Source organism: Myxococcales bacterium, from assembly GCA_016712525.1.
Classification (GTDB): Bacteria; Myxococcota_A; Polyangia; order Polyangiales; family Polyangiaceae; genus JAAFHV01.
This window is the reverse complement of record JADJQX010000007.1, coordinates 2,815,225-2,872,895: the sequence shown is the minus strand read 5'-3', so window position 1 is coordinate 2,872,895 and position 57,671 is coordinate 2,815,225. Positions and strand designations below refer to the sequence as shown.

Here is a 57,671-nt window from a genome sequence, read left to right as displayed (position 1 = left end):
GGCGTCCCGGCGCTCCCCGCCAAGGCCGACGTGGTCGCCGCGGGCACCAAAGAAGACGAAGAGGCGAACGTCGCCGCCGTCGAGAAGCTGAACCGGTCGCTCGAGTCGAAGGACGAGAAGGCCTACGGCGCGTTCTTCACCGACGACATCACCTGGGACGACGTGACCATGCCCGAGCCGTCGAAGGGCAAGCCCGCGGTCCTCAAGTACTTCAAGGCGCTCTCGACCGGCTTCCCCGACGCAAAGATGGCCACGACGCACGCGTGGGGCCACGGCAACGTCGTCGTCGAAGAGGGCACCTACGCCGGCACCAACACCGGCACCCTCTTCGGAGACAAGCCCACGAAGAAGGCCGTCACCATCCACGAGGTCACCGTCTACGAGCTGACGAAGGACCACAAGGTCGCGAAGGCCGTCACGTACGGCAACGACCTCGAGATGCGCATGCAGCTGAAGCCCCCGGCTCCCGCGAAGCCCGCCGCCCCCGCGAAGCCCGCCGCTCCCGCGAAGCCCGCCGCTCCCGCGAAGCCCGCCGCTCCCGCGAAGCCCGCGCCCAAGAAGTGACGAAGCGCGACTGAGCCCGAGGGCCGCCGTCGGATCCTTCCGCGGTGGCCCTCGCGCCATTTCGTCTCAAGGAGGCGGAACGCCGAGCTCGGCCTGGACGTCGCTCAGCGGGCGCGCAAAGTGGGGGAACGGGTCCCACGCGCGCGAGAGATCCTTCGTCACGCGGAGCCCACGAAGCAGCGCCGGGGCCACGACCTCGGGGAGAAAGTGCCCCGTCGCGCCCTCGGAGTACGGCGAGACGCGGATCGCGAGGTGAAACTGGAGCGCGATCGAGAAGAGCCAAAAAAAAGGATCTTCGCGCGCCGTGCCGGCGATGAACGACACGACGCTCACCTCGCCGTGCGGCGTCGTGTCGTAGCCCGCGAGCACGTGCGCGAGGTCGTGCCACACGCCCTCCTCGGCGACGATGCCCTCGCCCGGGAAGCCGAGCTCGTTCTCGACGATGAAGCGAAAATAGGCGCGACCGAACGTGCCCTCGGGCAGCTCGCCGAGCGCGATGTACTTCCGCGCGAGCGTGGGATCTTGCGCGAGCCCCACCATCGGGCCGACGATCTTCCAGACCCCCATGGGGCCCTTCTCCCGGAGCGTGCGCTCGAAGATGGGCCGCGCGAACGAGCGCCGCGCGAGATCGAGCCACAACGTGCGGAGGCGCCCCTCGGCCACGTGCCCCAGGTTCGCGACACGAGGCTCGTCCACCCCGAGCTCCGACGCGTACCTCCGCGCGAGCGCGACCTCGGCCTGCGTGACGTCTCCGTCCATGAGCGCCATGAGGATCATCGCCTGCACCACGCGCTCGCGGCGCGCGGGCTCGGGGAACACACGCGCGAGCTCGTCGACCGGGATGTCCTCGAGGCGGTCGGGATCGCCGCTCACGCCGAGCACCTTCGCCGCGACCCGCAGCGTGTCCTCTTCGATCGCCGAGAGCTCACCGTCGGCGCGCGCACACGTGGCCATCGCGCTGAGGCTCGCGTATGCCTCCTCGTTCGAGATCGCGAAGGGCAGCTCCATCGCGTGAGCGTACCGCGAACGGGACTGCGCGGTAGCTCGGCATCGGCGGAGCGGCCGAGCTCGCTCTTCGCGCGGCCGAGCTCGGTCGACCACGCGGTGCCGGCGCGCTTTTGGACTATGCTTCGGGGTGATGGCAGAGAGCTTCGACGTCGACTTCCTCGTCGTGGGGTCCGGGTTCGGTGGGAGCGTGTCGGCGCTCCGCCTCGCCGAAAAGGGCTACTCGGTGCACGTGCTCGAGCGCGGCGCCCGCTTCGCCCCGAAAGACTTCCCCAAGACGAACTGGAACCTCCAGAAATCGTTGTGGATTCCGGCGGCGAAGTGCTTCGGTATCTTGCGCCTGTCCTTCTTGAGCGACGTGTTCGTGCTCTCGGGCGCGGGGGTCGGCGGTGGCTCGCTCGTGTACGCGAACACGCTCTACATCCCGCCCGACGCCTTCTTCGAGGCTCCCCAGTGGGCCGGCATGAAAGACTGGAAGGCCGCGCTCCTCCCGCACTACCGCATGGCGCAGTACATGCTGGGTGTCACCCAGAACACCTTCGAGGGGGAGCCCGACGTGCTCCTCAAGAGCATCGCCAAGAAGATGAACCGCGAGGCCACGTACGTGCGCACGCCCGTGGCCGTCTACTTCGGCGACGGCGACACGAAGCCCAAAGATCCGTACTTCGACGGCGCGGGCCCCGCGCGTACGCCCTGCACGCTCTGCGGCGGGTGCATGGTCGGGTGCCGCCACGGGGCGAAGAACACCCTCGACAAAAACTACCTGTACTTTGCAGAGAAGCTCGGCGCCGTCGTCGAGCCGATGCGCACCGTGGTCGACGTGCGCGCGCTCCCGGGCGGTGGCTACGCCGTCACCCACGAGGAGAGCGGCGCGTGGTTCGCGAAGAAGCGCAAGGTCACCCGCGCGAAGAACGTGGTGCTCTCGGCGGGCGTGCTCGGCACGGTGAAGCTCCTCATGGAATGCAAGGAGCGCGGCTCGCTCCCGAACGTGTCGGAGCGGCTCGGCCAGGCCGTTCGCACGAACAGCGAGGCGATCTTGGGCGTCACCACCGAGGATCGCTCGGTGTCGTACTCGAAGGGCATCGCCATCACCACGTCGTTCCACCCCGACGAGCACACCCACGTCGAGGTCGTGCGCTACAGCGAAGGCTCCGACGCCCTCGCGCCCCTCGCCACGCTCCTCACCGACGGCGGCCCCGGCCTGCCTCGTCCGCTGAAGTACCTGAAGAACGTGCTCACCCAGCCCCTCACGTTCCTTCGATCGCTCTGGCCGTTCGGCAAGGCGAAGCGCGGCATTTTCCTCCTCGTCATGCAGACGCTCGACAACTCGATCTCGCTCACCATGAAACGAAAATGGACGCGCCTCTTTCGCCGCGCGTTCGACACCGACCGCGGTACGGGCGCCCCGAACCCGACGTACATCCCCCTCGGCAACGAGGTCGCGCGTGTGTTCGCGGGGAGCCTCAAGGGCGGCATCGCGTACTCGTCCATCCCCGAGGTGCTCTTCGACGTGCCCACGACGGCGCACATCCTCGGCGGCGCGCCCATCGGCCCCTCGCCCGACGTGGCCGTGATCGACGAGAAGAACGAGGTCTTCGGGCACCCCGGCCTCTTCGTCTGCGACGGCTCCATGATCCCGGCGAACCTCGGCGTGAACCCGAGCCTCACGATCACGGCCATCTCCGAGCACGCGATGAGCCAGGTGCCGGTGAAAGAGGGCTGCGAGCTCCGCCCGGGCATCGACCCTGCGTGGACCGCGAAGCGCATCGCGGCCGTCGAGGAGCGCGCGAAGCTTCTCGGCTCGCCGAGCCTGCAAGAGCACGACGCGGCCGAGTAGAGAACGCTTGGCGAAATGCCGATTCTTTTCGAGGAGATCCCGCTCTTTCGTGGCATGACGTCGGCGTCGCGCGAGCGGCTCGGGCACGTGCTCACGCTGCGCGACCTGACCGACGGCGAAGTGCTGCTCTCGGAGGGCACGCCCACCGCGGAGCTCTTCGTGCTCGCCGAGGGGAAGATGCGTGTATCACGCAAACACGAGGACGACGACGACCCTCACGAGGTCGCCCACGTGGGCGAAGGTGAGGTGCTCGGCGAGATGTCGATCTTCGACGGGCTCCCGACGACGGCCACGGTCACGGCCGAGGGCCCCTGCCGCGTCTGGGTGGTGCCGTACACGAGGCTCTGCCCCGGGGGCGATCTCGTGCGAGGCGACACTCCCGAGGCGCGCGCCTTCTCTCGCGTCCACGACGAGCTCGTCGCGTCGATGGTGAAGGTCATGGCCGCGCGCCTCCGCGCCATGTCCAAGGCCGATCTCGCCGAGGCGAAGGAGCGCGCCGCGCTCGGGCTCTTCGTGGTGGACGCGCTCGTCCTGCTCGCCGGGTACGCCGTGCTGCTCGCCGCCCTGCCCGACGTGAAACCGAACCTTCCCGGGTCGAGCTCGTACCTGTCTCTCCCGCTCATCGCGCTCTTTGCCTACGGCGGCGTGCGGTTCATCCGCCGCACGGGCAAGCCCCTCTCGTCCTTCGGCCTCGGCCTTTCGAACCTCTTCGGCTCCCTCGGTTTGTTCTTCGTGGTGACGCCGCTCCTCCTCGCCATCGCGACGGGCGCCAAGGCCATCGCGCTCGCGCTCCACGCGCCGTGGAAGGGGTACCCTCTCTTCGAGCGCACCGACGTGCTCGTGCGCCTCCAAGAGCCTCACGTCGTGCGCCTGCTCGCGATTTACGCCGTGTCGTGCGTCGCCCAAGAGATCATCGTGAGGGGCGCGCTCCAGAGCGGCCTCTGGCTCTTCTTGCGCGGCAAGTACGCCCACGCGAGGGCCATCTTGGTGGCCGCGCTGCTCTTCTCGGTGAACCACCTGCACATGTCGTTCTTCTTCGCGGCGGCCATGTTCGTGCCCGGCGTCGTGTGGGGCATCATGTTCGCGAAGCGTCCGCACGTGCTCGGGGTCACGCTCTCGCACCTCGTCGCGGGCGCGTTCGTGTTCTTCATCCTCGGGATAAATCTCCCGTAGATCCGAGGGGTTATCGACGCTCTCAGGCCTTCTTGCCGCGGCCTAGCACGCCCTTCAGCACGGCGAGATCGTCGCGCCCGAGCTCCCCCGTGAGGGTGAGCGCGCCGAGGTAGACGAACGCGACCGCCACGGCGGCGACCACCGTGAGCCCCTTGCCGAGAGGCGGCACGAAGCGCCCGGCGACGGCGAGCGCGGCGAGGGCACCGAACACCCGCAGGGCGGTCTTCCCCGGCACGAAGGCTTTGGCCTCGCGGTGCACGAGCCACGCTCCGAACACCACGGTCGTCCCGAGCGAGACCGACGCCGCCGTGGCCGCCGCGACGAGCTGCGCGCCTCCGAACGCCGCGCCGCCCGTGGCGAGCGCCGTGGCCGCGAGCGTGAGCGTGAGCGCCGTCGCCGTGAGGGCCATCGCCTTGCGCTCGCGGCCGAGGCTCACGAGCACCGTCGTGGCGAGGCCCAACATGGCGAACGCCGTTTGACCGAGCGCGAGCACGCGGAGCGCGTCGGCGCCCCGAGCCGCGACGTCCTTTCCGTAGACGAACGCGAGCAGCGACGGAGGCAACGTGATGACCACCGACGCGAAGAGCCCGAGCACGATCGAGCCGAGCCGGCTCCCGCGCGACACGAGGCGCCGTACGGCCTCGCGATCGCCCTCGGTGTGGGCCTTCGCGAGCATCGGGAAGAGGATCTGGGTCACGCTGAAGAGGAGCTGGTACGGCAAGAACGCGAAGAGCTGGCATGCGCGGTAGACACCGACCCACTCGTCGGCCACCTTCTCCGGCCCGTCGGTGATCACCGCCGCGGCGCCCTTCGACAGGTAGTGCCCGAGCACCGAGATGTCGGCCTGCATGAGGGCGCTCGTGAAGAGCTGGGCCAGCATGACCGGCACGAGCCCGAGGAGGTAAGGCTTCGCCTTCGGCACGCGGGGATCGTCGGCCGTGGGAGCCGTGCCCGTTCCCGTCCACCGCAGCGCCAGCAACATGACGGCGACGCCCGCGAGCACGGCGCCGATGGCCGAGCCGAGCACGCCGTTCTCCCACTTGGCGCGAAAGAGGTAGCCTAGCCCCACGAGGCCCGCCGTGCGAAGCGTGGCCGCGGTCATGTCGAGCGTGGCTTGTTTGGCGAACTCGCCCTTGCCGTTCAAGTAGCCCACGAGCGGCGCGTACGCCCCGTACACGGCGACCAGCGCCGCCATCACCATGAGCGGCACCAAGATGTACGGCGCGTGCTGGAACCACGCGATCGCGGGCGAGGCCGCGAGAAACCCCGCGGCCACGACGATCCCCGTGACGAGGTGGACGCGGTACGCCGCACGGAACGCCTCGCGGTCCTTCTCGCCCGCGCCTGCCACGGTGCGGCTCACCCCTTGCGTGAACCCGAACACGATCACGTTCGAGACCACGCTCGACGGCGCGAACACGCGAGAGAAACCCCCGTAGCCGGCGAGCCCGATGGCCCGCGGGAGGAGCGCCTGCTGCACGAGCCCCACGAGCTGGAAGAACACCTTCGCGGCGAGCACGAACATGCCCCCGCGGCCGGCGCGCCGCACCTCGGCGCCATCGGCCGGCTTCTCGACGCTCTCGACCCGGGGGCTCTCCGACATGCGCCCCGCTTACCAGGGAAGGGGGCCCTCTACCGAGTATTTTGCAGGACCGACCGCAGCGCGACGGGCTTCTGAGGCAACGAGAGCGGGGGGAGGCTCGTGTCCCGGGTGAGCGTGCACGTGTCGGTGATCCGAAACCCGTGCACCTCGTAGGTCCCGTCGCCGCGCGCGCGTCGATCCCCGACGAAGAGCGTGTCGCCGCGCACGAAGAGGCCCTGGAGGTCGTAGCCCGAGGTGCGAAGCGTCGTGTCGCCTCGGGCGGTCACGCGCGGCGTGCCCCGCGTGTCGGCGAGCACGAGGCTCGTGGCGTTCACGTCTTTCTTCGGGTCGGCCACGATCGCGACGAGGCATGGCCCCGCGAACGCGAGCTCGGCCACGCTCCCTCCGAGCTCTCGCTCCCCGAGGACCATGCGTGACGCCCCCGTCTCGGGGTCGAACCGCTCGACGCCGGCGTCGGGCTCGTCGTCCGCGTCGAAGTTTCCCGGCTCGGCCAGGTAGAGCCCGCCTTCGTGCTCCACCATGGCTCCGAAGGGGTTTTTCCCGAGGAGGGGGTGCGCGCGTACGGGCGCTCGTGTGGCCGTGTCGAGCTCGAGCACCGCCGAAGCCCTCCGTGAGACGAGGTCACGATCGAGCCGCTCGAGCGAGACGAACGCGCGCTCTCCTCGGGAGGTCCGAACGATTCGCACCGACGCGGGCTGAGGGTTCCCGTCCTCGTCGTAGGCGCCGAGCGGCACGGTCGTGCGCGCGCCGCCCTCGAGCACGAGCAACGTGCCGTCGTTGAACCGAGGCACCCACATGCGCCCCGCCGAATCGACCGCGAGATCCTGAGGGTTCTGCACGCCGCTCGCGCCCTCGTCGTGCAGGCCGATCTTCGCGATCGGCGCGCCACACGTAGGGTCGAGCTCGAAGGCGAGGTCCTGATCGCGCGCGAGCAAGAAGAGCCGACCCCGTGACACGGCGAGGGCCGGATCTTTCCCGAGGTCCACGCCGAAGCGGCTCTCCCGTTTGCCGTCCGAGAGCCGGAGCGCCGTCACGCCGCTCGACGCGTAATCACTCGTCGCGACCACCACGTCATGAGCCTGGGTGCACGTCGGCGGAGCAGGATCGGACGCCGAGCCACACGCCGAGAGACCGACCGAGAGCGCCCCGGCCGACACTAAAAAATAGAACGTTTTCAATGGTTTGACCCTCCCACGCATTCCCGCATGGGGAGCCGCGAAGCGGCCCGGGTGGGTGGGACGTCCGGTCTCCGGGCTCCCGGATCGTCCTCCCCCGAGCCCTTCCCGAGCGGTGAGGCTCGGTGGATTTGCTCGGGTTCGTCCCCGGATACCGTGGCGGGTGCCGCGCCGGACTCTCACCGGCTTCCCATGCGACCCGGACAAGCCCGTGCCGCACGACGTCACACATCACGCGCTCCGCTGACGCCGAGTCACGTGACGAGGCTCGGGATAGTCCGAAGGGCCCGCGCGCGCAAGGGCAGGCCCCCGAAGGAACGTGCCGGACGCGTCGCCGTCCGAAGAAACGTCACTGCATTTGGGGGTCGGGGCGGCCGTTCGCTTGGAGACCGGCCTTCTTCAAGGCGCCCTCTTTCGTGGGCGGAGGCGGCTCGCTCGTGACCACGACTTCCATGACATCGAGGCGTGAGCCGCTGCGTGTTCGCTCGACGCGCACGTCGATCACGCGTGTCGGGTCGGCCTTGGGGCGCACGCTCGAGAACGTGGTCGTGGTGGTGCCCATGGTGATCTTTCCGTCACCGACGCGGGCCCGCACGTAGTTGGCGACGTTCTCGGGGGGAGCGTAGATTTCGCCCGTCGTCTGCCGGGTGAGGCGGCCCGTGACCTGAGTGTCGCGCGGGAGCACGAGGCCGAACGCCGACTCGGTGCCCTCGAGGAGCTCGCCCGGGGCGACGTGATCGACGGGCTTCGGTGGAGCCGACGGAGCCGGGGGGGGCGGAGGCGGTTCGGTCTTTTTGCAGCCGAGCGAGCCCGAGCCCACCCCGAGGGTGCACACGGCGACGACGGCGAACCGCCGGGCCGCGTGCCTCGTCGAACGATGCGAGGTCGTGGTCATCGTGTCCTACTCGACCACCGACGCCCACGCATCGACCACGGTCTGCGTCACCGGGAGGGCAAGGTCCTTCTTGATCTGCTTGACCGAGTTCTTGCCGGGGCCCGTATCGGGCGCCGACACGTTGGCCACGAGCGAGTACGACACGGGGCTCGTGACGTTCGGCGTGTTGCGCGGGCCGCCACCGAAGTAGTCGTACGAGGTTTGGTCGGTGGCACACGCTTGGCTCGCGCGGACGGTGACGCCCGGGAGGAGCTTCTCGGCCACCGCCGGGTCCGAGTCGACCACGAACTGGACCGGGTTGGGCATGGCGGGCATGCGGAACGCGCCGCCCTTCGTGACGTCCCCGAGCTCCGGCTTCATGAAGTCGACGCCGTAGAGGCGTGACTCGCCGGGGGCGCACACGTTCGCGGTGCTGTTCGGCCGGTACGTCGCGAAGTAGAGCGCCTTGTCGAACACCGCCATGGGCCCCGTGACTCGCTCGCCGCTGTTCATCTGGAGGTACCAGTTGAGCTGCGGGACCGAGCGCGTGGCGCCGGCCACCTCGGTGACCGACCAGACCACATGGTGATCGTTCACCGTGGCCGAGCCGAGCTCTTCTTGATCGCCGTTCGCCACGTTGACGACGAGCGAGCCCTTCTCGTTCAGCGACACGACCGGCGTCACGACGATGGGCTTGTCCCCCGTGAAGGGACCGAGCCCCGGGCCGCGCGTGTCGAGGAAGAGGTCGGCCGTCCACTTGGTCGGGTTCGAGTTCGAGAGGTCGAGGCGGTAGACCGTGCCGTCGGCGTCGCCGATGAACACCTTCTGCGCCACGCTGCCCGGGTCGTTCGGGAACACCACGGGCGTGCCCGTGATCGGCGCGTCGAACGGGCTGTTGATGACGCGGCAGGCGCCCGAGCCGGTGCCGTTCGCCGGGCACACGCCTCGGTCGAGGATGCGCTTCGGCACGTCGTTGTCGCTCGCGTTGGCGCGGGCGAAGTGGCGAATGACCTCGCCCGTGTCGAGGCGCACGATGGTCACGCTGCGTCCGCTCACGGCGTCGTCGCAGTCGTCGGCCCAGCGTCGCACGGTGCTGCGCGGGTTCATCACGGCCTCGGCGCCGCCGAACGGGGGCGCGGCCGAGAAGGGGGCCTCGGTCGAGCGGCGGTTGCAGCTCGGGGCCGGAGCCGGCGAAGGCACGTCGTCGTCGATGCCGCCCGGGAGGATCGCCACGCCGACCTCGCGAGGTTGACCGTCGCCCGTCGGGTTCGCGGGGTCGTTGATGTAGAGCGTCGTGATGGCAGGCGTGCCGACGCGGTCCCCGAAGAGGGTGAAGCTGTCCTTTCCGCGCTTGTTCTTGTGCTTCTTGCCCTTCTTCTTCTTGCCCTTCTCGCCGCCGCCGGCCTCCTCGGTCGAGGTGAGCTGCCAGAGGAAGTGGGGGCCGACCGGCCTCCCGGCGCCGGGGCGGAGGGCCGACGCGAGCGAGGCCTTGTTGCCGTTCGTCACCGCGACGTAGTCGCTCGGGTTCGTGATCTGGCCGTCGGCGCTCACGTCGAGCGCGAAGTAGCCGTCCTTGCCGGCGCCCGCGATCAGCACGGAGTGCCACGCGGTGTCGGCGCCGACACCACCGGCAGCGCGCTCGAACACGACGTCCTTCACCACGGGCGAGGTGTCCATCAGGTTCTGCTGACCGCCGGGGAAGTTCGACTGGTAGTCCGCGAGCACGGCCGGCGGGGCGAACGCCCAGAGCTCGCTCGTGGTCGACGAAGCGCCGCGCCCGGGGTAGTTCACGTCGAACGCGTGGAGGAGGCCGTCGGTCGTCTCGACGTAGAGCGTCTGTCGGCGATCTTTGAAGTATTCCGCGAACTTACGGTACCCCTCGTCGCGGAGGAGCGCGCTGGGGGCCGACGCGATCGCGGGCGTGGAGTGGATGACCGCGCCGAGCGGCTGGCACACCTTCGGGTCGGTCGACTGGCCCTTGCCGCTCCCGATCGGGCAACGCACGGCGTAGGCGCCGGTCACGCCGTCGCTCGTGTCGGGCAGGTCGGTCGGGGAGGCCGCCGTGGTGAAGCCCCAAAGCACACGCGCGCACTTGGTCTCGTCCGAGATCTTCGAGAGCTTCACGCCGGTCGGGAGGCGCGTCTCTTTGCAGGTGTTCTTGTCGACGTCGAACACCTCTTTGACGTCGTTGTTCGAGATGCCGCCCAGCGCCGTGCGGAACGCGGTGTTGTCGGCCACGGCGGCCTTCGTCAGCATGGTCTCGTAGCCACCCACCTGGAGCACGCCGTCGTTCACCGTCGATGCGTACGGGCGAATGGACTCGTTGCCATCGACGTGGCCGCTGATATTCGAGGGGAGCGCCGTGAAGAAATAGCGCTGGCGATCGAGGTTTTGCTGGAGATTGTGGAGGTAGTCGTCGCCCGCGGCCTGGCTGATGGCCGCGTCGGGCGTGAGCGTGCCCGAGGCGCACGTCGAGCGGCGGCGCTCGATCTGCCCCCGCCAGATGTTGGCCGAGGCCGTGCCGTTCGAAGCGCCGGCCGCGTCGGCCACGAACGACGAAACGAACATCGAGCTCTGCGTGACGGCCGTCGCGCCCGTTCCGATGGTGGTCGGCGTGGAGTAGGCGGGGATCGAGCGCGTCGCCGATTGGGACGAGATCGAGCCGAGGATGTCGGCGAACACGGAGACGAGGTCGGTCTGGGTCTCGGCGAAGTAGGCGCCTCGGGTGCCGTCGCTTCCCGCCATCGCGATGTCGTTGAGCTCGCAGCACGCGCGGGCCGTGGTGGTCTCCCACTGGGCGAGGCCCGCCGCAGTGGCCGGGTTGCCCGCGATCGTGTCCTTCTGCGATTTGCACGCGTTCTCGAAGTCCGCTGGCGTGGCGCTCAAGGCGCGCCAGTCGGCGCAGCGCTTCGGGCCCGCGTACGCCCCGGGGAAGCCCTCGTTCGCGACGCCCGAAGGGGTGCCGTCGTGACCGACCGCGAACCCCACGACGAACGTGGTGACCGGCTTCATCGACCCGGTGAGGTTGCCGGCCTCACGCATGCGCTTCGCCGTGCGCTCGGGGCGGAAGAACGGGCACCGCGTGCCGCCGGCGAGCTCGGTCGCCTCGGACTGCATGGCGTGGCCGGCGCCCTGGCTGCAGAGCTCCTGGGTGCGAAGGTCGAGGTTGGGGGCGCCGTCGGAGAGCAAGATCGCGTACTGCTCGCGGCAGCCGCCCGTCACGTATGCGTCGTCCCGGGGGTAGCCCGAGCTCGCGTTGCCCGTCGACTTACGAAGGAGGTAGTCGTAGGCCGCGGCCATGAGGCCTGCGGTGGGCGTGCCGCCGTACGGGCGTGCCGCCACGATCGCGGCCTGCACGTCCGTGTTGTGCGTCACGAGCTCGGACTGCGTGATGGTCGGACCCGGGAACCCGATGAACGGTCCCTCCCACGACGGGGCATGCTCGTTCCTGGCGCCGACGGCCATCGGCAAGAGATCGGCGCAACCCGGGATGCGGCCCGCGAGCGGGAAGATGTTGTTCTCGTTCGTCCAGAACGCGCCGCCCGTCGCCCCGCTCGGGTTGCTGAAGAGGAACGTCCAGCCGCCGCCGTTGTAGTTGGTCGACCCCGTCAAGCCCGAGAGCGTCGTGGCGGGGGCGCCCGACATGTACTCGCCCGTGCCAGCGCTCGGATCGTTGTCGAACGTCATCAGGCCGAAGCGCGCGAACCTGGCGGCCACGTCGATCTGTCCGTCGTCGGACTGGTGGAAGACGCACTTGCCGCCCGCGCCGTCGTCGTCGTCGTCCCCGGAGCTGCCGGTCGTGTGGACCCTCCCGAACTCCACGGCGTGGCCGTTCGGGAAGTTGTAGCTGCCCGCGGTCCACGGGTAGCTCGCGAGGCGCTTTCGATCGAAGAGGCGCCCACCCCACGCGGGCAGCGCGCCCGCGGCCCCGTTGGCGAACACGCCGCACACGTCGCTGTCGGCCGTGCTACCGGCGAGCGGGACGTGGTGCGGGATGCCGTAGCCGTCGTCGTAGATGGCCGCGGGGTCGAGCGTCCCGTGGAGCGAGGTCTTCCAGTACGCGTTCAAGAACGCGGAGCGATCCATCTCGCCCGGCCCTGCCGGGGTGCCGTCGCGCCGCATGACGCCGCAGCTATAAAATGGCTGCACCGAGCCCGTGAGCCCCTGCATGACCGAGGCCCAGCGGTTCGGGCTCCCTCCGGCCACACCCGGTGTGCACACGGGGAGCGACCCGTCCGGCATGCGCTCCATCGACCCCGAGGTGTCGACGAGGAGGAGCACGTTCGGAGGCGGCGCTTGGAACGGCGACTTGCCCTGCGCCGAGGCTCGGCAGGGCACGAACGCCGCGACGCCGGCCGCGAGCAGCGCGAGGCCGCTCGAGACGACGGACGCACGGCTCCGCGTTCGGGCGCGGGGGCGGGGGACAGGGGCTGCGGAGAGACGACTCACCATGGAAGAGACCTCGCTCATTGTGCGACTAGTTCCGGCGAACCGGTCCGACGATCATGCGGGCGCGACCCATCTCGAGGGTCCTCGCGCCATCGTTTCCGGCAGGGCGAACGTCGCCGCCGGTGGTGACGGTCACGCGCGCGAACGCGAGACCGAGGGCGAGATCGAACCCGGGCGGCGGCTGCGTGAGCGTCGGGTTCGAGAACTCGGCGAAGACGCGCCCCTGCATGAGGCTCTTGCCCGGGAGCCCGAGGCTCTTGTCCGTGAGGAGCGGGCGGCCGGCGTAGGTGCGCTCGAAGTCTTCTTGGTTGAAGCGGACGCACGCGCGCGACAGGTTCGAGGGGGTCGTGTAGGTCGGGACCGACACGCAGTCGTGGGTGGGGGGGAACGGGCCCGTCGCGGCGCCGAGCAACCTCGAGCTCACGATGAAGTCGGCGTTCGTCGCGTTCACGTAGCTCGCCGTGGCGGCCATCGCGTACTCCGACAGGTAGTGGGCCTGCGCGGCCTGGCGCACGTAACCGCTCGATCGCACCTCGGCCGCCGACCCGCTGATGGCGTAGACGCCCATGAGCGCGAGGAGCGCGAGGGTGGAGGCGACGATGAACACCACGGCGCCCCGCGACCGCCGGCGACGGCGCGCCCGCTCGACCATGGGTCCGCGAATTCGTGAGTGATTTCGCATTAGTATCCCATCCTTGCCTGGTTCACGAGCGCGACCTCGCCCTGCGTGACACGGGCGCGGGCGAAGAGCGGGTTCGCGGGGTGCACGCGGTATCGGTAGAGAAAGTCGCTCCCGGGAGGAGGCGGCAGGGCGGTGTCACGGTCCGCCATGGCCGTGCGGGTCGCGAGGCGGTAGCGCACCGAGCGGATGCGGTGCGGGCCGATGGTTCCCCGAACGGCGGCCGCGGCGGCCACGGTCAGGTCGCGGTTCGCGTACTCGTTGCGGTCGGCGATGGCCGAGCCGAACCCGAGGACTTTCATCTTGGTGACCGACGTGTCGAGCTGCGTCGGATCGTCCACCGTGAAGCCGAGCTTCAGGTCGACGGCGTACTCGGCGACGACCTCCGCGCTGTCGTTGAGGATCGTGCCGCTGGCGTCGATCCACGCGCGATAAAGGTCGAACTTCGCGGCCGAGAGGGCGGCGTTCGCGTTGTTCTCGTAGAGGGCGCGCGCCGCCGCCGAGTGGATGCCACCCGTGAGAACTCGCCCCACGAACCAGTAGGCGCCCTGGATGGGCGACACGCTGATCGTCTCGAAGCCGTCGACCCCACCGAACTGCGAGCCCGTCTCCATGGAGGTGAGCGTGGCGTTGGCGTTCTGGAGGTACACGTACGCGGTGACGCCGTCCCACGTGACCGGGTTCGCGGCGCAGGTGGTCGCGTAGTGGTAGTAGCCCTTCGTGTCGGTCACTCGGGCGTAGAACGTCGACCCGGCGATGGGCACGAACACCTGCGTGAGCGCCGCCTGAGCCTGCGCGGCCGGCAAGAAGACGCCCGCGGGGTCGCGCAAGATGCGGAGGAGGGACGGGTCGTCGAGGTTCAGGCGAACGGCCTTGCCGCCGCACCCGCCGGGCGCGCTCGGGTCGACGCTCCCGAAGTACTCGTCGCCGCTCGTGAGGTTGCCGTAGATGGCGAACGAGTCGGGGTTGAGCGGAGGGTTCTGCACCCCCGAGAGCGTCGTGAGATCGCCGGGGACGGGCGCGCCGCCGGTGAGGCCGAGGCCCGTCGGCGGGACGAGGCTGCCCCCGGTGACGATGCGGATGCCCGAGAGCTGCTGGAGGTTCGCGTTGCCCTTGGCCGCGTTGCCCGCGGGCGTGCGCGAGGCGCGCGGATCGGCGACGATGTTGCCCGTCGTCATGAGCCCGGCGCGCGAGATGTCGGCGCGGAGGCGCTGGCCCGCGAGGCGGATGCTCGTCTCGGCGGCGTTGGCGCGGACCTCGTCGTAGAATTGGTTGGCCACGCTCTTCGAGAGCGAGACCACCGCGAGGGCGACGATGAGCCCGGCCACGAGCGACACGAGCAGCTCGATGAGCGTGAAGCCGCGGCTCCGGGGCCGCGCGCGCCGCGCCGAGGACGACGTTCGGAGGGGCGTCATGTGGGGTTCGACCTCAGCATGGTCGTAAAGTGGATCGAACGGAAACCATTGGGGAAACCGGCAGGGACCGTCGGGTCGCCGGTGCCGGCGGTGCAGCCGATGCGGCCGCCCGAGGCCATGTAGAGCACACGCACTTCGGCGCGCATCAAGCCGGCCTGGAAGTTGACCGCGCCGAGGTTCTGCGAGACGACCCACTGGAGGCGGTACTGCACGCAGAACGAGCCTTCGGTCGCGACCTCTCCCATCTGCAGGGGGCGCCCCACGAGGTCGTACGCGGGCGAGCCGCGGTCGAGGAGCGTCGTGGCATCACCCGGGAGCGCGGCGGTCACCCACGGGGTGTCGGCGCCCGCGTCGGACGTGCCCGCAGGCCCATCGACGACGACGCCGAGGAGCTTCGTGGCGGTGGCGTGGTTCGAGACCGCCGAGTTCTGGGAGCTCGGGAGCGTCCACGCGAGCGAGTCCTGGCGGAGGCGCTCGATCCACTCGGCGCCCACGGCCGTGGCCACGTCGTTGCGACGCGCGTCGGACGAGCCGACGATCGACGCACGCTGGAGGCTCAGCACGCCCGCCGTGCCGACGGCGAACAGGGTGAGCGCGACGAGCACCTCGATGGCGGTGTAGCCGCGCGACCTCGAACGGTGAGACATGCGGTGGAGCTTCATCGGGAGAAGATGCGCGGAGCGCTGCCAGGGGTGATGACGACGCTACGAACGAGGCCCGCCGGGGTCGCTCCGTCGAAGCGCTGGATGTTGATCATGACCGGCGAGAGCAAAGGCTGGGAGGCCGGGAGCCCGCCCGCGCTGCTCGCGATGTACGCGCGGCCCGTGGGCGTGTAGCAGACCCACATCTCGCCGCCGACGCCCGCCGTGCCGGCCTCGACGCCGGTGATGGTGGTGACGCGGATGTTGTAGTCGATGAGGCGCTCGTCGTTCGCGAACACGAGGGTCTCGTTCACGGGGCTCACCATGGGCGCCACCACGGTGCTGGTCGGCGTGGTCGCGGCCACGTTCATGGCGAACGCCCCCGCCGTGCGGCACGAGCTCACCGGCACGCGCGTGGGACCTGCCGGAGCCACCGCGGGGATCTCGCGCACGCCCTGCTGGACCGCGAACTTGCCCGGCAGCGTGCCCAACGTGCCCGCGCCGTTCGTCGAGAACACGATCGCGTGCGCCGACCCGGTGGCGAGGGCTCGTGATCGCCCGCCCTGAACGAGCTCCGCCACGCGTTGCGCGGCCTGGTAGACGGCGAGGTCCTTCGTGTTGCCGAGCAGGCCCGGCAGCGCGATGACGGCCAAGATGGCGATGATCACCACCACGACCATCAGCTCGATGAGCGTGAGGCCTCGCTCGGAGCGGCGAGAACGGCGGCGGTTCGGGAAGAGCGGTTGCACCGTTGGAAGCGTAGCAAGGGCCGTACCTGGAGCGCACCTTCCCAGCACCACATTTTTACGATGTAGGCAGCCTGCCTACCCCGCAAGGAGGTCAATCCCGGGGATTGTCTATGAAATATGTGCGTGGTCCCCGTCGCGGACCACCGAAATCGGCGAAGGGGCCGCCCGTGGTTTTTTCCGGTCTCGGGGTCTTCGGCTAAAGGGGGCGCATGATCGCACGACGCGCCATGCTTCCCGGTCTCACTCTCGCCTTCGCGGCCTCCCTCTCGCTCGCGTGCTCGAAGGACCCGCCCAAGGGCGACGCTCCCCCGCAGCTCCCCTCGGCGACCCCGCTCGAGTCGGGGTCGGCTTCGCCCGCGGCGTCGGCGTGCACGTCCGGCGGCGGCGAGGTCAAAGACCCCGTGACTGCCGCGTTCTTCCCGCGCACCGAAGGCTCGTACTGCGTCGATCCCCAGGGCGAGACGCGCACCTACGGCGAGAAGGGCAAGTACTCGATGGACGAGGTCTGCACGACCGCGTTCGACGGCGAGTGCGAGGTGTACAAGCGCTATGGCCTGAAGCGCGTCGTCTCGTTCCGGTACGTCGACGGGGGCGGAAAGGGCGCCACGGTCGACGTGGTGCTCTCGCAGTTCGCGGACGTGGCGGGCGCGTTCGGTCTCTACACGATGCGCCTCGTCGCGGGAGATCCCGCCGATCCGTCGACCCCGCGTGTGCTCGAGGTCGCCCCGAAGGGCGCGCAGACCGGCGGCGCGGGCGCCATCGGCACGGGTCGCGCCTACGTGTGGCGAGGCAACGCCCTCGTGGAGCTCCAGTACAACAACGATCGCGAGACCCCGGCGCAGCTCAAGGCCTCGAGCGACGCGGCCCTCTCCGCCATCGGCAAGGCGATCGCCGCGAAGCTCCCCGAGGAGGCCGGCAAGCCCCCGAGCGCGCGCCTCCTGCCCGCCGCGGACCTCATCCCGAACGGCGTGCAGTTCTTCCCGAAGGAGCCGTTCGGTTGGAAGAACGTCGGCGCGACGGCCGTCGGCTTCTACAAAAACGGGGACAAGCGCTGGCGCACGATCGCCATGGCGCCCGGCGACGAAGCCCAGGCCAAAGACATCCTCAAGACCTTGAAGGGTCGCCCTGGCTCGATCCCCGTGTCGGGCGTCGGCGACGAGGCCGTGCACGTCGTGAATCCGGGTGAGGGTGGCGGCCCCAAGATCGAGGTGCTCGTCGCGAGGAAGGGCTCCGCGCTCGTCGGCGTGGGAGACGAGGAGTACCTGCTCAAGGCCGCGGGCGCCGACAAACAGCAGGGCGCGCGCGTCACGAAAGAAGACGCCATCGCCAAGGTGAAGGCCGTCATCGACGCGGTCCCGGCGGTCGCTCCGTCGGCGGCACCTTCGGCCTCGGCCAAAAAGTAGCCTTCAGGTCTTCGTGCCACGACCTTTGGGAGCCCCCGACGGCGAGCTCTTGGTCGAGGCGCGGAGGAAACAGGCATCTTCCACACGAAGGCGCACACGCAGCGCCTTCGTGCCCTCGACGAAGCGGCGCGTGACCGGATCGTGGTACCCGCTCGCGTCGGGGAGGGTCGCGTCGTGCGCGCGCAAGTACGACGTGATCCGGGCCGTAGCGAGATCACGAACCCACTTTCCGACGAGCGACGCGAGGCCCACGAGCAGGTGCGAGGCGTCCGCGTCCTGGGCGAACGAGAGCTCCCCGAGCGGGCCGAAATCGTACGTGCTCGCGCGCGGTGCTTCGGCCACCGTCTCGAACGGGTACGCCGCGAGGCGCCTGAATTTTTCGCCATAGAACGTGTACCCGCCGACGCGCCCGAGCGTCGCCAGGACGGGCTCACGCGTGGCCTCGTGTGCGTCCAAGACGAGATCTTCCATGGCCTCGAGGTCGACCTGGAAACGCGAGATACCGCGCGCGGCCGCCTCGTTGAGGCGCCGGTTGCACACGACGACGGTGCGCACCGCCATGAGCTCGAGGCCCTTCTTGGCGAGGGCGTCGATGTCCTTCGTGCACGTGCGCACGAGGTCCTCGTCGGCTTGGAACCGGTCGCCGTCGCGAAAACAGAGGTCCCTGTGGGCGCGCGGGCAGGGGGCCCGGAGCTCGTCGGGCGAGCGCACCGAGAGGCTACGGAAGAGCTCTTCGGGAGACGCGGGATCCTCTCCGGCGCGTCGGGCGAGCGCGCGGGCCCACGCCTCGCCGAGCGCGCTCTCTCCGAAGGCCACGAGCCCCTTCGAGTCCCCGAGGCGGGTTTTTCGGGCCCCGCGTGCCTTTTTGGCCGCGAACGCCGCGCCGCTCTCGGTGGCGCGCGCGCGGGCCGCGGTGACGACGAGGGGGCCGAGCAGGGGCCCGAGGCCGTTCTCGTCGACGCCGAGGAGCGTCCGTTTGCCGTCCGCGGGCGGGGCGCGCCGAGAAACCTCATGGTTGCCGGTAGATACACGCGCGAAAAGAGGGCCGTTGACGAGCTTTCCGGACATGCTTACCGTCTTGCGCCCCCGAATGGCGGGGCGATCTCCTCGCGAGGCACCCCTTGGAGAGGGGCCACGAGGCGCGAATCATCGAAAGGGAACCGTTCGGCAATGAACAAGCAACAGCTCAAGAAGTTCAAGACCCTGCTCGAGGAAAAGCGCGACGAGATCGTGAAGAAGGCGAAGCAGACCCTCGAGGAGGACATGTCGCTCGACTCGAACGACCTCCCCGACGAGATGGACCTCGCCTCGAGCGAGTACCTCCAGAGCTTCACGTTCCGCCTCCGTGGCCGCGAGAAGGTCTTCCTCGACAAAATCGAGAAGGCCCTCCGCAAGGTCGAAGAAGGCTCCTTCGGCACGTGCGAGTCGTGCGAAGAAGAGATCGGCGTGAAGCGCCTCGAGGCGCGCCCCGAGACGACGCTCTGCATCCGCTGCAAAGAAGACCAGGAGCGCCAGGAGAAAGACTACTCCTGACCGCAGCGCGCGGTTCGTGACACGTCGAAAGAGCCCCGCTGGCCACGCGCCTCGGGGCTCGTGTCGTTCGAGCTTCGTGCTCGCGCTATCGCCGGTCCAAGCGGCGACCGCGTCTCCCGCACCGCGAGCCGCGCCACGCCTCGTGCTCGCGTGCGACCGGGGTACCTGCGGGTACCTCGGGGGGTACCCTGGGGTACCTCCCGGGTACCCTCGGGTACCCCCCCACGTACCGCGCGATTCCCCCCACGGTACCCGCGGGTTCCCGCCTACGTACCCGGAGGCTCTCCGGAGGTATCGTCTCATTCCCACGGAAGCACACGAGGGTACTGCCCGAGCATGGGGAGGTACCCTCGCGGTGCGGCCGAACGCGCCGTCGACTACGGAGCGGTCATTCCGACGCTTGTTTCTTCCGCTTCAACGTCGCCTTCGCTTTGCGCGCCCCGGCGCCGTAGTGCGTCGTCACCGGGCTGAGGGCGGTGCGGATCTTCTTGTCGACCTGGGCCGCCGTGCTGGCGATGCGGTACGCCGGCACCGACACCTGACGCGCGCGATCCCCGAGGACGAGCACCGCGTCCGAGAGGCGATCGGCGATCTCTTGCGCTCGGCTCACGAGCGGCACCAACGCCTCGCGGCGCGCGATGTTGTCGCGCGTGGGCTTCGTCTCGACGGCGCCGTCGTCGTTCCCCGCGTCTTGGTCCGCGATGGCGACGAAGTGCATGGGGAAGCCGTCCATCACGTTGCACAACGCGACGATGGCGTCGGCCTCGCCATCACGGAGCCGGCCGAGGCTCGTCGAGCGTTCCTGCGGGGTGAGCTGCGGCAGCCTCGACGTGAGCTGCTCGACCTGATCGAACGCCTTCGTCACGCCTACGAGCGCCTTCTGGAGCTCGGTCACGGCGGCGTCGAGCAACGCGCCCCCCGCCGTCGTCTTCTTCGATGCCTTCTTTTTTGCGGCCATGCCTTCCTCCCGTCTCTCCACGAACGCTCTCGATTTGAGGCGCCCGGTGTTGCCCCCTTAACAGCCTGTTGATTTTCTCCCGTCGACCGCTCGCCGCCGCATCCCGACCGCCTTCGTTGCAATCCTGCGGTGCGTGCTCACCTACAGAAGTAGGTTCCGCGCGCTCCTCGGATCGCGCCTTGGCGTTCGGGCGCGGACGTCGAACGGCCTCGGTCCGAAAAATCAACAGGCTGTTAAGGGTGGCCGAAGGGTTCACGAGGTGTGGTGGAAATGCAAGCGCGGGAGTTGGGGGCGTGCCGAACGGGCTCGCGGAGGGGGCTCGCGCGCGGCCGTGGGAAGGCGTTGCACACACCGAAGCGCCCTCCCAGATCGAGGCGCGCGTCAGCGAATCGGCACGTCGCCCCAGACGCACACGAATTTGCCGTCGTTTTCGCGAAGTCCGCATGCGTCCCTGGCGCTCCACGTCGCGAAGCGTTCGGTGCTCGAGTAGCGGGTGCCGTCCCAATCGACGTACAAGACAGTATGGTCGTCCCGCCGAATGGCGTACGACGCCATGCTTATGTCGCTCGAGTCGAAGCCGAAATCTCGAACCTGGTCGGGGAAGGGCTCGCGCGGCCCGGGCCCCGAGCTTGAGTCCCGTGGGTAACAAACGACCCTATGGTCCGCCGCACGGATGGCGCAGACGTACCCGGTGGAGTCGCCCGACGCAAGGGCGAGCTTCATCTCGACGGTGTCGGGAATCGGCTCGGCAATCACACCCGGTAGCCCCCAGCATTGGACCTTGTTGTCGCGAGTGCGAACCCCGCATGCCGACCTCCACTCCAAGGGGCGCACGGATGCGAGAGCCCCCATGGGCACCGGCGGGGCAGTCGAGTCGAGCGGGGACTCCCAGCAAACGGGGTGCCCGTCGCTCGCGCGTATGGCGCAGAAATCCGTCGTGTCCGTATATGCCCCAACGGGCAACGCCTGAGCTACTGCGTATGCCGCATTTGCCGCCACCCACCGGAGCCTACCTGTCGAAGCTTCGATCGCGACGAAACGATTGACCCACCCGGCAATCTTGACGTGCCTATCGCCAGGCAAATCGCGGAAGAACGCGACCGAGCCTGTGCATTCGAGCTGACCGTCGGCCTTCCGTATCCCGCAGGCCGAGATGTGGCTTCCCACTGTCGCGGTGTACGAGCCCTCGAGCTCGTCGACTGCCTCGACCCCCATATAGCCTCCCAAGCGCCAACATCGAATGCGGCCGTCTGGGGCCAAAGCGCATGAGCTGTCTTCTATTCGGTTATTGACGCCCGACAAGCCTTGGTACACAGTGCCCGACCGACTTAGCTCCCCTCCGGGATAGACGACGACTCCGTCGCCCTTTCGGATTCCCTGAAGCCTATAACCAACAAAGCGAGCTTCTCGAACGGGAGTCGCCGGGTCGAACCTCGGCGCGACAGGATCTGAGCACCTTAGTAGAGAGGTCGCGGACTCGATCGCGCATAGTAACTCGGTCGAACTGTACGCGTACATGATGACCGAAGCAAACGGGCCGCCCGGGAACGAGAGCGGCTTTCCCCATGGGGGCGCATTCGACAACAGGAAGCAGTCGATTCCTCCGTCTCTCGTGCGAACCCCGCAGACGTTCGCCTCTCCGACACTTACACTGGAATACGCCTCCGACGATGTTGGCCCACTTAGGGGCGCTCCCAAGTAGTCGGAGCATACGATAGAGCCGTCGCTCTCGCGGAGGCCGCACACGGCGGTCGGGCCTGCGGCGAGCTGTGCTACGGGGGTCGAGAGCACCAGCTGGGCTGGAGCCCCGGCAGTCGGCCCCCAGCAGTCGACCGTGTGGTCGACCATGCGGCGAGCACACGCCATTTTGCCCTGAGCTCCGACCAGCCTGTCGTACTTCGTTGTCGTCGGTTCTATGTACGTGTACTTGTACGCCCAACACATTAACCGATTTTCGTGCGTGATGCCGCAGAATGTCTGGGACAGTCCGGCGGACTCGACTTGCTTCCATCGCGTGGCCGAGGCGGTCGCCGAAGCGGATGCGGCGGGCTCCACCCAGTCGCTCGCGGTGCGGGCGCGGAAGTGCCGTACCGTCGTGGGCGCCGTGCGGTCGTACCACGAGAGGCCGGTCACCCCGGGGAGGTCGGTGAAGCCGGTCGGCGTCGTGTCCGACGAGCGCTGCCATTGAATGTCGACCTCGTTCGCGATTCCCGCCCCACGCACCCCCGTGACCGAGGGAGACGACGCGCCCACCGTGGCCCCGGCGAGCGCCCGCACCCGGTAGCTCGCCGACGCGGGCGGCGTCAGCGTGGGCAGCGCCATGAAGCTGAGGCGCACCGTGGACGTCGGCGCGTGTCCCTCGGCCATGGGGGCGCCGAATGCGGCCTTCGCGCGCGGCGCGTCCACGTCCAAGAGCTCTCGCGCTTCGAGCCCGAGCTTGAACACCTTGCCGTCGCCACGCGTCACCTCGTACCCCGTGACGACGCCCGTGCGACTGCCCTTCTTCCCCTCGGAGGGCCGGGCCTCTTCTGCCCCGTACACGGCCACCACTGCGTACGTGGAGACCGCGGGCACGCCGCTCGTCGCCGTCGGGGTCCACGTGACCTTGATGCCGGCGCGATCGTTCCCCTGGCTCGCCTCCGCCTTCGGCGCGAGCAACGAAGCCGCGGGCGCCGCCTTGTCCTCGTACGAGGTCACCCCCGCCGCCACGCGCCCCACCTCGACGCCATCCCGCAGCACACGGTAACCGCTCACCGACGCGCTCGGAGCCTCCCACGTCACACGAACGGCGTCCGCAAGGTCGTTCGTGGCCGACACCATGGTGACGGGGCGAAGGTCCACGGGCATAACGACGGCGCCCGCGTCCGGGCTTGGGCTCGGGGCGACCTCGCCTCCGCACGCGAGGAGAAGGAGGCAGAATAGCGGAAGGCGTGCGAGCTTGGGGCGAAACAGGTTCATGGGAGCCTTCCGAATGGGGGCGGGTGTCTTTGGGGGGGCGGGAGGGGTGTCGGCGCGTTTCGGGGGCCTTGAGGGCCAGGTAGGCCGGGATCACTTGACACCAGGCCTACCCCGGAAATGTTCTCGCCTCGACTAGCATTTTATGAATGTGGGCCACATCGTCCTCTCGCGGAAACGTAGACTGCCGCAGAAAGTGCTCGAGTATCGGGACCGCTTCGCTTCGTCTGGAACTGAAGTAGCATTCCAACACAACCCACAGACCCACTGCGTCAACAGGCCACGAACTCCAGCGCTCGACCAGGGCAAGTGCCTCGTCAAATCTCTTGTTCCACAACAGGTAAATAGCAAGATCTTGCTGGGCGTCGTCGGGCTCCATAGTCACCACGCACACTCACTTAGTAAGGGTTCTTCATACATCCGTCGACACAGGCCTTTTCCTCTGGACTTTTCGGCGGCGCCGGTACACACGAGGGAGGGGTCTCAGGGTGTTTGCCAGTGCATACGTTGTTGCAGCAAATCATCCTTTGCATGCCCATGGTGAACCTGGCGCACGGGGACGGGTTGGGTGCGGGGTCGCGAAATCCGCCACCGCCGCCACCAGGTGGTACGGCTGCACCTTGCCCGGGTCCAGCGTCGCCATCGCCCCCGCCCGGGCCAGAGCCACCGCCGCCACTCCCACCGGTTCCTCCATCGGGTGCGGAACGATCGCCGTCTCCGACGCACAGATGGTAAAGCGTGGGGGAAGACGAAAACATCATCGAGCAGAAGATGATCCGGAGTACGGACGGGCTTCTTCCGTCCAAGTCCACCCGGTTGACCGGATCCCCCCCAGCATACTCGAAGAAATTCTCCCCACCCCCAAAGCGCGCCTCGTCCTTGCTCAACCACCTTCCGGTCCTCGCGTCGTACTCGCGTGCCCCGAAGCGCACGAGACCCGTCTTCTCATCGTAGATACCCCCCGCGAACCCGAAGGGCACCCTCGAGAAGGTGCTCGCTACGCTGTCGTCCTCCACTTCGCCCCAGGGGCCGTGGCGCATCGTTTGAATCGCCTTTCCGTCCGAGACTCGTACCACCGCCCTCAAGCTCCCCAGGTGATCGCCGTAGATGCGATACTGCGCCTCGGCGCCACTTACCTTCTCCAGCATGAGCACCGGCAGGTGGCGCTCGGGCACGTAACCGTACACACGGTAGCGCACGGGGCTCGCGTAGACCACCTCCGCCACGATGCGGAGCTGACCGTCGTACATCCACTGCCGCTCGAGGGTGCCATTCACGCGCTTCCCCACGCGCCGGCCCTTCGCGTCCACGTCGTACGTGATCGTACCCGGCGTAGTGCCGGCAACCCCGAGCAGGCTGCCTTCACCGTCCCACGTGTAGGTGTGCGTGGTGCCGCCTACGATGCGCGTCGCCACGTTGCCGTGCGCGTCGTACGTGTAGAACGTGTAGTCCGGCTGCCCGGGCGCGCCCACTTGCGTCGCGCGGTCTTGCTCGTCGACCACCGTCACGTTTCGGTTCCCTCGCGCGTCGTAGGTGTACACCCTCGGCGCCGACGGGATCTCCGTCGCCGACTCGAGCCGCCCCGCCGCGTCGTACGTGTACGACCACGTCTCGTTCGACATGTTCGGCATCGCAGGCTCCAGCACCGGGAACGCGTAGGCCTCGATCTTCTGCACCACTCGCCCCGCCGCGTCGTACGTGAGGCCAATCTGCCCCATGCCCGCGCCGCCCCACTTGCCTCGTATTTCCGTCGGCGCTCCCCATCCGTCGTACGTCACTTCCTCCCGGAGGATGGTCGGGGTCCCGATGTCCGCCGACATCAGGAATCCGCCTGTCGCGCTCCGCGTCAGCATCAGACTATTCGCGTTCGACGCGCCCGTACGCCTCAGGGACGTCACCAGGTCGTCCTTGTCGTACCCGTAGGTGAGCTTCTCCTCGTTGGAGCCTTCCGTGAGCTTCAGCTCCGCGAGGCGAAGGCTCGTGTCGTACGTGCGCGAGAGCGTCACCGGCGTCGCGGTCGTCGAGACCTTCTGCGTCTCCGCCGAGAGCAGGCTCCCATCGTACGTGCGCGAGAGGGTCATCCCGCTGCTGGTCACGTTGGCGCTCGTCTCGTGCCCGTTCGCGTACGTGAACGCCAAGGTCCGTGTTGGCGGTGTGCCCCACTGGACGCCCGTCACTCGACCAAGGCCGTCTCGGGTCACCGTCTTGTTGTACCTTGCATCGGTCGACGTCACGTTCGCCAGGAGCTCGTCTTGGTCGTACGTGTACTCCGTCGTGCGCGGCGTCGCTCCGGCCGCGGGCGCCGTGTACGACGCCAACGGACCTGCGTCCGAGTACCCGAACCCGTGCGACATCCCACCCGGCGGGATCACCGACACCGCGTTCCCCTCGCCGTCGTACGTCGTCTGCAACACGCGGCTCCCGGGCATCGTGAGCTGGGTCACGCGGCCCACCGCGTCACGGAGGTCGAACGTCGTCACCCCCGTCGGCTTCGTGATGCTCTGAAGCTCCCCGGCCGCGTCGTACGCGTACTCCGTCACACGCGTCCCCACGGTCACGCGCAAGATCTTCCCCGCCGCCAACCCGCTCGGCACGTATTCGTACACCACGGGGAAGAGCTGCGGGTTGCCCCCACTCGCCGGCCCGACCTGCACCGCCGTGGGCCGCTCTTTGGCGGGGTCCATCAGCGTCGTCGTCTCGCGCTGCTCCGCGCTCGTCCGCGTCTCCTTCGCGTTCGATGCGTTGTACTCGCGGGTCGTCGTCGCCATGTCCGACTGGCGCACCGTCGTCTCGGTGAACGAGCCGTTCGGCTGTTTCACCATGGAGTGCGTCGACACCAGCGTCTTCGTGGGGCTCGCCTTCACCGTGGTGCGCGTGCTCACCTTGCCCATCACCCCGTACTCGGGGTCGGGCTCTTGCTCCACGGTCTGCACTCGCCCATCCGGGTAGCTCACGACCTCTTTCATGTCGGCGTAGCTGTCCTGCGTCGTCACCTCTTGCGCACCGGGCATGCCATGTTTCACCGTGAGCCGCTCGAGGAGCTGCGGCGCCGTCTCCGTCGGTCCACGCGAGAGCTCCCACACTTTCACGCGCCCTTGCGCGGTGCGATGCACGACCGTGCCGGTGCCGTTCGCGAACGAGCCCTCGAGCGTCTGCCCTCCCTCGGGCGGGCTGTCGGGGCCACGGTCCCGGGACAGGCGCCCCTGCGCGTCGTACACGAAGTCGTGCGCCTTTCCGCGCCGATCCACGTAGTGCGTCAGGAGGCCTCCCTCGTCGTGCGTCACGTCGATGACCGCCGCGTCGGGCCCTGTCACCGTGTCGAGGTAGCCGTTCGTCAGGGCGAGGGTGGTCACCTTGCCGTCGGGCGCTTGGATCGTCACGGTGTCCCCGGCACGCGTGATGGTCGTCGTTCGGCCTTCGGCGTCGGTCACGCTCGAGAGGAGGCCGTCGGTGTACCCCAAGGTCTCGAGGGTGATCCCGCGTTCCCGCGACTTGGTGGAGATGTGCCTGCCTGCGCCGTCGAGGACGTGGACGACGCTTCCGAGGGGCACCGAGTACGGGGTTCGGTCCGTGATTCGCTCGATGAACACGGAGCCCATGCGCCGACGAGCGAGCGCGTAGAGATCGCCGCTTGGCGCAAACGCGATAGGGCTTGCGTTCTGGTGAATCGACAAGAGCGTGTTCGCCGACCATGCGTCGGGACCGCTGTTGAGGTCGTTCTGCGACGAGGCTGCCATCGTGGTGCTATTCATCCATCCGGCAAGCTCTCGAACATATCCGTCGGGGCTCACCCGGCGCACCTGGTGGATGTTCGGCTCCGAGTAGACAAGCCCGTCCTCGGACCATGCAAGGAGGCCCGACCCATAGTAGCGCGTCGCCGTCGCAGAGGCACCACCTCGCACGGCTCCCCCGAGCGCTCCGAGCACGCGCTCGATACGACCGGACGGTCGCAGGGCGCGCACCCAAGCGCCGTTCCCACCCGCCTCGGATAGGTAGATGTCGCCTTCCGGGCTCACGGCCATACCCCCGGTTGGGGCAAGGCAGGTCCCCGTTGGGTGGAAAGTGGCAACACTCGGCGGGAAGCTGCACGCTGTCGTCCCTTGCCCGCCCACATGGACCAGCTTGTTGTCGGCGCCGAGCCGAGTGATCTCCCCGAGCTCGGCCAGCAAGACCGTCCCGTCCACGTCGAAGGCAAGGCCGGCTGCCGACCTGAGCCCAACGGTCGTAGCCAATGTCGGGGTCGAGATCACATGGTTGCGTGGTGCACCGTCTTCTCGTCCGGCGAGGCGCGTCGTCGTACCCCCGGGTTCGGGCGTGATGCGCAAGAGCCTCGTGCCGTTCTCGACTGCGTAGAGGCTACCGTCAGGCCCGAAGGCCATGGCGGAGACGTAGCCCAAGCACAGGCTATTGGAGGCGATGTCGACCTGCCCGGGGCCCCATGCCGCCGGGCACGGTCCCCCTCCCGCGATCGTCTGAAGGACGCCGGCCTCGAGCGCTCGAATGCGCCCGCTATCGTACCAGTAGAGCTTGCCAGCACCGGACACCGCGAGCGCCGCGTAGTTGGCTATCTGTGACCCGAGGGCTGGCGCGCCATCGGTGTTGCTCCCGCTCCCATTCCCGGCCACCAGGGCGGCGCTGTTCCCCACTGCAACGCGGCGTCCTTCCCCCGTCAGGTAGACGCGACGTGCCTCGTCTCGCATGCCCTGCGGCGAGAACATCCAGCCCCCGAAACCGAGCTTGGCCGCGTCTCGCCCTCCGAGCACGATTTCGCGGTAGTTCTCAAGATAAATTTCCCGCCTTTCACGGTTGCCGTTCAACGTTCCCGATGGAAACTGGCCAAACGAAGCCGTCGTTCCCAAGACGCCGGCATAGACGTTCTTGACCTTCACGGTAGCGATCGCGGAGCCATCCAGCGTCGAGCCGAAAGCGTCCTTCCCGTCCCACGTCCATTCCAACGTGTCCCAGAGGTCGTACGGTGGCGTTCGCGAGATAAGGTGCCGCTGGCCGGCCACCTCGATCTCGACGTCGATTCGGGTAGGCTGGGCGACGGGAAGACTGCCTTCCGTGAGGGGGATGCGCACCGTCCGATTCGCCTTCGAAGCGCGGTCGGAGCGGTAGTGGAGCGAGTACGGCGTGCCGGCGATCGGAATATCTTCGCCGAGCACCCGGTTCACGCACTCGAGGATCGAGCCCTTGCACTCCGGGGCGTCGGGCTTCGGTCCGTCGTCGTTCTTGGACATGGGCGGCGGCGACGCGTCCGCTGGCGGCGTGAATCCCCAGTTGTAGTCCCACATGGAGAAGTGCGGCAGGGTGACGCGCCACAAGGACTTGGGGGTAGATGGCGCGTACTTGGTGGCGAGAGCCTGCCGCTCGGCCGTGGACAAGTTCGCTCCGAGGACCGTGGCGAGGCCCCCGGCATAGCCCGTGATCTGCACGACGACGCCATTTTGCTCGGCGACCCACGCCGATTTCGCGCGGTCGTAGTACCCGACCGGCACCACCGTCCCCGTGGTCAAGCCCAAGAAATTGTCGACGTACATCACGGGCACGTTCGGCGCGTTCCAGACGATGTCGGTCCCTTCGGGCACGCCGTCCACCGACACGTCGACCGCGTAGGTGTAGCCGCTCGCCGGAGGCAACGTCGCCGGCATGGCGCGGGGGCCGCTCCGGAAGCCCGTGACCTCGGTGATGCGCAAGTCGAACGTGCTACCTGGAAGATTTTGGCCCGTTGCGTTCGGCGGGAAGAAGACGGTGGCGGTGCGCTTCGCGTTCCCGTCGTTCTGGCCGAGGCCACCTCCATGCTCGGCGCCGCTCGCGAACGTGTAGGCCGTCGGGCTGATGGTCACCGTGTGCGCGGGCTCGCGCGCCACGAGGGCCACGTCATCGAGCACGGTGTAGCGGTTCCACTTCGTGCGCACCTGGCGCTCCGCCGTGATGTAGCCGGGCGCCGAGAACGTGACCACCAGATCTCCGCCGCCCTCCACGGCGAGGGCCCACGCCCCATCGGCCGCGAGCGAGGCCGTCGAGCCCCAGCCCGCATGCCCCTTGACCGCCACGGTCACCGGCGTGCTGGTCGCCACGCCGCCCGTGTCGAGCGCACGCACGTAGCCGCGGAGCACGGCGCGACGCTGCGGGTCGAGCACGACCCCGGTCTGTCCGCCTTGCTGCGTGAGAAACTCGGTCGTCTCGGCGAACGTCGTCGGGAGGCCCGTGGGAGCGGGCGGAGCGGGGTTCTCGACCCCGCAGCCGGGCGTTCGTGTGGTAACGAGGCCACGGGCCGAATCGCACGTCGTGGTCGTGCAGGGATCGCTCGATTGAAGAGAGGCGAGACCTGCCGTGGCAACCTTGCATTCCCCCCCGCGGCACACCCTCGGCCCGTTCGGCCCGGAGCCACATAGGTCGCCGCCGCAGGCCGTGCCATCCGGAGCGGGGAGTCCGATGCACGATGCCGCAGTGACCCCGGCGCCGTTGCAGCGGGCAGAGACTTGGCACGAACCCGCCGGGCTAGCGCAGATCGATCCCGAGGGCTTCGTCGCCACCGCACCCGTCGCCGGATCGCACGTACCGCATGGTTCGTTGACCGGGTTGGTCGTCTGCGAGCACACTCCGTTCACCCCACACGTGCTCACCCCGTTGCACGCGTTGCCGTCGTCGTTGCAGACCGCTGCCGGCGGCTTCGCGACGTTCGTGCAGCGGTTCGCCACGCACGCGTCGTCGGTGCAGGGGTTGCCGTCGTCGCACTCGGCGGGCGTCGTGCACGTGTCGGGGGTGAGCACCTCGACCGACGTCGTGCTGTACCCCGTGCTCGTCACGCCACCCGCGACGATCACCCGATCGTCCGAGAGCGCCGTGGCCGTGTGTGCGTACCGCGCGGTGCCCATGGCGGGGCCCGCGAAGGCGACCTCGGGGCGCTCGTAGAGCGTGACCGAGCCGAGCACGGTGCTGCCCGCGTAGCCTCCCGTCACGATGGGCCCCGTCGACCGTACGGCGACCTTGCCCCACACGCGCCCCGAGGGCATGACCGGACGCGCCGTCCACGAGGAGGTACCCGGCACGGGCGCGGTGGACACTTTGTCGACGGCCCCGCTGCCGTTCTCTCCGCCCGCGACCAGCACCGAGGCGCCGGCCGAGAACGCGGCCGCGGCTGCCTTGGAGCGCGCCACGGGCATGGCCGCGTGGCTCGCGAGCACGTTCGAGCCCCACACGTAGCGATCGACGTTCGAGAGGTACGTGGTGGCCCCTCCCGTGTACTGCTCGCCGCCGAAGAAGTAGATGCCGTCGCTCCCGACGACCGACGAATGCCAGCCGCGTGTCGACGCGAAGGCCGGCGTGCTCGCGTAAAAATTGCCCGGCCGGTAGTACGCCGCCGTCACGGCCGTCGAGTAGAGCGTTCCGAACGCCGAGACGTACCCGCCGCCGATGTACACCCAGTCGCCCGCGAACACGTCGACCGTGTTGCCCGCGACCGGCGCCGCGAGCGGGGCCTTCGTCGTCCAGGTGCCGCCCGCGTAAATCTCGACGGAGCCCGTTGGCGCGCCGACCCCGTCGAGCCCGCCCGCGACGATGACGGCGCCATCCGAGAACGCGCTCGCCCCGTGCGTGTAGCGCGCCGTGGCCATGCTTCCGGTCGCCACCCACACCCCGGAGGTCGCGTCGTACACCTCGGCCGACGACTGCACCACGTACCCCGGGGAGCTGAGCCCCCCGGCGACAAGAATGTTGTCGCCGCCCGGCAGCTTGGTGGCCGTGTGCCACGCGCGCGGCACGCTCATGCTCGTGGTCGAGGACCACACCGGGTCGAGCGCGGCGGGGTATTTCACGCCGGCCGAACGCCACGAGAGCGCGACCCGGCACGACGGGGCCGCGGGTGCGGGATGCGGCTTCCCACGCGGAGGCTCGGCGCTCGATTCGACGGTGCACCCGGTGACGGTCACGTCGACCGGGACCGTCTGGCAGTCGTCGTCGACGAGGGAGGGAGGCGCCATGCGAAGCCGCGGCACGCCCCCCGCGTCGAGCAGCTCCACCGTGTTCTCTACCTTCCGCACGGCGGCCACGCCCTTCGTGAGCGTGACGTCGTACGCGATGCTGCCGCCCGGCGGAGGACGGGTGAGGAGCAGCCAGTCTTCGGCGCCGTCTTCGCGGGGGCGCACCACCACGTCGCCCGCGTCGTGCCCGCCCGGGTACACCACGAGCCCGTCCGACGCCTGCGCCGCGACGGACTTCGCGCCTCGAAGCGCGACGCCGATCTGCATGGCTCCGTCGGGCGAGGTGAGCGTGCTCGAACCGTTCGCGCGCGCGCCGACCTCGATCGTGGCGACGCGGCCCTGGTGCTCCGGTTTCGTCGGGACGGGGATGGCGGTTCCGACCACACGCGGGGGTGCGCCGCTGCCCGCCGGGACGACGCGCTTCGGATCTTTGAGGGCCTGCGGTGCACCCGACGCGCCGAAGAGCATGCGCTCGACGCCCGCGGGAAACGACGCCGAGCACGTCTTGGTGAGGCGGTTGCCCATGCCCGAAGGCAACGCGGTCGGCGCGACCACGGCGAGCTCCACGCTCGCGACCTCCACGGGCGTGCCTTGGTCCAAGCCGCCCGAGGCACACGCCACGAGCACCACCGCACCCAAAAGAGCTTTGACGAGCTTCGACATCGCGTTCTCCGAACGAAGGGCGCACGTTCCCCGCGCGCCTCCTCCGAGCGAGGGGCGCCGACGAACCAACGATCCTGACGACAAAACGGCGCCGCCCGAGCCTCACGCGGCTCGACGGCACGACCTACGACGCATCTCCCTCGGCCGTGGAGCGCCCGTGCTCCGCGACCTGCCACGCCGCCCGAGATCCCAAAGCCTCGGCGCGCGCTGGCGTGCCGGTGATCTGACATCTCGCCCGGCGCACGGGCAAGGAATTTTTGAGCGTCCGGTGTAGATCGCGTGCAGTCGTGCCACAGGACATCCTCCGGTGGGTAGGTGTCACCGGATTTCTGCCAAAACGGCACGGTGGACAGGATCCATGCGCGGGTCGTGTGCCATGCGTGGCCTTTCGGTGAGCGTGCGGCGTCTTGGGATGTGCGGGCGCTGTCCATCGCTGACACACGGGCGCGGCATGCACACGACCGAGCTGTGGCGAAGCTCCCTGCTTGGGGTGTCCGGCTCGATGCGTATCGTGCTCGTGCGCGCCGCCGTCGCCGTGTGCAACGGGCCGAGCGCCACCCCGAGGTGCTCGGCGACGTAGCCTGGGGTACCCCGAGCAGTACCCGGAGATGCCTAGGTGGGTGCCCGGAGATGCCTCGGGGGGTACCCTCGGGTACCCCTGGAGGTACCCTCGGGTACCCCTGGAGGTACCCTGAGGTACCCCTGGAGGTACCCTGAGGTACCCCTGGAGGTACCTACGCCGCGACCACCGACCCCTGCGCTAAGTCCGCGAAACCAGGTCAGGAGACCCACCGACGTTCGCGCCAAGTCCGCGAAAGGACGTCAGCGCTTCTTCGTCTTCTTCGGCGCGGGCTTCGCCTTCTTCGCAGGCTCGGGGCGAACATCGTCGGTCGCGGTGGCCCTATGGCTGTGAGCGCTCCGCGCCACGCTGCGGCCGAGCACCTCGGCGAGGTAGCGCCCCGTGTGGGACGTCGGGTGGGCGGCCACGTCTTCCGGGGTGCCCGCGACGACGATCTCGCCGCCGCCGTCGCCGCCGTTCGGGCCGATGTCGACCACCCAGTCGGCGCACGCCACGACGTCCAAGTTGTGCTCGATGACGACCACCGTGTTGCCTTGGTCGCGGAGGCCCTGGAGCGCTACGAGCAGGATCTCGATGTCGTCGAAGTGGAGGCCCGTCGTGGGCTCGTCGAGCACGTAGAGCGTCTGCCCCGTGGCCTTCCGGGCGAGCTCGCGCGCGAGCTTCACGCGCTGGGCCTCGCCTCCCGAGAGCGTCGTCGCGGGCTGGCCGAGCGTGACGTACCCGAGGCCCACGCGCATGAGCGCCTCGAGCCGGTCGCGCACCTTCGGCACCACGTCGAACGTCGTGAGGGCTTGCTCCACCGTGAGATCGAGCGCGTCCGCGATGCTGAGCCCGCGGTATTTCACCTCGAGCGTCTCGCGGTTGTAGCGCCGGCCGCCGCACGCGTCACAGGCGACGAAGATGTCCGGGAGGAAGTGCATCTCCACGCGGAGCACGCCGTCCCCTTGGCAGGCCTCGCAGCGCCCGCCCTTCACGTTGAACGAGAAGCGCCCCGCCTTGTAGCCGCGGCTCCGCGCCTCGGGCAGGCCCGCGTAGAGCTCGCGCAGCAGCGAGAACATGCCCGTGTACGTCGCCGGGTTCGAGCGCGGCGTGCGGCCGATGGGCGCCTGGTCGATGCTCACCACCTTGTCGACTTTGTCGAGGCCTCGCACCGCGTCGCACTCGCCGACCGGGGCCTGCGCGCCGTACTTGGCGGAGCGCGCGGCGGGCAACAGCGTGTCGACGACGAGGCTCGACTTGCCCGACCCGGAGACGCCCGTGAAGCACGTGAAGAGGCCCAGCGGCACGTCGACGTCGACGTTCTTCAGGTTGTGCGCGCGGGCGCCCTGCACCGTGATGCGATCGGCCTTGGGCTTGATACGCTTCTTCGGAATCGGTAGCGATTTCGTGCCCTTGAGCCACGGGCCGGTGACCGAGGTGGGGCTCTCCATGAGCTCCTCGGGGCTGCCTTGGGCCACGATGGTGCCGCCGTGCACACCCGCGCCGGGGCCGAGGTCGACCACGTGGTCGGCCGCGAGGATGGCCTCGCGATCGTGCTCGACCACGAGCACCGTGTTGCCGAGATCGCGGAGCCTCTGCTGCGCCTCGATGAGGCGCGCGTTGTCGCGGGCGTGGAGGCCCACGGAGGGCTCGTCGAGCACGTAGAGCACGCCCACGAGCGCGGCGCCGATCTGCGTCGCGAGGCGAATGCGCTGACCCTCGCCGCTCGAGAGCGTCTGCGCGCTGCGGTCGAGCGAGAGGTAGTCGAGGCCGACGTCGATCAAGAACCCGATACGACCGGCGACGGCGCGAAGGAGCGGCTCGGCGATCGTGCGCTCGCGCGGGCTCATACCCTCCGCGTCCTGACCGAGGGTCTCGACGAGCTTCGTGAGCTTGGAGAGCGGCATGCGCCCGAGCTCCGAGATGTCCATCCCGCCGAGCTTCACGGCGAGCGCCTCGGGGCGGAGCCTCCGGCCTTTGCACGCGCTGCACGTGCGGACCACCGCGAAGCGCCCGAGCTCGTCGTCGGCGATGCCGCCCTCGTCGGTCGTGTCGCCGTCGTCCTCGGCGTCGGGGGTCGGCGAGGTGTCTCCGAGGCGCGCCTCGAGCCGCGGGACGATGCCCTCGTAGACGTGCGCCGCGCGCTTCTTGCCGCGCTTCTCGGGGGACTCTTCGCTGGGCGTATTCCCGAAGAGAATCAGCTTCTTGTGCTCGTCGGGCAGCTTGCTCCAGGGCACGTCCGGGTCGACGCCCAGGGCGTCCTTGGCGGCCTTGCATTCGGTGGCCAGGGCGACGCTCCCGCGCCTTCCCCACGCGAGCACGACGCCCTCGCGGAGGGTGCGCTGCGGATCTCCCACGACGCGCTCCGGGTCGACCACGGTGCGCGCGCCGAGGCCGTCGCACGCGGGGCACGCGCCGTGCGGCCCGTTGAACGAGAACATGCGCGGCTCGATCGGCGGGAGCGACACGCCGCAGTCGATGCACGCGAAGCGCTCCGAGAGCCAGAACGGCTCTTTGCCCTCGGGCAGCACGAGCAGGCGACCCTCGCCGAGCTCGAGGGCGAGCTCGACGCTGTCGGTGAGGCGGCCGCGGACGCCCTCTTTCAAGACGATGCGATCGACCACCACGTCGAGGTCGTGGGGTTTTTGCCGATCGAGCTCGATCTCGTCGCCGAGGTCGACCACCTGGCCGTCGATCCGGGCGCGCACGAAGCCCTCGCGGCGCAGGCGCTCGAGCTCGAGCTTGAGCTCGCCCTTTCGTGCGCGGCACACGGGCGCCAGGATCGACAGGCGCGAGCCCTCGCCCATGGCCTCGACCCGGTCGACGATCTGTTGGACGGTCTGGGCCTCGATGCGCTTGCCGCAGCTCGGGCAGTGCGGGACGCCCACGCGCGAATAGAGGAGGCGGAGGTAGTCGGCGATCTCGGTCACGGTGCCGACGGTCGACCGAGGAGACTTGGACAGCGGACGCTGCTCGATCGCGATCGCCGGGGACAGGCCGTCGATGCGCTCGACGGCGGGCTTGCCGAGCTGCTCGAGGAACTGCCGCGCGTACGCCGAGAGGGACTCGACGTACCGGCGCTGCCCCTCGGCGTAGATGGTGTCGAACGCGAGCGACGACTTGCCCGATCCGCTCGGGCCCGTGAACACGACGAGCTTCCCTCGTGGCACGGAGAGCGACACGTCCTTCAAGTTGTGTTGGCGGGCGCCAACCACCACGAGGCGGTCCATGTCCTCGGGTTACCACGCTTTTCGGCAACCGAGGCGAACTTGGGTCGGGTCTTCCGCCGATTTAAGTCGAATGGGTGAATCGTCGGCCAGGGTGCGACCGCGCGACACCCAAGAAAAAAGCGCCGGACCGAGGGGAGCTGCTCGCGCTCAGCTCGCGCGGGAGAGGGCGCCGAGGAGATCGGCGCTCAACGCCTCGTGGCCCTCGAGCCCGACCGAGACGCGGACGAGGCCGTCGCCGATGCCGGCGCGCTCGCGCACGTCGGCCGGCATGGTCGAGTGCGTGGTGGAGGCCGGGTGGACCACGAGGGTGCGGGTGTCGCCGAGGCTCACCGCATGGGTCGCGAGGCGGACCGACTCGAGGAACCGGGCCCCGCGCCTCACGGCGTCGCCGCCCGAGAGCTCGAAGGAGAGCAGCGAGCCGAAGGCGTGCATTTGCCGCCTCGCGAGCGCGTGCCCCGGGTGCGACGGGAGGGACGGGTGGTGCACACGTGAGACGAGCGGCGAGCCCTCGAGGACCCGGGCGAGCGTGGCGGCCGTACGGCACGCCTGCTCTTGGCGAAGCGCGAACGTGCGGAGCCCTCGAAGCACGAGCCACGCCGTGAGCGGCGAAACGACGCCTCCCATGCCCTTCACGACGAGATCGCGCGCCCGCGACACGAGCTCTCCCTTGCCGGAGAACGCGCCGGCGATCACGTCCCCGTGGCCCGACATCGCCTTGGTCATGCTGTGCACGACGAGGTCGGCGCCGAGGTCGAGCGCGCTCTGGCAGAACGGGGTGGCGAAGGTGCCGTCGACCACCACCGTTGCCCCTTTTTCATGGGCAAGCGTCGCGATCTCGCGCACGTCGAGGAGGCCCAGCGTAGGGTTCTGCGGGGTCTCGACGTAGACCACGGCGGCGCCCTCGCGGAGCGCCTCGGCGTACGCGCTCGTGCTCGAGTCGACGAACGTCGTGCGGACCCCGAACCTGGGGAGGCGCTCGCGGAGCAGTCGGGCCGCCTCGGCGTACATCGAGCGAGGCGCGATCACATGGTCCCCCTGCCCGGCGAGGCTCATCACGGCGCCTGCGATCGCGGCCATGCCGCTCGCTGTGACACACGCGTCCTCGGCGCCTTCGAGCGCGGCGACCTTGGCTTCGAGCGCCTTCACCGTGGGGTTCTGCCACCGCCCGTAGATGTAGGCGTCGTTCTCGCCGCGAAAGGCGCCCGCGGCTTCGTCGGCCGACGCGAACCCGAACGCGGACGACATCACGATGGGGACGTCGAGCGCGTGGGTGTGAGGATCGATCTCTTCGCCTGCGTGCACGGCGAGTGTCGTCAAGGCTTCGCGCCGGAGCGCGAGGGCCGCGTCGTAGGGAATGTCGGTGGGGATCACGCGGGCAGTCTACCCGACGCTGGCGGGCCCGCCGCGAACGACGATCACGCGCGTTTGTTCAGCGCGACGACGAGGCCTCCCGCGATGACGAGCGCCATGCCCAAAAAGGCCGTCGGGCGAGGGATCTCGTGGAGCCAGGCGGCCCCGAGCCCCGCGCTCACGGCGACCGCGAGGTAGCCCACCGCGGCCACACGCGCCGCGCGCTCGAGGGCGTACGCGCGTGTCATGCAGATCTGCGCCACGCCCGCCGCCACGCCCGCGAGCACCATGTAGAGCGCATCGCGCGGGCGAGGGAGGGCGAGCGTCGGCAAGGAGAGGAGGGTCATCGTCGCGGCCGCGAAGAGAGAAAAGTGCACGGCCACGGCCTCCGGAGACTCCGTCTTGCCGAGCTTCCGGAGCATGATCATCGCGAACGCGGCGAAGATCGCGGCGAGCGTCGCGACCCCTCCCGTGAGCCACGCGTCGGGCGTGTGACCGTGCCCACCGAAGAGGAAGGAAGGCCGGAGGAGCAAGATTGCGCCCCCGAGCGACACGACGAGCGCGACGAACACCCGGCCCCCGGTGCGCTCGCCGAGGAGGTGGGGCGTCAAGAACGCCAGAAACACGGGCGTGAGGTTCAAGAGGGTCGTCGTGTCCCCGAGCGGGAGCCCGCGCCGCGAGAGCGCGTAGAACGTGCACACCATCGACGCCGTGCCGAGCGCGCTCCGCCACCACATGCCCGTTTTGTCGCGGGTCGTGAGGCGCGCGCCCCTCGCTCTCGCCACGGCGAACGCGATGAGCGCCCCCGTGAAGGCGCGGGTCGCACCGACGTGCGCCCACGGCACCGCGCCTCCTTCACCCACGAGCCGCGCGAAGAAGTTCATCGTGGCGAAGAGCACGGCGCTCGCGGCCATCCACGCGTAGGCCGCACGGCGCTCTTCCCATGTAGGAGTGGGTGCGGGAGAGACCTCCACGCGCGCGACACTAGCAGCCTGTTGGCTTTTCGGACCGAGGCCGTTCGACGTCCGCGCCCGAACGCCGAGGCGCGCGCGGAACCTACTCCCTCGTCAGGGACTCCCAAGGGTCGTTTTGTAGGTGAGCACGACCCTTGGAAGTCCCCGACGGGGGACGCACCGCAGGATCGGAACGAAGGTGGTCGGGATGCGGCGCCGACGCCCCTTGGAAGTCCCCGACGGGGGAGCGGCCGACGCCCCTTGGAAGTCCCCGACGGGGGACGGGAGAAAATCAACGGAATGCTATGACGAGGGCGCGCGATGCGCGAGCGCTGATTCCAGCCGGCGCGGGCGCGAGGTGCAAAAGGCCCCGTCCGTCCCCGGCCCGGTCCGTCCCGGCTCGGTGGGCTCGGTGGGCTCGGCGGGCTCGGCGGGGGACGGCTCATGGCCCTCGTCGCAAACTGCGAGGTGCCTTCGCACTGTGGTACGGTCGTAGAACCCGGCCGCGCGCGATCGTTCGACGGCCACGAGGAGCCATGCTCAAAGTCGAGTGCGAGTCCTGCAAGGCGCCCTACCAGATCGACGAGCGCCGAGTCCCCAAGGGCGGGCTCAAAATGCGTTGTCCGAAGTGCGGGCACTCGTTCGTCGTGCAAAACCCGAACGAGCCCGCGGCCGCCGCGCCCCCTCCCGCTGCGCCTGCGGCTCCCGCGGGTCCGCAGCGGATCCCGTCGTTCACCGGCGCCCTCGATGGCATCGATCTGCCCGCGCTCGCGTCCGACGCGGGCCTCCCGGCTCCCGCCAAAGGTGCGCCGGCGAAGCGCCCCGCGCCCATCGCGAAGCCCGTGGCCGCGCCGCCTCCGGCCCCGGCAGCGGCCGCGGCCGCCCCGTCGGCTCCCCCGGTCCCCTCGTTCGACGGGTTCGGCTCGGTCGAGGACGATCTCCCCGCTCTCCCGGGCTTCGGTGACGTCGGCGGGTTCGGCGAGATCGACTTCCCCATGGCGAAGCCCGCGGCGGCGCCCGCACCGTTCCCGGCGGCGCCGAAGCCGCAGTTCGGCGAGGTCCGTGAGCCTACGGGTGTCGGCCTCCCGGCGCCCGTCGCGCGGCCCGCCCCCTCGTTCCCCAAGGCCGCGCCCGTCGCGCCCGCGCCCCCTCCGCCTGCTCCCTCCGCGCCCCCGGCGTTCGGCGACATCGGCGACGTGGTGGGGCTGCCGGCCGCGCTCGGGCCCGCTGCCGGTCTGCCGATGCCGAAAGCCGCACCGCCGCCCGCCGCCGCTCCCGCGCCCCACGCGGGCGGGTTCGGTGACGTCGGGGGCTTCGGCGACATCGGCCTCCCCGCGGTCCATGGCGGCGGCGCAGGTCTCCCGTCGGTGGGCGGAGGTGGAGCGGGTCTTCCGTCGGTCGCCGGAGGCGGAGCGGGTCTCCCGTCGGTCGCGGGAGGCGGAGCGGGCCTCCCGGCGGTGCATGGCGGCGGAGGCGGAGGTGGCGGAGATTTTGGCTTCGGCGAGCTCGACCTGCCGAGCCTCATGAGTGATCTTCCGGGCCTCGGGGGCGCGGGGCTGCCGATGCCCGGCGGCGCAGGCCTGCCGATGCCCGGCGGTGCGGGGCTGCCGATGCCTGGCGGTGCGGGGCTGCCGATGCCCGGCGGCGCGGGACTGCCGATGCCCGGAGGCGCGGGACTGCCGATGGCGACCGGTCCAGGGGGCTACCTGCCGGCGACGGCCGATCAACAGGGCCTCCTCCCGGGGCAAGCGAACCTGCCCTCCGCCTCTCAGGGCAACTACCTCCCTTCGATGGCGCAAGGGCAGGGTCTCCTGCCGTCCCAGTCGAACCTCCCCATGCCCATGGGCGGCTTCGGAGACATCGACCTGCCCGTCGCCCAGCAGTCGCTCGGGAGCGGCTTCGGGGATCTCGACATCGGCGGCGGCTCTCAAGGCTCGGCCGGCGGAGTCGGCTTCGGCGAGGTCGACCTCGGCGGGGGTGGCGGCGGAGGAGACATGTCGTCCGACGCGCTCCTCCCCGGAGCGAGCGGTCCACGTCCCGCCGTCAGCGGCGGCTTCGGGGCCGATCCGGCGAACCCGAGCGTGCCTCCACCACGCGCTCGACCCACGCGCTCGGCGCAAGGGAGCGGGGGCTCGAGGGCCCCTCGTATCATCGCAGGACTATTGGCTTTGTTCGTGATCGGGGGAGCCGCCCTCCAGGCCACTCCCTACGGCGCGTTCGGCTACCTGGCCATCAGCGACGCGCTCCACTCGAGCGAATACAAGAAGACCACGCAGCAGGCTGCCACGCAGGCCCGCACGTCGCTCGCGAAGGACGTCTACGGCGACGCGCGAAAGGTCGCGTCCGACCTCGTCGCGACCCAAGCGAAGAACCCCCGTGCGCGGCAGCTCGCGGCCTACGCGGCCCTCACCGAGTACGCCGTCGAGCTTCGGTTCGGCATCGTCACCGAGCACGCCGCGAAGGCGTCGTACCTCCTCGGCACCATCCCCGCGAAGACCGACGTGCCCTACCTCTCGGCGGCCCAGGGCGCCCGCGAGGCCGTGGCCGGCAAGTACGACGAGGCCCGGGCGCTCCTCGACGCGGCCGCCAAAAAAGACCCGAACGACCCCGTGCAAGACGACATCCGCTTCGTTCGGGGCGAGCTCGAGCTCGCGGCCAAGAACGCCGACGCGGCGATCTCCGCGTTCTCGGCGGCAGGGCAGGGGGCCTCGCCTCGCGCGCACTTCGGGCTCGCGCGCGCCTACCTCCTCAAGAAGGACAGGGCGAAGGCCGAGGCCGAGGTCGAGGCGACGCTCAAGGGCTCGCCCGAGCACGTCGGCGCCTTGCTCGCGCGCGCGCGGCTCGCGTGGTCTCTCCACCGCGACGAGGCCGCGTCGCTGAAGGATCTGGCGGTCATCGTCGACGGCGTGGCCAAGCCGAACGCGTCGCCGGGTGAGCTCTCCCAAGCGTACTCCCTTCGCGGGTGGGTCATGCTCACGGCCAACCGCGCGAGCGACGCTCGCACCGCCTTCGAAGAGGCGCGCAAGCTCGACGCCCGCAACACCTCGGCCCTCATCGGCGAGGGCGAGCTCCTCTACGCCGACGGTCGCTACACCGAGGCGATCTCCCGCTTCGAGGAGGCCGTCCAAAAGAGCCCGGACGACGTCGACGCCGTGTGCGGCGCCGCCAAGACCAAGATCGCCCTCGAGCGCCTCCAAGACGCGAAGACCCAGCTCACGGCCGCGCGGAGCACCTTCAAGAGCGAGATGGCCGTCGCCCTCTGGCTCGGCAAGGCCGAGGACGCGCTCGGAAACAAGTCCGTGGCCGAGAGCGAGTACAACGTCGCGATCGCGCTCGCGGATCCGGCCCTCCCGAACGCGGTCGAGCCGTACGCGGCCCTCGCCAAGCTCCTCGCAGCGCAGGGGCGAACGACCGAAGCGCTCCAGAAGCTCGAGCTCGCGAAGAGCAAGCTCGTCGACACCCCCGCGCTCCAGCGTGCCTTCGGCGACGTGCTCGCGGCGCAGGGCAAGTTCGACGACGCGATCGGCCACTACCAGAAGGCCCTCGCCAAGAACGAGAACGACATCGCGACGCACTTCCGCCTCGGCCAGGCCTACCGGAAGATGCGCAAGATGGACCTCGCGAGCGCCTCGCTCGAGAAGGTCGCGGCGGTCGACAAGGAGTACCCCGGCCTCGCCCTCGAGCGCGGCATGCTCTTCGAAGAGTCGGGCGACGTACAAAAAGCCCTCGACCAGTTCCAAGGTGCGCTCGCCAAGGCGCCCACGGATCTCGATCTCATGCTGCGCGTGGGCGCAGCTTACGTCGTCATCGGGCAGACCGAAGAGGGCGTGAAGATGCTCACCAAGGTGTTCGAACAGCGCCCGAACAGCGCCGAGGCGAACCACTTCCTCGGTCGCGCGTACCTGCGTCAAGGTGGCCTCCAGACGACCGCCGCCATGCCGCGACTCCGCCGCGCCGCCGAGCTCGATCCGAACCGGGCCGAGTACCACCTCTACGTGGCCTGGGCGGCGAACGAGGCCACGCAGCCCGACGTGGGCCTCGCCAGGAAAGAGATCGATCGGGCCCTCGAGCTCGACTCGACCTTGGCCGACGCGTACTGGCAGCGCGGCATCGTGAACTTCAAGCAGGCCGCCGTGAAGGACGCCGAGAAGGACCTCCGCAAGGCGCTCGAGCTCAAGCCGAACCGCATCGAGGCCCACGCCACGCTCGCCGAGATCCTTCAGCACGGAAACAACGACGCCGCGGCCCTCGCCGAGTGGGCCATCGCGACCACCGCCATCCCCAAGAACGCGTACTGGCGCTACCGCTACGGCTCGCTCCTCCTCGAAAAGGGGAAGAGCGCCGAGGCCGTCGGGCACCTCACGTTCGCGCTCACCGAGGGTGGCCTCCAAGCGCCTCGGCCGGGCTGGCTCTACCAAGCGGCCTTCGCGGCGGCCGAAGCGCAGCGCAAGACCGGAAAGAAGGCCGAGGCGATCGAGAGCTACAAGCGCTTCTTGGAGCTCGCGCCCTCGTCGTCGCCCGATCGCGCCGACGCGATCCGGGCGCTCAAGCAGCTCGGCGGACCCGTGCCCGAGTGACGGGAGTACGTCGGGTCGGTTGAGATAACTCCCCGAGCCTACTGACTTATTTCGTGGTGCCCCACCTCAGGGCGGGGCGGCGCGTCTCTCCGCGCGTGCACGATCGACGGCTCGGGCGAAGCGCGCGAAGTCCTCGACCGAGAGGGTCTCCCCACGCCGTCCGAGATCGATACCGCACTCGGCCGCGCACCCGTCGACCACGTCTCCGAGGGCGGCCCAGGCGTTGCGGAGGGTCTTTCGGCGCATGGCGAACGCGAGCTTCACGACGCTGCGCAAGGTCTGGTCTTCGATGGCGCGTGGCACCGGCGTCGGGGTGAGCGCGACGACCGCGCTCGTCACCTTGGGAGGGGGATGGAACGACCCGGGCGCCACGCGGAAGAGGCGGACCACGTCGAACCGCGCCTGCGTGAACACGGTGAGCGCCCCGTAGTCCTTCGTGCCCGGCGACGCGACGAGCCGGTCCGCGACCTCGTCTTGGACCATGAACACCGCTCGCGCGAGGCTCGGCGCGAGCCCGACGGCGAGCTCGATGAGCTGCCCGGTGATTTGGTAGGGCAAGTTCCCGCAGAGCACACGAGGCTCGGGGAGCTCTGCGAGCAGCGAGGAGAGGTCGGTGTGGGCGGCCGAGGCCTCGACGAGCCGGAACGTCCCACGCTCGGCCTCGGCGGCGAAGAGCCCGTTCAGCACCGGCACGAGGTCGCGATCCCGCTCGATCGCGACGACACGGCCGGCCTTCGCGAGCAGCGCGGCCGTGAGCGCGCCGGTCCCCGCGCCGATCTCGAGCACGCTGGCCCCGCCGAGCTCGCCCTCGGGCACACACGCCTCGGCGATCTTGGCCACGACGCCCGCGTTGGCGAGGAAGTTCTGGCCGAAGCTCTTCTTGGGGCTAAGGCCATGATGTTTAAGAATATTTCGTGGGTCTTGCGCGGTCATGAGCGGGCCTTTTCTTTGACGATGGGCTCGGGCTCTTCGCTCGGCTTCGAGCGCACCTTGACCGGCCGTAGACGAATTCCGAGGGTACGCAGGCGCTTCTCGGCGCGGCGTTTTCCGGCGCGGACGCGGGTCGAAACGGCCTCGGCGACCATGCGGCCGACCTCACGCTCCGTAGCCGACGCGGCGACGTCGGCGAGGCTCGCGTCGAAGTCGGGCAGGTGGAACTGCACGTCGACGCGGTGTTTCTTGAGCTTCACGAGCGCGCGCTCGGTCGCGCCGTCCGGGATCGGGGCTTGGGCGAAGACGTGCACCACGCTCGGCACGGGCCGCTCGGTCAGGAGCCGCTCGAGGGCACGACCGAGCTCGCGGTCGGTCGCGTCACGTTCGCCCTCGAGCTTGGGCGGCAGCTCGATCCCGAACGCGGCGCAGTAGTGGCGGAGGCGCTGCTCGCGCGACGTCTTGGCGAACGGAGGCCTCGGGACGAAGGGTGCCCGCGAACGCAGGGCGTCGGCCTTGGCCGCGAGCGCGTCGAGGTTGCCCCGCGCGACGTCGGCGAGGCCTCCTGCGTCGAGGGGGCGCGCGTGCTCCGCCACGCGGGTCGCGACCTCTTGTTCGTCGAGCTCGCTGCGGTCGGAGTCGGTCATGTTCGCGGCGCTCGCGAGGGCCGCGGCGATGCGCCCGAGCTGAGCTGCGCCCTCCTCGGCCGGGACCCACGAGCGGACGCGCGAGGCCACGACGGCCATGCCTACGAGGTCGCCGCGCGTGAGGTAGCGCGTCGCCAGGGCGCCGACGATGTCGCCGGTCGCGTCGAGGGGCGCCACGCCAGGCGCGCCGGCCCAGAGCTCGACCGAGGCGTCCACCACGAGCCACACGACGTCGCGCTCCTCGCGCTCCATCTCGCGCACGACGAGCTTCCGCCTCTTCGCGCTCGCCTTCCACGCGATGCGCTTGAACGGATCTCCGGGCACGTGGTCGCGGAGCTCGCGGAGCTCGTCGCTCTCGCCGCGCGCGTTCCCGGCGCGCCCGCGCACCGACAGGCTCCGTGAGCGGCCGCCGCGAGGCGACTCGATCGCCGCGAGCAGGCGCGGGGGCAGCACCTCGACGCCGTGGGGGTTCGCGAAGAGGAGCGGCACCTCGTAGAGCCCTTCGCCTCCGCCGGGCGTGCCGCGCACCTCGAGGGCCACGCCGTGCACGCCCCAGCGCCCGATGCGGTTCGCCTTGATGCGCACGTCGAGGCGCACGCGCGAGCCGGCGGGGAGCTCGATCGCTTGGGGATCCATCTCCGCCGAGAGCATGCTCGACACGATCGGGCGGAGGCTCACGGCGCGCGCGTCGTCGCTGCCGCGGTTTCGCAGCTCCGCCTCGAGCACGAGCTCACCCCCGCGCGCCACACGCGAGACACGCCGCGCCGTGGTCCACACCATCTCGAACCCCGACGACCGGATCCGCGCCACCGTCGCGTGTGCGAGCACCCGCCCGAGCGCGACGGCGAGCACCATGGCGCCCCCGAACGCGCACACCGCGGCCTCGCGGCCGACGATGCCCACGACGACCATGGCCGCGCCGGCGAGCGCCACGTGAAATGCGGGTCGTGTGGGGTGGAGTTGCATGGTGTGCGATGAATCGAGAGCCTTCGGTCGGGCCTCTCAGGCCGGCCGCGCTCCTCGGCGGTAGCCCACCTTGGAGAGCGACTCTTCGATGATCTGCTCGCGTGCTCGCGAGTCTCCCTCGAGCTCGGCCGAGAGCACGAGCCTGTGCGCGAGCACGCTCGTCGCCACGGCGCGGACGTCCTCCGGGACGACGAACGCGCGCCCCTCGAGGAGCGCCTTGGCCTTCGAGGCCTGAACGAGGGCGAGCGTCGCGCGGGGGCTCGTGCCGAGCGTGACCTTCGGGTGCGCCCGCGTGAAGTGCGAGAGCGCCACGCAGTACTCGAGGAGGTCGTCGTCCACGTGGATGCGCGCCGCGAGGTGCTGCAGACGGAGCACGTCCTCGGCCGTGAGGAGCGGCCGCACGGTCGGCGCGTCGATGCCGTGGAGCTTCAACATGTGCGCCTCTTCGCGCGCCGTGGGGTAACCTATCGGCACGCGGACGAGGAAGCGGTCGACCTGCGCCTCGGGGAGCGGGTAGGTGCCCTCGAGGTCGATGGGGTTCTGCGTGGCGAGCACGAGGAAGGGCGCCGGCAGCTCGAACCTGTCGCCTTCGATCGTGACCTGCCGCTCCTGCATGGCCTCGAGCAGCGCCGATTGCGTCTTCGCGGGCGCGCGGTTGATCTCGTCGGCCAAGACGACGTTGGCGAAGATCGGGCCCGCGCGGAGGGAGAACGTTCCGTCCTTCGGGGAGAGCACGTACGTGCCGGTGATGTCGGCCGGGAGCAGGTCGGGGGTGAACTGGATGCGCCGAGACGAGCACCCGAGCGCCGACGCGAACGCCTTCACGAGCGTCGTCTTGGCGACGCCCGGCACGCCCTCGAGCAGCACATGCCCGCGCGCCATGATCGCGACGAGCATCATGTCGGGGGCCCGGCTCGAGCCCACGTAGATGCGTAGGATCTCGCGGCGAAGCTCCTCGATGCGCTCCTTGGCGGCCGAGATTTCCGACGACGACACTTGGGTGCTCATGCGCCCGCCTTTTGTTCCGACACGTTGCGCTCCACTTCTTGCACGATGCGCTTCACCACGGCCGATGCCTCGGTGAGCTCACGATCCTTGTACGCGGGCGAGAGGCCGCCTTTCAGCGAGAGCACGGTCGTCTCGACGGTGGCCATCTTGAGGAGCAGCGCGCGCAGGGCGGCGAGACCCGAGGCGTCGAGGAGGCGCCTCTGGGTCACGATGGCCACGAGCTCGGACTGCGGGGGCAGGGCGTCGAGGCCGAGGGCCGCGCAGAGATCCTCTTCGAGGGCGTGTTTGAGCTCCAGCATGGCGAGCACACGCGACGCCTGGGGCGAAGCCACGACCGCCGCGTGACCTGCGACGCCGCCGTGGCCGACCGGCCCGAGCTTCCGCGTGAAGCGAGGCATCTGCGGCTTGTGCACCTTCGCCGCGCGGGTGGCGACCCACACGACGACCGACAGGCCCGCCCCGATGGCGAGCGTGAAGAGCATGGCCGGTGGCATGCCCTGCGTGCGGATCCCGTCGACGAGCTCGCGCAGGGCCTTCAGCGCTTGGTCGACCTCCGAGTCGCCTCCGCCGAACTTTCCGCGCGACGAGAACCCGCCCGCGACGAGGTAAATCTTGCCGTTTCGTGCGCCCCACGTGTCGTCGTCGAGCGCGTAGTGCACGAGGCCCTTCGCGAGCGCCTTGTTGCCGGCGAACCGGAGCATCGCGTTCATGACCATCGACGGATCCGAGAGGATGAGGAGCCGCCCCTTGCCCACCGCGCCGGCGACGCCCACGGGCACGTCCGCGCCGTTCGGGTCGGCCGAGCGGACCTTGAGCACCGGTGAGAGATCGGGGTGCTTGATGCCGGTCGCGTGGTTCGTCACCACCCGCTGCACGTCGGCCACGACGGGATGCGCGCTCGCGGGCTCGGCGAGCGCGAGGCGAGGGTTCTTTCGGAGCATCTCGGCGGGCCGGTCGGGGAGGGGGACCCGCTCCATGCCGAAGTGACGTAAGAGCCCGTCACCTTTGCCGAAATCGTCGAGGAGGAGCACCCTCCCGCCCGCGTGCATGAACTTGGCGAGCTCGGCGGCGTCGACCACCTTCTCGGGGTGCAGCATGACGACCGCGTCGACCGGCGTGATCGCGGCGAGGTCGAGGGTGTCGGCCACCACCACGTGGCTCTGCCCTACCTCGGCGCGGGCCAGGCGCACGAGCTCGGAGCACCCCTCCCAGTCGACGCCGCGAAGGTCGAACGGGCTCCCGGCGCGCGCGGACGAGGGCACGAGCGCGAGCACGACGAGCACGAGCGCACCCACGAGCGCCCGCGCAGCGCGAAACGCCGCGCCGACGGGGACCGTCGAGCTTGGGGGCAGGGGGGAAGACACGTGGGAGCCGAACGTTATCAAGGGAGTACACCCGGAAACGCCGTTTTTTGGGGCCCGTCTCGGGTGCTTGACCAGGTGTTGCCCATTGCTAGCCTGAAAAGGTAGCCTTAGGTTCGCGGTGTCGGTCGTCCCCCCCGCGCTTGGAGGACCCCATGCTCCCTCCCTTCATCATCGAGCAAATCCGGAAACGCGAAGAACAAGAGCGAGCACGGCACGAGCAGCCGGTCCTCGAGCTCCCTATCCCACGCCCCCGTATTCCCCGCAGCAGCGAGGGCGTGGCCGAAGAAGAATCCAACCGCGGAGTCGTCATCCTCGAGATGTGAACGCTCCCACCCCGATGGCATCGCGGCCGATCCCTTACGCTCGAGGGGTCGGCCGCTCGTCTTTCGAAGGTCCGATCGGGTCAGGGCGCCCGCTCGATCACGAGCGCGGCCGTCCCGTGTTTCGCGAGAGGCACCTCGATGCCCCCCGAGAGGAGCTCCGCCCCGGTCTTCGAGGGGAAGACCACGCCAGTCAGGCCGTTCTTCACGGTGTAGCGGGCCGACGGCGCGAGGCCGAGCCTCCCCCCGTCGAGGAGCTCCACCCGGGTCGTCCCGGCGTCGTGCCCCGAGACGACGAACACGAAGAGCCGCTTTTTGTCCCGCGAGAGGCGCGCCCAGGCCTCTTCGCGGAGGCCCGTCGCCCGCAGGGCCGGGGTCACTCCGGCGAGCTGCATGACGTGCCGCATGAGGGCGCGTTTGCGCGTGAGATCCGCGTCGTCCGCGCGGTAGTACGAGTCGTGGTTGAAGACGCTGCCGAAGTGGGCCCCGAAGAGCACACGCGGCGCGCCCGAGCCCGTGCGCGAGAAGGCCACGGTGCGGCCGTCGTTGCCGAGCGGAGCCGTGCGCTCCACCACGAGGGGCGTGGCGCCCGCGGCGGGCGTGAAATAACTCTGATGCCAGAAGGTCTTGGTCGTGCCCTCGGCCCCCGCGAGCTTCACGTTCGTGTCGCCCGAGCGGAGCCCCACCCCGAGCCAGGAGTAGTCGCCCGTCTCTTGCGCATCGAAGAGCGCGGCGAGCTTCTGCACCGACGGAGAGCGTGCACCCTGCAAGTTTCGTAGCCCGGGCGTCAGCATGGCGACGAGCGCGCCGCCCTGCGCGTGGAAGGCCACGAGCTTGTCGGCCGCGGCGTCGTCGATCATGTCCGGGATGATGACGACGGCGGCCTTTTGCCCGGCGAGGGCCGAGTCGGCGCGCGAGAGCTCCCCCACCTTCGGGTCGAAGCCCGAGGTGACGAGCCACCCGAAGACGCCGGGGTACTCGGCCGCGTAGAGGGCCTGCATGTCGTCCCTCGTGCCCGCCTGCGGTACCGCATAGGCGCCGTCGTTCAGCACGGTCACGGCGTCCTCGATCTCTTCGCTGGACGAGAAATCGGCCTCGAAATCGTGGGTGAACGTGCCCCAGCGCTTCATCACGTCGAACCGCGGGCGGAGGGCCCCGTCGATGCCGATGGCGCCCTGGAAGTCGTACGACGAGTCGTCGAGGTTGTAGCCGCCGCGCAGCACGTAGAAGCTGCCGCCCTTCATGCCGTGACCGAACGACTTGGCGAGGAGCTGGTCGGTCGCCTCGGGCGAGACCTCGGGCTTGATGCCGAGCGGGAACGAATAAAACCCGCCCTGGAGCTCGGCGCCGAACGTGTAACGCTGGGCGTCCCGCGTGTAGAGCTTGCCCCCTTCGCCGTAGAGCTTCGTGAAGTAGTCGACCTGGAAGGGCTGATCGACGATCTCGCCGTTCGTGGGAAATTGCTTCGGGTAGAGGTCGGTGCCGCAGAGGCCCACCTGGTTTTTGATCGCGGCGTCGTGCACGAGCACGTTGCGGAGCGGGAGGCCGAAGGGCGAGTCGTTCGTGAAGAACATCACGTCGGGCTCGCGGATGCCGCGCGCCTCGATCATTTGGCGGAGCGTCTTCAGGTACTCGAGTGAATAGGCCTGGCCTGCCTCGTACCAGTCGCGCGCGGCCACGTTGTCCTTCTCGGCCTTGGGGACGTCGCTCGGGGGAGTCACGTTCGCGAACGCCGCGTACGTCGTGCCGTAGAGCGTGTTGAGCCGGGCGATGCTGCCGCCGTACTTTCGCTCGAGGAACGCGCGGTAGTGCTGGAGGGACGGGGCCGAGTAGTCCACGTCGCCGTAGCGGTTCGCCCAGTACTGGTTCGTCTCGTTGTCGATCTGCACCGCGACGACGCACCGTGAGGCGATGAAGGGTGTGAGGATGGGGAGCACCTTGTCGTACCAGGCCCCCACGGCGGCGAGGTAGTCGCGATCGAGGAACGTCGGCTGGGTCTGCGTCGCGTCGCCGGTCGGGCTGAAGTTGAAGGTGTCGCCGTTCGCCTTCTTGACGAGGCTCCCGGGGTGCGCGGCCTTCCACCACGCGGGCACGGCGCCGAACGTCCCGAAGCCCTTGGGCCACTCGGCCGTGATGAGCGGCCCGGGCTTCGCCACGACCTTCATTCCGGCTTGGCAGGCGAGCTCGAGGAACTTCTTCGCGTCGCGCGCGCCGGCGAAGTCCCACGTGCCGGCCGCGGTCTCGTGGTAGTCCCAGGGGAAATACGAGCCGACCGTGTTCATGTTCGCCTGCTTCATCTTGGCGAACGTGTCGGCCCACATGGCGTGCGTCTTGGCCGCGTCGTAGCCCTTGTCGCGCACGCGGAAGTACGGGACATCGCCTCCGTAGAGCACCGTGGGGCGCCCGTCGATGACGAGCTCACCTCCCTTGACCTCGACACGAGGGCCCGATGGGCCGGCGTCGCCTGAGCCTCCGTCGGGGCCGGGACCGGGCGGTACGGTGGTGGTCGCGTCGGGGCCTGGGCCACCGTCGGGCGGCGGTTCGGCGGGGCTGTCCGAGCCGCACGCGGCGACGACACCGAGACCCACGAGCGCGGCGAGTGCCATGACGTGACGCATGCTCCGGAGAGTAGCAGCGGCCAGGGATGCTGCCTCGGCAAGGTTCGGGGTGCCCCCGCGCGGCGGACGCCTGCATAGAGGGTGCTCGACTCCATCGGCCGGCCTGACTAGGCTCCGCCGCGAGATGGCCCGTCTTCCTTATGGCTCCGGCAAAAAAGTAGCGCCAAGTGCCCGAAAGGGTTGGCGTTTTGGCGCTGCCGTGGGGGTCGCCCTCGCCGCCCTCGCGCCCTCGCTGACCCACTGTTACGCCACCGGGCAGGGGTCCTCGCCGCCCCTCGACCGCCTCTATTTTCCGGTCGGCCTCGCCGTGTCGCACGGCGGCAAGACGCTCTACGCCCTGAACTCCGACTTCGACCTGCAATACAACGGCGGCACGATCCAGTCGCTCGACCTCACCGCCATCCGGCGCGATGCGCTGCTCGCGATCGCGCGCCCCTACCACTCCGCGCTCCCGCTCGCCCGCCCCGAAGAGCGCCCCGAGGGAGCCGATACCCTCTCGTGCGCCGAGCTCTCGCTGCCCGGGGTCCGCAAGGACGGGACGGCCCGCCCGCTCGGCGAGTCGTGCGCGCCTCCCGTGGTCGCCTCGGCCTACGTGCGCGACGCGGCCGTCATCGGCGCCTTCGGCACCGACCTGCAAATCAGCCGAAATCGCGCCACGCTGGACCCTCCCGCTGGCCAGGCGCGCCTCGGGCCTCGCGCCAAAGACAGGCTCTTCGCGCCGCTCCGTGGCTCGGCGGCGGTGCTCTGGGTCGACGTCGACAGCGACCTCGGCGCCGGCGACCCCACGAAGCTCGATTGCGGCACCCGCGTCGACGCCCGCTGCGACGCCATCCACCTCACCGGGCCGAACCCCGACAACGAGCCGCAGAACACACGAAAGCTCACGCTCCCGGGCGAGCCGTTCGGGCTCGCACAAGGCCAAGACGGCTCGTCCATGGTGGTGACCCACCAGAACGACACGAAGGCGACGCTCGTGACCACGGGCCTCCCCTACACGTGCGAAAACGGCGCTCCGCCCTGCGACCGCCCCGCCGTGCAGTTCGTGGCCGAGGGCGTACGTACGGGTGGCACGTCGATCGTGTCGGTGCCGTATGACGGCGAGGCCTTCGCCGCGGGGAAGATCCCGAAGCCCGCGTTCTTGGGCACGAGCCGCCTCGTCGCCGAGATCGGGCTCCTTCGTGAGTATCCCGATCAGACCGACGGGGTCGCCTCCACCCTGCGCCGGCCCTTTTTGTCGCGCGAGCGCGCATATCCGCTCACCATCGCCGCGGGCGGCACCGACTCGCGCGGCATCGTGCTCGATCCGAGCACCCGCGTCGCGTGCAAAGCCCGCGTGAAGCGCGACGGCCGCCCCGCCGCCGACGTGGCGAAGGACCTCGTCGCCTGCGCGCGGAAGCCGCTCCGAGTCTTCGTGGCGAACCGCTCTCCGGCCGCGCTCCTCGTGGGCGAGCTCGGGAGCGACGTCGGCAACGACACGATCGACGCGTTCGACCCCGAGAAGCTCACCTTCTACGACTCGATCCCGCTCACGCAGGGCCCGTCGAAGGTGTTTTTGGCGCCCATCGTCGACGCCAACGGAAAGTACGTGCTCCGCGTGTTCGTCGTCTGCTTCGACGCGTCGTCGATCTTCGTCATCGATCCCGAGACGCGCGAGCTCGAGAACACCATCCGCGTCGAGGCCGGGCCCTTCGCGATGGCGTTCGACCCGTTCGATCTCGCGAAGGTCGCCGTCGGTGACAGCGTTCCCACCGAGAACGTCTCGGTGCCGGCGCTCGGCGACACCCCCGTGAGAAAGTACCGGTTCGCCTACGTCGCGAGCTTCACGAAGTCGGCCATCCAGGTCGTCGACCTCGACAACTCCGTCTCCAACAAAGACACCTTCGAGAAGGTCGTCTTCACCGTGGGTGAGCCCACGCTGCCGAAGGGCGTCAAGTGAACGAACGTCGGACTCTCCTCCGCCGGGGCGCGGCCCTCCTGCTCGCGCTCGGCGCTGCGGGCCTCTCCGGGCTCTCGGCGAGCTGTTCGCAGACCCCGCCGAACAACCCCGTGCGCACGTTCGAGCGCCCCGAGCAGCTCGACGTCGTGTGCATGAAGGTGCGCGACCGCGACGAAGGGTCGTACGTCCCGCCCCAGCCCGCGCCGCTCTCGGAGTGCACGGCGCTCTCGGCCGAGGACGCGATCACCACCGGCGCCGGCGAGCTCCGGGCCTACCACCTCTACGCCCTCGTCACGCAGACCTCGCGCGGCGAGGTGGCCGTGGCCGATCTCACCGGCGGCTACGTGGTCGACCACGATCGCGTCTCGCCGAGCATCAACTTCCTCACCGTGGGCAGCCTCCCGCGCGACATCGCGGCCACCCCCGACGGCGAGCTCGCGTTCGTCACGTCGGCCGAGCCGAACAAAGCCGCGCTCTACGCGATCGAGACCCGCAAGATGCTCGGCGATTGGCTGTTCCCGGCCGAGAAGACCACGCTCGCGTCGTGGCCGTCGTGCTCGCTGCCGAGCGCGCCCACGTCGGTCGCGGTCCTCCGGGACGACGGCATCGCCGGCTCGAAGAAGGCGCTCTCCGAGGCCACGGTCGCCGTGCTCTTGCCCGGAACTGCTGGAAATCCTTCAAAAATTGTCACGATGGACGCGAGGGCGTTCTTCGACGCCCCGAAGGACGGGTACGCCGGACCTCTCGTCGGCCGAGGGTCGCTCGGGTCGTGCCCCGTGCTCGGTGTCATCGAGCTCTCGGGGGGGGACGCCGTGCCCGCCGAAGCCCCGCGCGGCCCCGAGTGGGACGACGGCGTGAAGTACCGCGCCGAGGCCGCGAAGCTCCCCGACCCTGGGCCGCTCCCCGCGGGCGAGTCCTCGAAGGAGCGCCTCCCGTTCGCCAAGGCGTGCTTCGACGCGGCGACCAAGCCGGACGGCACGCCCGCGTCGGTGAAGCTCTCGTTCGCCGAGTCCTTGAAGGAAGAGAAGGGCCGCGCGACCCGCTTCGTCAAAGACGGCACGCGCCTCTACGTGGCCGACGCGAAGCTGCCCGTGATCCACGTGGTCGACGTGTCCGACCCGAAGGCACCGGTCGAGCTCCCGTCGCTCGTCGCCACGAGCCTGCAGGATCCGTCTCGCCTCGTCACGGTGAAGAGCCTCGCTCTCAGCCCCGAGACGCGCGACTACCGGCGGTATCTCTACGCCGTCGACGAGAAACAAGGCTCGATCATGGTGTTCGACGTGTCCCGCGAGGGCACGACGTCGCGCTATCCGCTGACGCGCCCCAACGCGCAATCGAACCCGTTCGAGCCGCTCGATCGCATCGAGCTCGACGCGCCGGTCGTCTCGGTCCAGTTCGCGCGCCACGAGGCCCCCATCGGCGGTCGTCCGCTCGTGTCGGGTGCGCTATGCAACCCGAACCCGAAGGCCGCCCAGTCGCCGGGTGCGGGGCTGCTCTTGTCCGAGGACCCCGCGCTGCGCCTCGATCTGCTCGGCCCCGCGCGCCTCCGCGGCGTCTTCGCGATCGCCACGCTCACGAACGGTCGCGTGGTCACGCTCGACGTCGACGACTGGGACGCCCCGTGCCGCCGCCCGCGCGACCTCACCTCGCAGCCGAGCGCCACGACTCCGCCGCAGCCCGCCACCGGCGACCTCGACCCGTACCACGCGCCTCTCGCGGAAGGGGTCACGGGCGAGGTGTTTTTCCCCGTGAGCGCGCCGCACAGGGCACGCTCCGAGTACTACCTCGCCGACGTGAAGTCGGGTGAGCGTGCGCCCTACATCCAGCAGATGCGCCTCACGTCGCGCGGCGACACGTCGCTCGCGCTGAACGGCGCCGAGGGGCGCGAGAACCCCAAGATCGTGGCCCCGGGAGTGGCGCTCGCGTCCCTCGACGAGCTCGACAAGGTCCGCAACGACAAACAGAAACCGCTCGGGTTCGTGGGCTTCTCGAAGGAAGATCCCACGGTCGTCGTCGACCAAGGGTGGGTCACGCAGTTCGAGGGCTCGATCCCGACGCTCGACGGCGCCCTCGCTACCCTGGCGACCGAGGACGACTTCCAGTCGCTCACGCTCACGGCCGAGGGGGCGCACTTCTGCTCGCACGGCGTCGAGGACCTCGACCAGGGCCGCGCGCGTGTCGACGCCTTCTCCGCCGAGCTCGGCGGACGTGGCCTCCCGGTCCCCCCGAACCTGTCGCAGCGGGTGGTCGACTACGTCGAGATCGTCGACGACCTCCTCCCGCCGACCGATCCGTACTGGCTCGAGGACCAGGCCTGCTGGACGGGCGATCTCGCCAAGGCGTCGGCCACGCAGCGCTTCGCGGTCTGCAACCAGACGTTCGACGGCGACTTCGAGCCGCCGCCCGAGGTGAACCCGGAGCCGCTCCCGAACCCGAACCGCCACTTCCCGATCCTCGAGGCGTACGACGGCAAGCTGCGCGTCTCGCGGTTCTACGCGAAGGACGCCCTCACGCCGCGCGTGGCCGTGCGCGCCGAGGCGACGAACCAAAAGAGCCTCGCGCTCGCCAAGTGCTGCTTCCACAACCAAGCGCGCTTCCGCGTGCGCACGGGCATGCAGTGGATGACGAAGGGCGAGTCGCGCGATCAGTCCCCGGTGCAGTTTCTCCACCACGTGGTGCGCGCCAAGGACGATCGCTGCGTGCAGTCGTGCGAGTCGCGCGTGCAGCTCCTCAACGCGCGCGCCATCACCATCCCGCGGCCCACCGGAACGGACGGCACCGCCCCTGACCGAAACTCGGCGTTGGCGATGCGTAACCCCATGTTTTCGTTTTCGATTTTCTCGGGCGTGGGGCGCGCCGATCCGGTCTTCGGGACGACCTTCAAGTACGCGACGCGCGGCCGTTTCGTGCCGCTCACGCGGAGCCTCTCGTCCACGACGACGGCGGTGAGCCCGCGCAGCATGCGCTACATCGGCCCGCTCGGGCAGATGGCCATCGTCGACGGTGCGGCGCAGGGGCTCGTGCTCTTCGACCTTCGCACCGTCTCGCTCGGGCGAACGAACTTCTTCTGACGGCGAAGAGCCGTCGCGGCGACACGACCATGGCGAAAGAGAGAGACGCCTCCGAGACTCCGCTCATGCGGCAGTACCTCACGGCGAAGCGCGGGCACCCCGACGCGCTCCTCTTCTTTCGCCTGGGGGACTTCTACGAGCTCTTCTACGAGGACGCGGTCGTCGCCGCGAAGGCGCTCGATCTCACGCTGACGAGCCGCAACAAAAACGCCGAGGACTCGGTGCCCATGTGTGGTGTGCCGCACCACGCGGCGGCGAGCTACGTCCAGCGCCTCACCGACATGGGGCACAGGGTGGCGCTCTGCGAGCAGATGGCGGACCCGCAGACGGTGAAGGGCATCGTCCCGCGCGAGGTGGTGCGGGTGCTCACGCCGGCCCTCGTCTTCGACGACGCGGGGCTCACTCCAGGGCAAAACGCCTACGTGGCGGCGCTCGAGAGCTCGGGGGCGGTCTATGGGCTCGCGGCGTACGACGGCTCCACCGGGGAGCTCTCTTCGTGCGAGCTCCCCGACGCACGCGCGGCGCTGTCGGAGCTCTTGCGCCAAGATCCGCGGGAGCTGCTCGTCGGTCCCGGGTGCGAAGGGGTCGCGTCCGAGCTCGCCCTCGCGCGCCCCAAGCTCGCGCAGCGGCGTGTCCCTTCGGCCATGTCCCCGGTCGAGCGCGACGCGGTGCTGACGCGCCTCCTCGGCGCCGAAGAGGCCGAGCGCTCGGAGCCGAGCCTCGTCGCGCGTACGGCGGCGGCGCGCGTTCTCGCCTACGCCGAGTCGTGCGAGCCCGGCAAGAAGCTCCCGGTGTCGCACCTCGTGTCGAAGGCCACCGGAGGAACGCTCGTGCTCGACGCGAGCACCCAAGAGCACCTCGAGCTCGTGCGGACGAACGACGGAGGCACCTCGGGGGCGCTCCTCGCGCAGCTCGACGAGACGCGCACGTCGATGGGGGCCCGCCTCCTCCGCGCCCGTCTGCTCGCCCCGTCGACCGTGACCGAGACCATCCGCGCGCGCCTCGACGAGGTCGCCTTCTTCGTCGAAAACCCGGGTCTTCGCGCGGACTTGCGGGCACGTCTCGGGCGCGTGGCCGACCTCGAGAGGCTCGCGGTGAAGCTCCTCACGGGCCGCGTCCTCCCGCGCGACCTCGTGCGCCTCCGGTCGACCTTGGCCGAGCTGCCGGGCATCGCCCTCGAGATCGAGAAGAGCGCGCGTGCCCTCGGGGCGCTCGGCGCGAAGGTGCCCGAGGCGCTCTCGGTCGCGCCATGCGAAGAGGCCTTGGAGCTGCTCACTCGCGCCCTCGCGGAGACGCCCGGCGCCAAAGCAGGCGACGGGGACGTGCTCCGCGACGGCTACGACGCCGAGCTCGACGAGGCCCGAAAGCTCGCGCGGGGCGGGCAAGAGCTGCTCGTGGGGCTCGAGGCGAAGCTCCGCGAGGAGACCCAGATCGGCAGCCTGAAGCTCAAGTTCACGAGGGTCTTCGGCTGGTACATCGAGCTCACGAAGACCCACGTCGCGCGCGCGCCCGCGTCGTGGCGCCGCAAACAAACGGTGGCCACCGGCGAGCGCTACACGAACGACGAGCTCGACGCGCTGTCGGACAAGGTGGCGCACGCCGAGGATAGGCTCGCGTCACGCGAGACCGAGCTCTACGTGGAGCTCGTCCGGTCGCTCGCGTCGCACGTCGAGGTGCTTCGTGAGCGGGCGCGGACCATCGCCGCGCTCGACGTCGCCCAGGCCTTGGCCGAGGTGGCGCACACACACGACTACGTGCGGCCCGTGGTCGACGAGAGCCTCCTCCTCTCGCTGGTCGACGCGCGTCACCCCGTGGTGGAGCGTGTCACGGCCGCGGGCACGTTCGTCCCCAACGACTGCCGGCTCGACGCGACCGACGGCGCGGAAGGCGAGGGGCGCGCCCGGCTCTGGCTCGTGAGCGGGCCCAACATGGCCGGAAAATCGACGTTCATGCGCCAGGTCGCGCTCGCGGTGGTGCTCGCGCAGATGGGGAGCTTCGTGCCCGCGCGGGAGGCCCACGTCGGCGTCGTCGATCGTGTGCTCACGCGCGTCGGCGCGAGCGACAACCTGTCGAAGGGCGAGAGCACCTTCATGGTCGAGATGAAAGAGACCGCGAACGTGCTCTACCGGGCCACGCGCCGCTCGCTCGTCGTGCTCGACGAGATCGGCCGCGGCACGAGCACGTACGACGGCCTCTCGATCGCGTGGGCCGTGGCCGAGCACCTGGCCGATGTCTCGCGGTGCCGCGCCCTCTTCGCCACGCACTACCACGAGCTCACGGCGCTCGGAGAGAGCCAGGGAGGCTGCGCGAACTACTCGGTCTCGGCGCGCGAGCACGAGGGCGACATCGTCTTCTTTCACAAGGTCGGCCCGGGGGCGGCGTCTCGGAGCTACGGGGTCGCGTGCGCCAAGCTCGCGGGACTGCCCGAGCTCGTGCTCTCGCGTGCGCGCGCGATCCTCGAGGGGCTCGAGTCGCGCGGAG

The 57,671-nt window shown here is 69.7% G+C and carries 31 protein-coding genes and 1 riboswitch (2 of these 32 only partly in view); of the genes, 10 read left to right on the top strand and 21 right to left on the bottom strand.

Translation table 11 applies throughout. The features are described from left to right. Positions 1 to 564, top strand: the 3' portion of a protein-coding gene (locus IPK71_29140) for an ester cyclase (protein MBK8217812.1). 606 nt of this gene lie to the left of the window's left edge; the window shows 564 of its 1,170 coding nt (coding positions 607–1,170); its start codon lies off the left edge, out of view; the stop codon is at positions 562 to 564. A gap of 66 nt (positions 565 to 630) precedes the next feature. On the opposite strand, the gene IPK71_29135 is transcribed toward IPK71_29140, so the two are convergent. After that, positions 631 to 1,572, bottom strand: a complete 942-nt coding sequence (locus IPK71_29135) for a TerB family tellurite resistance protein (GenBank protein MBK8217811.1) — start codon at positions 1,570 to 1,572, stop codon at positions 631 to 633. A 127-nt stretch (positions 1,573 to 1,699) separates the two neighbouring features. Here IPK71_29135 and IPK71_29130 point away from each other — a divergent pair, with 127 nt between their 5' ends. Together IPK71_29130 and IPK71_29125 are read left to right on the top strand one after the other, a co-directional pair. Next, entirely contained in the window at positions 1,700 to 3,406 is a 1,707-nt protein-coding gene (locus tag IPK71_29130; protein MBK8217810.1) for a GMC family oxidoreductase, read from the top strand. Between the two features lie 15 nt (positions 3,407 to 3,421). Further along, positions 3,422 to 4,579 (top strand): cyclic nucleotide-binding domain-containing protein, encoded by a 1,158-nt coding sequence (locus IPK71_29125; GenBank protein ID MBK8217809.1) that lies wholly within the window; start codon positions 3,422 to 3,424, stop codon positions 4,577 to 4,579. 22 nt (positions 4,580 to 4,601) lie between these two features. Here the strand turns inward: IPK71_29125 and IPK71_29120 are convergent, their stop codons facing one another. The 8 genes from IPK71_29120 to IPK71_29085 form a co-directional block, all read right to left on the bottom strand. After that, positions 4,602 to 6,182, bottom strand: a complete 1,581-nt coding sequence (locus tag IPK71_29120) for an oligosaccharide flippase family protein (protein MBK8217808.1) — start codon at positions 6,180 to 6,182, stop codon at positions 4,602 to 4,604. A gap of 29 nt (positions 6,183 to 6,211) precedes the next feature. After that, on the bottom strand, positions 6,212 to 7,360 hold the full coding sequence (locus IPK71_29115) for a hypothetical protein (protein MBK8217807.1): 1,149 nt from the start codon (positions 7,358 to 7,360) through the stop codon (positions 6,212 to 6,214). 65 nt (positions 7,361 to 7,425) lie between these two features. Then, positions 7,426 to 7,551: riboswitch (cobalamin riboswitch) on the bottom strand. 155 nt (positions 7,552 to 7,706) lie between these two features. After that, on the bottom strand, positions 7,707 to 8,252 hold the full coding sequence (locus IPK71_29110; GenBank protein MBK8217806.1) for a hypothetical protein: 546 nt from the start codon (positions 8,250 to 8,252) through the stop codon (positions 7,707 to 7,709). Positions 8,253 to 8,258: 6 nt separating this feature from the next. Beyond that, entirely contained in the window at positions 8,259 to 12,683 is a 4,425-nt protein-coding gene (locus tag IPK71_29105) for a hypothetical protein (GenBank protein ID MBK8217805.1), read from the bottom strand. 25 nt (positions 12,684 to 12,708) lie between these two features. After that, positions 12,709 to 13,290, bottom strand: a complete 582-nt coding sequence (locus IPK71_29100) for a hypothetical protein (protein ID MBK8217804.1) — start codon at positions 13,288 to 13,290, stop codon at positions 12,709 to 12,711. 71 nt (positions 13,291 to 13,361) lie between these two features. Continuing rightward, entirely contained in the window at positions 13,362 to 14,774 is a 1,413-nt protein-coding gene (locus IPK71_29095) for a type II secretion system protein (GenBank protein ID MBK8217803.1), read from the bottom strand. Continuing rightward, positions 14,771 to 15,421 carry a prepilin-type N-terminal cleavage/methylation domain-containing protein gene (locus IPK71_29090; protein MBK8217802.1) on the bottom strand — a complete coding sequence of 217 codons (651 nt, stop codon included), beginning with the start codon at positions 15,419 to 15,421 and terminating at the stop codon, positions 14,771 to 14,773. The genes IPK71_29095 and IPK71_29090 overlap by 4 nt, the downstream gene beginning before the upstream one ends. Before the next feature lie 11 nt (positions 15,422 to 15,432). Further along, a complete protein-coding gene (locus IPK71_29085; protein ID MBK8217801.1) occupies positions 15,433 to 16,164 on the bottom strand; it encodes a prepilin-type N-terminal cleavage/methylation domain-containing protein in 732 nt (243 codons plus the stop codon). Between the two features lie 209 nt (positions 16,165 to 16,373). Here IPK71_29085 and IPK71_29080 point away from each other — a divergent pair, with 209 nt between their 5' ends. After that, positions 16,374 to 17,567, top strand: coding sequence for a hypothetical protein (locus IPK71_29080; protein ID MBK8217800.1), 1,194 nt, complete (start codon positions 16,374 to 16,376; stop codon positions 17,565 to 17,567). Between the two features lie 3 nt (positions 17,568 to 17,570). Here the strand turns inward: IPK71_29080 and IPK71_29075 are convergent, their stop codons facing one another. Continuing rightward, positions 17,571 to 18,635 carry a hypothetical protein gene (locus IPK71_29075; protein ID MBK8217799.1) on the bottom strand — a complete coding sequence of 355 codons (1,065 nt, stop codon included), beginning with the start codon at positions 18,633 to 18,635 and terminating at the stop codon, positions 17,571 to 17,573. 102 nt (positions 18,636 to 18,737) lie between these two features. On the opposite strand from IPK71_29075, the gene IPK71_29070 reads away from it, so the two are divergent. Next, entirely contained in the window at positions 18,738 to 19,100 is a 363-nt protein-coding gene (locus tag IPK71_29070) for a TraR/DksA C4-type zinc finger protein (protein MBK8217798.1), read from the top strand. A 388-nt stretch (positions 19,101 to 19,488) separates the two neighbouring features. On the opposite strand, the gene IPK71_29065 is transcribed toward IPK71_29070, so the two are convergent. The 6 genes from IPK71_29065 to IPK71_29040 form a co-directional block, all read right to left on the bottom strand. Then, positions 19,489 to 20,058, bottom strand: a complete 570-nt coding sequence (locus IPK71_29065) for a hypothetical protein (GenBank protein MBK8217797.1) — start codon at positions 20,056 to 20,058, stop codon at positions 19,489 to 19,491. A 381-nt stretch (positions 20,059 to 20,439) separates the two neighbouring features. After that, entirely contained in the window at positions 20,440 to 23,016 is a 2,577-nt protein-coding gene (locus IPK71_29060; GenBank protein MBK8217796.1) for a hypothetical protein, read from the bottom strand. A gap of 395 nt (positions 23,017 to 23,411) precedes the next feature. Next, positions 23,412 to 31,661, bottom strand: coding sequence for a hypothetical protein (locus IPK71_29055; GenBank protein MBK8217795.1), 8,250 nt, complete (start codon positions 31,659 to 31,661; stop codon positions 23,412 to 23,414). A gap of 822 nt (positions 31,662 to 32,483) precedes the next feature. Then, positions 32,484 to 35,450 carry an excinuclease ABC subunit UvrA gene (uvrA, locus tag IPK71_29050; GenBank protein ID MBK8217794.1) on the bottom strand — a complete coding sequence of 989 codons (2,967 nt, stop codon included), beginning with the start codon at positions 35,448 to 35,450 and terminating at the stop codon, positions 32,484 to 32,486. 147 nt (positions 35,451 to 35,597) lie between these two features. Continuing rightward, entirely contained in the window at positions 35,598 to 36,767 is a 1,170-nt protein-coding gene (locus IPK71_29045; protein ID MBK8217793.1) for a PLP-dependent transferase, read from the bottom strand. A gap of 98 nt (positions 36,768 to 36,865) precedes the next feature. After that, positions 36,866 to 37,774, bottom strand: coding sequence for a DMT family transporter (locus tag IPK71_29040; protein ID MBK8217792.1), 909 nt, complete (start codon positions 37,772 to 37,774; stop codon positions 36,866 to 36,868). A gap of 515 nt (positions 37,775 to 38,289) precedes the next feature. On the opposite strand from IPK71_29040, the gene IPK71_29035 reads away from it, so the two are divergent. Then, positions 38,290 to 42,330, top strand: a complete 4,041-nt coding sequence (locus tag IPK71_29035) for a zinc-ribbon domain-containing protein (GenBank protein ID MBK8217791.1) — start codon at positions 38,290 to 38,292, stop codon at positions 42,328 to 42,330. 66 nt (positions 42,331 to 42,396) lie between these two features. Here the strand turns inward: IPK71_29035 and rsmA are convergent, their stop codons facing one another. Genes rsmA through IPK71_29015 form a run of 4 tightly spaced genes read right to left on the bottom strand, consistent with a single transcriptional unit; the run spans position 42,397 to position 47,245 of the window. Next, positions 42,397 to 43,263, bottom strand: coding sequence for a ribosomal RNA small subunit methyltransferase A (gene rsmA / locus IPK71_29030; GenBank protein MBK8217790.1), 867 nt, complete (start codon positions 43,261 to 43,263; stop codon positions 42,397 to 42,399). After that, positions 43,260 to 44,873 carry a DUF58 domain-containing protein gene (locus IPK71_29025; protein ID MBK8217789.1) on the bottom strand — a complete coding sequence of 538 codons (1,614 nt, stop codon included), beginning with the start codon at positions 44,871 to 44,873 and terminating at the stop codon, positions 43,260 to 43,262. Before IPK71_29025 ends, rsmA begins: the two co-directional genes overlap by 4 nt. Positions 44,874 to 44,909: 36 nt before the next feature. Further along, on the bottom strand, positions 44,910 to 45,881 hold the full coding sequence (locus tag IPK71_29020; GenBank protein ID MBK8217788.1) for a MoxR family ATPase: 972 nt from the start codon (positions 45,879 to 45,881) through the stop codon (positions 44,910 to 44,912). Continuing rightward, entirely contained in the window at positions 45,878 to 47,245 is a 1,368-nt protein-coding gene (locus IPK71_29015) for a DUF4350 domain-containing protein (GenBank protein MBK8217787.1), read from the bottom strand. The genes IPK71_29020 and IPK71_29015 overlap by 4 nt, the downstream gene beginning before the upstream one ends. 152 nt (positions 47,246 to 47,397) lie before the next feature. Here IPK71_29015 and IPK71_29010 point away from each other — a divergent pair, with 152 nt between their 5' ends. Beyond that, complete coding sequence (locus tag IPK71_29010) at positions 47,398 to 47,568, top strand: hypothetical protein (protein ID MBK8217786.1); 171 nt, start codon at positions 47,398 to 47,400, stop codon at positions 47,566 to 47,568. A gap of 80 nt (positions 47,569 to 47,648) precedes the next feature. On the opposite strand, the gene IPK71_29005 is transcribed toward IPK71_29010, so the two are convergent. Then, positions 47,649 to 50,183, bottom strand: a complete 2,535-nt coding sequence (locus tag IPK71_29005; protein ID MBK8217785.1) for a beta-galactosidase — start codon at positions 50,181 to 50,183, stop codon at positions 47,649 to 47,651. Between the two features lie 199 nt (positions 50,184 to 50,382). On the opposite strand from IPK71_29005, the gene IPK71_29000 reads away from it, so the two are divergent. The 3 genes in view from IPK71_29000 to mutS are tightly spaced (at most 29 nt apart) and all read left to right on the top strand, a layout consistent with a single transcriptional unit that may run on beyond the window. Continuing rightward, on the top strand, positions 50,383 to 52,119 hold the full coding sequence (locus IPK71_29000; GenBank protein MBK8217784.1) for a hypothetical protein: 1,737 nt from the start codon (positions 50,383 to 50,385) through the stop codon (positions 52,117 to 52,119). Then, positions 52,116 to 55,190 (top strand): hypothetical protein, encoded by a 3,075-nt coding sequence (locus IPK71_28995; protein MBK8217783.1) that lies wholly within the window; start codon positions 52,116 to 52,118, stop codon positions 55,188 to 55,190. The genes IPK71_29000 and IPK71_28995 overlap by 4 nt, the downstream gene beginning before the upstream one ends. Positions 55,191 to 55,219: 29 nt before the next feature. Further along, positions 55,220 to 57,671 carry the 5' portion of a DNA mismatch repair protein MutS gene (gene mutS, locus IPK71_28990; GenBank protein MBK8217782.1) on the top strand. It continues 221 nt past the right edge of the window, so 2,452 of the gene's 2,673 nt are visible here — the first part of the coding sequence; the start codon lies at positions 55,220 to 55,222; the stop codon falls past the right edge of the window.

What these genes read in the sequence shown, in the direction of transcription:
- IPK71_29135 (MBK8217811.1), bottom strand. Translation starts at nt 1,572, where the DNA reads ATGGAGCTGCCCTTCGCGATCTCGAACGAGGAGGCATACGCGAGCCTC.
- IPK71_29125 (MBK8217809.1), top strand. Translation starts at nt 3,422, where the DNA reads ATGCCGATTCTTTTCGAGGAGATCCCGCTCTTTCGTGGCATGACGTCG.
- IPK71_29120 (MBK8217808.1), bottom strand. Translation starts at nt 6,182, where the DNA reads ATGTCGGAGAGCCCCCGGGTCGAGAGCGTCGAGAAGCCGGCCGATGGC.
- IPK71_29110 (MBK8217806.1), bottom strand. Translation starts at nt 8,252, where the DNA reads ATGACCACGACCTCGCATCGTTCGACGAGGCACGCGGCCCGGCGGTTC.
- IPK71_29105 (MBK8217805.1), bottom strand. Translation starts at nt 12,683, where the DNA reads ATGGTGAGTCGTCTCTCCGCAGCCCCTGTCCCCCGCCCCCGCGCCCGA.
- IPK71_29095 (MBK8217803.1), bottom strand. Translation starts at nt 14,774, where the DNA reads ATGACGCCCCTCCGAACGTCGTCCTCGGCGCGGCGCGCGCGGCCCCGG.
- IPK71_29090 (MBK8217802.1), bottom strand. Translation starts at nt 15,421, where the DNA reads ATGTCTCACCGTTCGAGGTCGCGCGGCTACACCGCCATCGAGGTGCTC.
- IPK71_29080 (MBK8217800.1), top strand. Translation starts at nt 16,374, where the DNA reads ATGATCGCACGACGCGCCATGCTTCCCGGTCTCACTCTCGCCTTCGCG.
- IPK71_29075 (MBK8217799.1), bottom strand. Translation starts at nt 18,635, where the DNA reads ATGTCCGGAAAGCTCGTCAACGGCCCTCTTTTCGCGCGTGTATCTACC.
- IPK71_29070 (MBK8217798.1), top strand. Translation starts at nt 18,738, where the DNA reads ATGAACAAGCAACAGCTCAAGAAGTTCAAGACCCTGCTCGAGGAAAAG.
- IPK71_29065 (MBK8217797.1), bottom strand. Translation starts at nt 20,058, where the DNA reads ATGGCCGCAAAAAAGAAGGCATCGAAGAAGACGACGGCGGGGGGCGCG.
- IPK71_29060 (MBK8217796.1), bottom strand. Translation starts at nt 23,016, where the DNA reads ATGAACCTGTTTCGCCCCAAGCTCGCACGCCTTCCGCTATTCTGCCTC.
- IPK71_29055 (MBK8217795.1), bottom strand. Translation starts at nt 31,661, where the DNA reads ATGTCGAAGCTCGTCAAAGCTCTTTTGGGTGCGGTGGTGCTCGTGGCG.
- uvrA (MBK8217794.1), bottom strand. Translation starts at nt 35,450, where the DNA reads ATGGACCGCCTCGTGGTGGTTGGCGCCCGCCAACACAACTTGAAGGAC.
- IPK71_29035 (MBK8217791.1), top strand. Translation starts at nt 38,290, where the DNA reads ATGCTCAAAGTCGAGTGCGAGTCCTGCAAGGCGCCCTACCAGATCGAC.
- rsmA (MBK8217790.1), bottom strand. Translation starts at nt 43,263, where the DNA reads ATGACCGCGCAAGACCCACGAAATATTCTTAAACATCATGGCCTTAGC.
- IPK71_29025 (MBK8217789.1), bottom strand. Translation starts at nt 44,873, where the DNA reads ATGCAACTCCACCCCACACGACCCGCATTTCACGTGGCGCTCGCCGGC.
- IPK71_29020 (MBK8217788.1), bottom strand. Translation starts at nt 45,881, where the DNA reads ATGAGCACCCAAGTGTCGTCGTCGGAAATCTCGGCCGCCAAGGAGCGC.
- IPK71_29010 (MBK8217786.1), top strand. Translation starts at nt 47,398, where the DNA reads ATGCTCCCTCCCTTCATCATCGAGCAAATCCGGAAACGCGAAGAACAA.
- IPK71_29005 (MBK8217785.1), bottom strand. Translation starts at nt 50,183, where the DNA reads ATGCGTCACGTCATGGCACTCGCCGCGCTCGTGGGTCTCGGTGTCGTC.